This window comes from Klebsiella sp. CSG-1 (assembly GCF_056521145.1).
In genome coordinates this window covers 1-57,247 of the sequence record NZ_JBWNLD010000017.1, presented here as the reverse complement: position 1 = coordinate 57,247, position 57,247 = coordinate 1, and the positions used below count along the sequence as shown (strand labels likewise).

Here is a 57,247-nt window from a genome sequence, read left to right as displayed (position 1 = left end):
ATGAGCTGCGTCTGCACGCGATGCGCTTCGCTGAGCGCCATTCGCGACTGCTCCATCATGTTTTTAGCGGCGGCGAAATCTCCCTGCTTGGCCTGCTTAAGTGCAGCATATGCCAGGCTACGGGCCTGTCCGGAGTTGATAATCAGCCCCATCACCACCTCTTCGAGGTCATTCTCAGGTGCGTCAACCGCTTCGATATTGTCCAGATCAAACATAGTATTTCCTCATTTCTCAGGCGGTACGGGAAAGCTCCCGTACCGCTCGACATCAGAATTTCAGCGCGTTAGCGATATCTTCTTCGCTTTCCTGCTCTTCAATAACCGCCTGTGCCTTATTGGAGACCGCGACGAACGGCAGGTAAACCAGCACCGACACACACAGGTTGAACAGCGCCACGCAAAGTGCGGCGATACTCCCGTTACTGTTAAAGAACGCCCCGAGGCCGGTAGGCATGGTCCACGGCGCCAGGTTGGTCACCGGCGGGATAATCCCCATCGAGTAAGCAGCCAGCGTAATCGCCGCCAGAATCGGCTGAATCAGGACGAACGGGATAAACATCACCGGGTTCATGATAATCGGCAGACCAAACAGAATCGGCTCGTTAATCTGGAAGATGCCTGATGGCAGCGCCAGTTTCGCCACCTGGCGGTGATCTGCGCGGCGTGAGCCGATGAAGATGGCGATAATCAGACCCAGCGTGGCCCCGGACCCCCCCAGCAGGATATAGGAGTCGAGCATCGGCTTGGCCCAGAAGTGGAACTCTTTGCCCGCAGCGATAGCGGCTTCAACGGAACCGTACTGGTTGTACAGCGCGATGTTTTCCAGCGCCCACGGGGTCATGATGCCGTTGTCCAGTGCGGTCAGCGCCAGAGACCCGTGTACGCCGAAGAACCACAGCAGGGAGTTAAAGATAACGTAGGCCCAGCCCACCACGCTGCCCATCGACGCCAGCGGTCTGGAGATGGAGTCCATGATGATCTGGTGGAAGTTGCTGCCATGGTTGGCCAACAGCCAGGAGATAATGCCGAATACGGAGAGGATCAGGAAGCCCGGGATCAGCGCTGAGAATGAGCGTGATACCGAGGACGGTACGCTGTCCGGCAGGGTAATAACCCAGTTGCGACGGATAACAAAGGTGAACATTTCCGCCACCAGCAGGCCAATAATCATGCCCGAGATAATGTTTGCCCCACCCAGCCAGTTTGCGCCGACCGCATAGGCCTCGCCCACGCTGTAAGGTGTAACGGTCATAAAGGCAGCGACCGATAACAGCCCCGCAGCCAGCGGATCGACTTTACGCTCTTCAGCCAGTGCCATGCCAATAAAGAACGGCGCCATCAGCGACATTATCCCTAACGTCCCGTTATAAACGTTGCCGCCGATAGCCTTAAAGCCATTTAACGTTTCAATGGTCGAACCATCCAGGCGAATACCCATTGAATAGAAGAAAGACCCCTCACCAAAGCTCAGAAAAACGTTGTTGATTAATACGAACATGGCCCCCGCGAGGGTCAGCGGCATTAATTTAATAAAGCCGTTTTTAATCGCATTAATGTGCGGTTGCTTTCCTATTTTAACTGCAAAAGGAAGGAGTACCTTTTCAAGCGAGTCAATCACTTTACTCATAGCAAATACCCTTAAAAGCCGTAATCGAATCATTACGGCATAGATGTATGAAATTACTCTTTGACGGGAAAATAAACTCTCACCTTTCGCTATGCCGAAAATCAGATAATGCTTTAGCGCACTGTTGACTCAGCGAAAACAAAAAAGATATTGAGTTTTAAAATTAAATTATTGTGCAGCAGCTTTCTTAATGGCCGCAACGGCCGCTTTTAGTACACCTAACCCATCGACTTTGCCATAAAGCACAGAGTCGATAACTTCCACCGGCTTATTCGACAACAGCCGCTGAATTTCCGGAAGCATATACGCAATTTGTGGACCTAATAATACGACATCGGCTTCAGGGCCTTTTTCTCCAGCAAGTGTCTCAGGATAGGCCTCAATGATGACCGGCACTTCATATTTTTCCGCCTGTGCACGCATTTTAGAGACCAGCAGTGAAGTAGACATTCCAGCCGAGCAAAACAAATAGATGTGTTTCTTTTCCATGAGCGCTTCCTCAATTTGTGAGACCTGGCGGCTTCAGTAGCACCTTCTGTCTGAAAGCCGGCGAAGACAGGTAATCATTCAATTAGTATTGTTTATGCATTGAGTATACGGCATCGTGCGGGGCCTGGATAATTCCTGGTTAATCAAAATTGTCTCTCATTGACCTCGTGTTTTGACTACCTTCACATTTCCCCCAAATAATTCGCGCAATTAAATAAGCATTAGCCATCATAAAAAAACCCGACCAATGGTCGGGCTTTCGTAGATCTCAGCATGTTGCATTACTTGCTGTTGCGCGGGTCGGTATCGTACTCCGCACAGGTCTGGTAGCCGGAGTTCATGACGCGACCGGTATCGTCGAGGGCAACAAAGTAGGTCTCCAGTTTACCATCTCGTTGACCCAGGATATAGGTCTGACAGGTTCCGCGTGCGTGGATCATGGTGACCTCAGAAGAGGGTTTACCGGCAATCTGTAAAACCTGTGACCGGGTCATCCCTTTTTTGACATCTTTGACGACCGGTTGAGTGAACTGATCGGCGGTACGATCGTAAGCCGTACAACCTGCCAGCATGGTCAAAACTGCTGCTGCGCCCAGAAATCCTGATAAATTCTTGTTCATATTGCGTCCTCTTTTATTCTGCGTGTTAATAAGCCTGGAATAAATACCGTTATTTTTCAAGCCGAAGGTACAAAAGGGGCAAATTTAAGCTCTTTCTAATAAAAAAATCCTATGTCATTGATTGCTTTCTTTTGCACCACTCAATTCTGTGATCCTTGTCGTTTTCCCGGCAAAGAGGTAGCTTTAACCCCTACTGGCAGCCAAACAGATTCACTTTCCGGAGGGCGCGATGACGCTACAACAAGAAATTATTCAGGCGCTGGGTGCAAAGCCCCAGATCGATGCTGAGGGTGAAATTCGCCGCAGCGTGGACTTTTTGAAGTCGTACTTGCAGACCTACCCTTTTATTAAGTCACTGGTTCTGGGAATCAGCGGCGGCCAGGATTCAACCCTGACAGGCAAACTTTGTCAGCAGGCGATCAATGAACTGCGTGCCGAAACCGGCGATGAAAAGCTGCAGTTTATTGCCGTACGCCTGCCTTACGGCGTCCAGGCGGATGAGCAGGATTGCCAGGATGCGATCGCCTTCATCCAGCCGGATCGGGTGCTGACGGTGAATATTAAAGGTGCCGTACTGGCCAGCGAGCAGGCATTGCGGGAAGCCGGTATTGAGCTCAGCGACTTTGTTCGCGGCAATGAGAAAGCCCGTGAACGCATGAAAGCGCAGTACAGTATTGCCGGGATGACCCACGGCGTGGTGGTAGGCACTGACCATGCGGCTGAGGCGATTACCGGCTTCTTTACCAAGTACGGTGACGGCGGTACGGATATCAACCCTATCTTCCGTCTCAATAAGCGCCAGGGTAAGCAGCTGCTGGCGCTGCTGGGCTGCCCGGAGCATCTGTATAAGAAACTGCCGACCGCCGACCTGGAAGACGACCGCCCGTCTCTGCCGGATGAAGCTGCGCTGGGCGTGACCTACGACAATATTGATGACTATCTGGAAGGCAAAACGCTGGATGCGAGCATCGCCAGAATTATTGAAGGCTGGTATCTGAAAACCGAGCATAAGCGCCGGACGCCGATCACCGTTTTCGATGACTTCTGGAAAAAATAACGCATTCGCCGCATTTCTCTGACCCCGGCCCTCGCCGGGGTTATTTTTTGCACTTTTCGCTACCTGAACGCCCTGCTATACTGGATAAATAACCAGCATCAGGAGCCCGTGTAGTGAGAAGGCAATCTGCCCCGCGTCTGGAATTCGACGCCGCGGCTATCTATGAATATCCCGAACATCTGCGTCCGTGGGTGGAGGCACTGCCTAATCTGCCGGGCGTTTATCTGTTTCACGGCGAAAGCGATACACTCCCGCTGTATATCGGTAAGAGCGTGAATCTCCGCAGCCGGGTGCTGTCGCATCTGCGTGCCCCTGAAGAGGCGGCCATGCTGCGTCAGGCGCGAAGCATCAGCTGGCAGCGTACCGCGGGAGAGCTGGGGGCGCTGCTGCTGGAGGCGCAGCTAATTAAAGAGCGCCAGCCGCTGTTTAATAAGCGCCTGCGGCGTAATAAGCAGCTCTGCTCGTTGCTGTTGGAAGACGCACGCCCGCAGGTGGTGTACGCCCGTGAGGTGGATTTCTCCCGCCAGAATCATCTGTATGGCCTGTTCGCGAACCGGCGGGCGGCGCTGCAGGCGCTGAAAACCCTCGCTGACGAGCATCATCTTTGCTACGGGCTGCTGGGACTGGAGACGCTCACTGCGGGGCGCGCCTGTTTCCGGCACGCGCTGGGGCGCTGCGCCGGCGCCTGCTGTGGCCGGGAAAGTCTTACCGCGCATCATGAAAGACTCCGCGCCCGGATGGCGCAGCTGCAGCTGGTGTGCTGGCCGTGGCCTGGGGCCGTCGCGCTGGAAGAGAAAGGCCCGGACCTCACCCACTATCACGTCATTCATAACTGGCTGTGGCTGGGATCGGTCGAGACGCTGGAGCAGGCGGAGACCTTAACGCGCCAGCCGGCCGGTTTTGATCATGACGGCTATAAAATTCTCTGCAAACCGCTGCTGAGCGGCCGTTTTACGCTGCATCCGCTCTCCCCTCGCTAGCACAAAAAAAACCGCCGGTCCTGCCCAATGCCTGACGGCGTATGTTGGGCAAGACCGGCGGTCTTCATTCAAAGCGCTGAGTTATTCAGCTGGTGCAGGCATTTTACCTTCTGGCGCTTTGCGATCTGTCAGATGCTTCTCAAAATTCGCATTGAACTGTTTTTTCTGTTCCGGCGTCAGAATGTTGTAAATCTTGTTCTGGGTTTCCATACGGGAAAGCGCCATCGCTTTATGCTGCGCTTCCATTTTATCGATCTGCGCTTCCGCTTTCGCTTTATCGAAGGTATCGCTGGCGATCAGCTCATGCATCGCGCGGCGTTCGTCGAGGGACGGACGTTTCATGTTTTCACGCTGGCCCTTCATGATGTCGCGGATCTGCTGTTTTTGCGCATCGGTCAGGTTCAGCCCTTTGAACATCATTTCGTGCTGGCCGCCATGCATTCCTTTATGGTGCATCATCGGTTTGCTTTCGGTCTGAGTCGCGGTGGTATCAGCAGCGTGAGCCAGGTTAGCCGCACCCAGAGCCAGTGTAGAGGCAACAAACAGAGCAGTAATCTTCTTCATATCCAGTCCTTACTTTAAGTTATTCTTACGGCGTGTTGCCGTGTTGACGAGATAAACTTTACGACGTTTATCGTCAATTAGTCAGAGCAAGAGTAAAACAATGAAAGTGTAAAAAACATTTTCTCACCAATTGTGGAGAAAATAAGGAAATTAAGGAGAGAATTGCAACAGAAAATATATAACGTATTGTTTTTGATTGGTTTTGATGGATTATAAAGCAGCAAAGATTAAAAACAAAGCATTTATCCAGGAATAATCTGCAATCAGGTACCAGCGCACGGAAAAATAAGATTACGCGCACAAGATGACTATGCAAAATTAAACAGCCGCCCGAATGAGCGGCAGAATATTCGGCTAGCGGCTACGGTAAACGCTCCAGCATCAACCCGGCTCGCAGCCCGCGCGCCACAGACGGGTTAGGAAACAGAACAAACTCCTGTGCCTTTTCTACCACATAGCGGGTATCGCCATCTTCAGCAAGCAAGGTTCCGCCAGGAAAGGCGGTAAAATTGAGCGTCTGATCCGACATATAGAGGCGAAAATCATCGCTATGACGGGTAATTTGCTGCACCACCCGATAGCGCAGCGGCACCGGATCGGCGTCAACTACCGTCAGGTCGCCCACCAGCAAACGCATTAGCGCCCGTTGAGTGACGTTAAATTGCGCCAGATCGTTAGCGCCAAACGGTAACGCCTTACCGAGCTCCAGGGTACAGGAGAGCGCAGCAAAGCGTTCGCCGCTGAAATGGGTGAATGTCCCCGCGGGCTGCTGATGGAAGACCAGCGCCTCCAGCCCGGCGCCCCCCAGCCAACTTAAAAACCCCTCATCCCACGGGGCTTCCCGCGCCGGAAGTACGCCAAAGCGCGTATGCAGCGATCCGCGTATCGCGGTATGTAGATCGAGGTGCCAGCGGCTGCCCGTTCCGCTACCATAAAACCGCGTCAGTACCTGCTCCAGCTGACGCGCTCTGGCCGTTTCGTCGCTGACGGGAAAATGCTGCCAGCGCCCGCCAAACATCCGGTTCATATCGCTGTCCCGGTAGCGCTTATTTTCCCGCAACGCGAGCGGGTTGCCAAAGATCACCAGCAGCCGCCAGTGCAGCGGCAGCTCACCGCTAAACAGCTGCTGTAGCAGCAGATGGGTCATCTCCACCGGTGCGGTTTCATTGCCGTGGATACCCGCGGACAGAACCAGCGAACGCTCGCAGCGCGCATGCGGAGTCAGTTGCAATACCCCGCAGTCCAGCCAGTGCCAGCGAAAATGCGCCGTTTCGCCATGAAAATGGTGGGGCAAACGCCCCGCCAGAGTTAATGCCAGAAAGTCGTCCACGACGCCTCCTTGATAACGAAAACAGAGTCACAGCGACTGCTGGAACGGATAAACGGAACCCAGCTGCAGGATTTGGGTCAGCCGATCGAGAGCCTCGCGACCTTCGCTCAGCAGCTGTGGATCCGCCAGATCCGCCTGGGTGAGACGATCGCGATAGTAACGATCGACCCAGTCATTGAGGGTCACAAACAGCGCCTCGTTCATCAACACCGCCGGATTCACCGCCCGCAGCTCCTCCTCCGTCAATACCACTCGCAGGCGCAGACAGGCCGGTCCCCCGCCGTTCGCCATACTTTCGCGTAAATCGTAAACCTGCAGTTCATCAATCGGGTTGTCTGCCGCCAGAAGCGTGTTCAGGTAGCGCCAGACGCCAGGATGCTCCTGCGCCTCCCGGGGGAGGATCAGCCGCATCGTTCCATCGGGCTTACTCAGCAACTGACTGTTAAACAGATAGGTCGCCACCGCCTCTTCGACCGTTACCGCGTGGGTCGGTACGATAACGGGCGTAAATCCGGCAACCTGCCCGGCAAGCTGACTCATTAGCTGCGGCTGATCGGCGAACGCCTGTTCATGGCAAAACAGCACCTGGCGATTACTCACCGCAATCACATCGTTGTGAAACACCCCTTTATCAATCACCGCCGGATTCTGTCGGGCAAAAATAACCTGCCGCGGGTTAACCTGATTCAGGCGCGCAACCGCCTGACTGGCTTCCAGCGTCTGCCGTGCCGGGTAGCGTCGCGGGCTTTCCCCCTCGCCCCCCTGCTGGCGGCCGTAGACAAAAAGCTGCAGGCCCGGCGCGCCATATTCGCCGCCAAGGCGATTATGGTTCGCTGCCCCTTCATCGCCAAACAGCGCCACCTGCGGCAAGGGTGGATGGATGGCAAAACGCTGTTCATCGGGGAAGATCGCGCGCAGCAGCGCTTCGGTCGTTGGCGCTTCGCTGGCGCGGTGGAATTTATCGTTCAGATTGGCCACGGTCAGGTGAACCCGGCCATCCAGCGAATCGGCCGAGGGGGAAACCGTCGCCGCGTTAGCCACCCACATTGACGAAGCCGAGCTCACCGCCGACAGCAGGTCCGGCGCCTGACGGGCCGCTTTCTCGATCACCTGCGGATCGCTGCCGCTGAATCCAAGCCGGCGCAGCAGGGGAACATTCGGCCGTTCCTGTGGCGCAATGACGGCCTGAGGATAGCCCGCATCCGCCAGCGCCTTCATCTTTTTCAGCCCCTGCTTCGCCGCCAGCTGTGGATTCGATACCCGATAGCGATGCCGTGTCGACGCCTCATTGCCAAAGGAGAGCCCGGCGTAGTGATGGGTCAGACCGGGAAGCCCGTCAAAGTTGACCTCAAAGGCTTTCATCGTCCGCCACCTCGCAGGAAGTCGAGACCGGGACTGAGGGTCTCCGGCAGCGTCAGTTCCGGCGTTTCGAGACTTGCCATCGGCCACGCGCAATAATCGGCCGCGTACCACGCTCCCGGACGGTGGTTACCGGAGGCCCCCACGCCGCCAAACGGTGCGGTGCTGGCGGCGCCGGTCAGCGGTTTGTTCCAGTTAACAATTCCGGCCCGCCCCTCCAGCAGCAGACGGTCGAATTTCTCGCGCTCGGCAGAAATCAGCCCGCAGGAAAGCCCAAACCGGGTGGCATTCGCGAGGGTAATCGCCTCATCAAAATCGTCATAGCGCCAGACGCTGAGCAGCGGACCAAAAACTTCCTCATCGGCCACTTCCGCCACCGTCGTCAGCTCGATGATTCCCGGCGTCAGCAACGAGGTTCCGGCCCGCAGCAGCCGCGGCTCCAGCAGCGTTTTTCCGCCTTTAGCAACGTGCCCGAGCCAGGCCTGATGAACCTTTTGCGCCGCCTGTGGCGAGATAAGCCCGCCGAGGAACGGCTGCGGCGACGCATCCCAGGCGTCGGGCACCAGCGTTTGTGACACTGTCACCAGACGTTCGAGAAACGCATCGCCTTTCTCGCCGCGCTTCACTAACAGGCGACGAGCACAGGTACAGCGCTGTCCGGCGGTAATAAAGGCCGATTGAATGGTCAGATGTACCGCCGCATCAATATCCTGCGGGTCGTCGACAATCAGCGGATTGTTGCCGCCCATTTCGAGCGCGAGAATCTTATCCGGCTGGCCGGCGAGCTGGCGGTGCAGCTGAAAGCCTGTCGCCGAGCTGCCGGTAAACAGCAGTCCGTCAATATCCGGTTGGGCGCTTAGCGCTTCGCCGGTTTCCCGTCCGCCCTGCAGCAAGTTCAGTACCCCCGGCGGCAGTCCCGCTTCGGCCCACAGCCTCACCACCGCCTCACCGCTGTGCGGCGTCAGTTCGCTGGGCTTAAACACCAGCGTATTCCCCGCCAACAGCGCCGGCACAATATGCCCATTAGGCAGATGGCCGGGAAAATTGTATGGGCCAAACACCGCCAGCACGCCATGCGGACGATGGCGCAGCGTCGCCGAGCCGTCGCCCATGGCAGTCTGCGACTCACCGGTACGGCTATGGTAGGCCTTCAGGGAAATGGCGATTTTGTTGATCATCGCGCTGATTTCCGTTACCGCTTCCCACTGCGGCTTGCCGGTTTCCGCGGCAATAACGGCGGTTAACGCTGTTTTGTTCGCTTCCAGCAGCGCGGCAAACTTTTCCACTATCGCCTGACGGACGCTGAACGGCTGTCTGGCCCACGTCGGAAAGGCCCGTCTCGCGGCACTGACCGCCAGCGCCACCTGCCCGGCGTCGGCGTCATTACCCTGCCAGAGCAGCGCCTGGCTGACCGGGTTGGTTTTTGTCCGCGCCGGTCCGTGTCCGCTCTGCCAGTCACCGTTGATCCATAAACTCATGATTTTTTCTCCTCGGGAATCAGACGCACCAGTCTCACCCGGTCGCCGACATGGCATTTCAGGGCATCCAGTTCGCGCGCGCTTAACAGCAGGCGATCGGTATCCGGATCGGCGTGCACCAGCAGCGCGCGAAACTGCAGATACTGCTCGTTGGCAACCAGGCATAGCGGCCATTCCCCCGGCGCGGGCTGCCCTTCAGCTACGGTCACCAACCGGCTTTTACGAATCGCCCGCACCCGGTCAATGTCGCACTCCAGCGTCGGCCCACCGTCGAAAATGTCGATATAGTTACGGTAGCGAAACCCTTCTTTCTCCAGCACCGCACGTGCCGGCGCCGTTTGCGGGTGCACCTCGCCGATCACCGCGCGCGCCTCATCGGATAAAAAGTCGATATACAGCGGATGCTTCGGCATCAGGGCGGCAATAAAGGCTTTTTGCCCGGTCCCGCACAGGTAGTCGGCTCGGGAGAACTCCATGGCGAAAAAGCGTTTGCCGAGGCTTTCCCAGAACGGTGAATAGCCATGTTCATCAATCACGCCGCGCATCTCCGCCACGACTTTTTCATTAAAGTGCTCGCGAAACGCGGCCATAAACATGAAGCGCGATTTCGACAACAGATAGCCGTTGCCCTCTTTACGCCAGGCCGGGTCGAGAAACAGCGTGCACAGCTCGCTGCTGCCGGTGTGATCGTTGCTGAGAAACAGCGTCGGCAGCGCGTTGTAGACATTCAGCTCTTTTGAGGCATGAACCTGCGTCCCCACGCGGTAGTTGTACCAGGGATCGTTCAACCCCACCGCAACTTCGATAGCGCAAATCCCCACCACCGCGCCGCTGCTGGTCTCTTCAAGCACGAAAACATAGCCCTGTTCGCTTTTTGGCAGCTCCCCTCGCCAGGTTTGCTGCGAACGTTCAATCCGCGCCGCCAGCGTCTTTTCATCGGCAGGCAGCGATGTCAGGCCGCCGCCGGTTTCACCGGCCAGGGTCATCAGACCGGCCAGATCTTCGGCGACTACAGGACGAATCACCATCATGATGACGCTCCCGCGAGGAAGTGTTGGCAGGCCAGCTCAAAGCGATCCAGCCCGGTTTTGACCTCTTCCTCACTCACAATGAGCGCCGGAGCGAAACGCACCACGTTCGCGCCGGCAATCAGAATCATCAGCCCCTCTTCCGCCGCCTGGGTACTGATGGCTTTCGCCTTTCCGGCCCAGGCATCATTGAGGACGCAGCCGATCAGCAATCCCAGCCCCCGGATCTCCTTAAACAGGCCGTAGCGCGCGTTAATGGCGTTCAGTCGCTCGGTAAACCACTGGTGGCGCTGCTTCACGCCGTTCAGTACCGCCGGCGTATTGACGATCGACAGCACTTCGCCGGCCACCGCGCTGGCCAGCGGGTTACCGCCGTAGGTGGTACCGTGCGTCCCGACGGTCATGACGCTGGCGCAGGCTTCCGTTGCCAGCAGCGCGCCAATCGGGAAACCGCCGCCCAGCGCTTTCGCCGTCGACAGGACATCCGGCGTGACGCCATAGTGCATGTAGGCATACAGCTCGCCGGTGCGACCCACTCCGGTCTGGACTTCATCAAAAATCAACAGCGCATGGTGGGTATCGCACAGCTCACGCAGGCCGCGCAGGAAAGCCGGATCGGCGGGCACCACGCCCCCTTCGCCCTGCATCGGCTCGACAATCACCGCGCAGGTATTGTCATCGATAAGCGCCCGGGCGGATTCGAGATCGTTATAGACAGCATGCTGGATCTGCGGCGGCAGCGGGGCAAAATCCTGGGAATAGGCCGGCTGGCCGCCCGCAGAGACGGTAAACAAGGTGCGACCGTGGAAGGCATTTTTGAACGCGACGATGCCACTTTTATGGCTGCCGAAACGGTCGTGAGCATATTTGCGCGCCAGCTTCAGCGCCGCTTCGTTAGCCTCTGCGCCTGAGTTACAGAAGAAAACGCGATCGGCGAAAGTCGCATCGATCAGCTGTTTCGCCAGCCGCAGGACCGGCTCATTGGTATATCCGTTGCCGGTGTGCCAGAACTTTCCTGCTTGTTCCGTCAACGCGCGAATGAGCTGGGGGTGAGCGTGTCCCAGGGCATTCACCGCAATGCCGCCGGCAAAATCGATATACTCTTTTCCCTGCTGATCCCACAGGCGTGAACCTTCACCGCGTACCGGAATAAAAGCCGCTGGCGCGTAGACCGGCATCATCCATTCATCAAAATTGTTACGCGTAATTGACTGAGACATATCGACCTCTTCCGGTAAATAAAAAGTATGAATAATGTTAAAAATTATGGGTTATTACGCTGTAAATGTAGATTGCACGCTTCGTGCCAGCCAGAGGGGAAAATGCATAAATCAGAATCAAATAAGGAATATCAATAGGTTACGATTTCATTTTATGCACAATAAATGCATAAATAGTGAATAAATATCCTATCCGTCGGCCATAACAGTGAATAAATCAGATAGTTTATGCATCCGTAAGATATAATTCTGTATTTGTGATCCTCTACGAAATTTATTGTAGATATCCGCCCTTTTTTAGCGCAGCGTGCGCCGGAATGGTGCACGCTGGTTACGCCAGCGCCGCCAATCAGAACAACAGGCACAATAAAATGCCTTCGGGCAGCCAGCCCGGCGAATTTCTGCTACCATCCCTGCACTATTCACCTTGCACAGTGGCAGCGACTATGAAATTTCTCTCTTTTAATATCAACGGCCTGCGTGCCCGCCCCCACCAGCTGGCCGCCATCGTCGACAAACATCAGCCTGACGTCATTGGCTTACAGGAAACCAAAGTACACGACGACATGTTTCCGCTCGAAGAGGTGGCAAAGCTCGGGTACAACGTGTTCTACCACGGTCAAAAAGGGCACTACGGCGTGGCGCTGCTGACTAAAGAGACGCCTGTCGCCGTACGCCGCGGCTTCCCCAACGATGGCGAAGAGGCCCAGCGCCGCATCATCATGGCGGAAATTCCGTCCGCCTTCGGCAATGTGACGGTGATCAACGGCTACTTCCCGCAGGGCGAAAGCCGCGACCACGAAACCAAGTTCCCGGCAAAAGCGGCGTTCTACCAGAACCTGCAAAACTATCTTGATAGTGAGCTGAACAAAGATAATCCGGTGTTGATCATGGGTGATATGAACATCAGCCCAACCGACCTCGACATCGGCATTGGCGAAGAGAACCGTAAGCGCTGGCTGCGCACCGGTAAGTGCTCATTCCTGCCGGAAGAGCGGGAGTGGATGGCGCGGTTGCTGGACTGGGGTCTGGTTGACACCTGGCGTCAGGCCAACCCGGACAACCAGGATCGTTTTTCATGGTTTGACTACCGCTCCAAAGGCTTTGACGATAACCGCGGGCTGCGTATCGACCTGCTGCTGGCAAGCTCTCCGCTGGCGCAGCGCTGCGTAGAAACCGGTATTGATTACGACATTCGCGGTATGGAAAAACCGTCCGACCATGCGCCGGTGTGGGCCACCTTTAAACCGTAACGCGTTTTCTCCGTCGACTCTCCCGGCCTGACGGCCGCGGAGAGTCCGCTTATCCTGAGCAAAATCAATAAATCTGCGGTAAGACATTGTTGTAGTTCGCCATTTATTATACTGTCGCGCACGCCCTGGCGACCGGGGCGGAGGTTCACGGAACGCGGTTAAAACAGGAGACCCCCATGCAAAAGAAGCCGTCATAAAGCGGAATCTCAGCTGCTGCTGATTCTCGCCCTGCTCTGCGCCGCGGTGGCGATTATCTCCTTCTCCGGCTTTGTCGATCTGGTCACCCACTTCCGCCATCTCCAGTCGCTGATTCAACACAGCGGCCCGCTCGGCTGGACGCTCTATGTTGCCTTATTTATCGTCGCAACCCTGTGCCTGATCCCGGGCAGTATCCTGGTGATGGTCGGCGGCGTAGTCTTTGGCCCGGTATGGGGCACCCTGTTATCGCTGTGTGCGGCCACGCTGGCCTCGGCACTCTCTTTTTTGCTGGCCCGCTGGCTGGGTCGGGATCTGCTGCTGACATATGCCGGACATACCGCGACCTTTCAGGCTATTGAACGCGGTATTGCCCGCAGCGGTACTGATTTCCTGATATTTACCCGCCTGGTGCCGCTGTTTCCGTACAACATTCAAAACTATGCCTATGGCCTGACGGCCATTCCGTTCGGCTCATTTATGCTGATATCGGTCCTGACGACCCTGCCGGGGCTGTTTATCTATACCCTGATGGCGAGCGAACTGGCCAGAGAGGGCATTACGTTGGGGTTTATACTGAAACTGAGCCTGGCCGGCCTCGCCTTATTTAGCCTCATTCAGGGGGCCAAAACCTTTGCCCGGCGGCGGCAGATCGATCCCGACACGCTGCAGGTTAGCCATGAAGAAAAATAACGCCCGTCTCATCTGGTATGGTCGCGCGGCGCTGGTCATCATCGCCGTCGCCGCGCTCGTCGCCTGGTGGCGTATCCCCGCCGTGAATGCGTTTATTCAGCACAGCCTGGCGGCTTTTTCCGCATTAGATCAGCACGCCATTGAGCGCTTTATTCACGCCTACGGACCGCAGGCGGCACTGGTTTCCTTTGCCTTAATGATCCTGCAGGCTGTCGTGGCGCCGCTCCCCGCCTTTCTGATCACCTTCGCCAACGCGTCATTGTTCGGCGCCTTCTGGGGCGCTGCGCTTTCCTGGACCAGCGCCATGGCCGGCGCCGCGCTGTGTTTTTTTATCGCCAGAGTGCTGGGCCGTGAAGCGGTTGAAAAGCTGACCGGAAAAACGGTGCTGCGCAGTATGGACGCCTTTTTCGACCGTTACGGCCAACAGACGGTGTTGATCTGTCGACTGCTGCCGTTTGTCCCCTTTGATCCCATCAGCTATGCGGCGGGTCTGACGTCGATTCGCTTTCGCCAGTTTATGTTTGCTACCGGCATCGGCCAGTTGCCCGCCACGCTAGTGTACTCGTGGGTGGGCAGTCAGTTAACCGGCGGGACATTCTGGTTTATTAGCGCATTATCGGTTCTGTTTGCGCTGATGCTGATTATCTTTATAGCTAAAGCATGCTATCTCGAACGTCATAAGAGGAAATCCTGATGAGGTTGCCGCCGCTGCGCACCATCCCCCTGATCCTGCGCCCGCAGGCCTGGCTGCATCGTCGTCACTATGGCGAGGTGCTTAGCCCTATTCGCTGGTGGGGACGTATTCCGCTGGTCTTTTATCTGGTGTCGATGTTTGTCGGCTATCTTGAACGCAAGCGTTCGCCCCTTGATCCGGTGCTGCGTGCACTGGTCAGCGCCCGCGTCGCTCAGATGTGTCTATGCGAATTTTGCGTGGACATCACCAACATGAAACTGGCTGAACGCACCGGCAGCGACGATAAACTCCTCGCCGTTGCCAGCTGGCGCCAGAGCCCGTTGTTCAGCGAACACGAACGTCTGGCGCTGGAGTATGCCGAAGCCGCCAGCCTTACGCCGCCAACGGTCAACGATGCGCTGCGCGGCAAACTGATGGCGCGCTTTGATGCCCAGGCCCTGACCGAACTCACGGCGCTGATCGGCTTACAAAATTTGTCGGCACGGTTTAATTCCGCGATGGCGATCCCGGCGCAGGGCCTGTGCCAGATCCGCCAGCCAACCTCTTCAGAAGACGACAAATCATAAGGAGCAGATCATGCGCTACTGTTTACTCTGGCTTGCGGCGCTGCTGTGCGCCCCGCTTGCCGCTCACGCCGACGATAGCTGGCAACAGATCGCTCGCCAGGCCCACGGACAGACGGTCTGGTTTAATGCCTGGGGCGGCGACCCGGCGGTAAATCGCTATCTCGACTGGGTCAGCGCTGAGGTGAAACGCGATTATGCTATCGACCTGCGCATTGTGCATATCGCCGATGCCGCGGATACGGTAAAGCGCCTGCAAACGGAAGCCCGTGCCGGGCGCACGCATAATGGCTCCGTCGATCTGCTGTGGGTCAACGGCGAGAACTTCCGCACCCTGAAAACCGCCGGCCTGCTGCAAACCGGATGGGCGGAGACGCTGCCAAACTGGCGCTATGTTGATACCCGCCAGCCGGTGCGTGAAGACTTCTCCCTGCCGACCGAAGGCGCAGAGTCGCCGTGGGGCAGCGCGCAGCTCACCTTTATCGCCCGACGTACGCAGACGCCGACGCCGCCTGACAGCCCGGAGGCGCTGCTGACCTTTGCCGCCGCGCATCGCGGCGAGGTCACCTATCCGCGTCCGCCGGACTTTACCGGTACCGCCTTTCTCGAACAGTTGTTGTCTGACCTGACGGAACGCCCGGACGCGCTGCGTCTCCCCCCGGACCCGCAGACGTTTGCCGCCGTCACCGCACCGCTGTGGCGCTATCTCGATAGGCTTCATCCCCTGCTGTGGCGGGAGGGGCGCGACTTCCCAGGCTCGCCGGCCCGCCTGGATGCCATGCTGGCGAACGGCACGCTCCGCCTGTCGCTGACGTTTAACCCGCTGCATGCCCGGCAAAAAGCGGTCAGCGGCGAGCTGCCGAAGGACAGCTATGGCTTTGGTTTTAAGCGCGGGATGCTCGGCAATGTGCACTTCGTGACCATTCCGGCCAATGCGCGCGCCCCGGCGGGCGCCAAAGTGGTGGCCAACTTCCTGCTCTCCCCGGCGGCACAGCTGCGTAAAGCCGATCCGGCAGTGTGGGGCGACCCCAGCGTGTTAAACCCGCAGAGCTTACCCGACGACCAGCGCCAGGCGCTGCAGGCGCTGACTCCACAGAACCTGCCGCCGGTACTGGCGGAACCCCACGCGGCCTGGGTTGATGCCCTGGAGCAGGAATGGCTGCGCCGTTACGGTACCCACTGATTCTGCTGGCCTGGGGAATCATGGCGCTGATTTACCTGCCCGTCTTCCCGGCCATTGCGCTCATGATCGCCCCGGCGTTCCGCCTCGCCTGCTGGCAGGCGCTGTTCGCCGATCCTCAGATTTGGCAGGCGCTGGCGGCGACCCTGATCTCCACGCTCCTCGCGCTCGGCGGCGCGCTGCTGATAAGCCTGACCCTCGTCGCCGCGCTCTGGCCCTCCCGCGGCTGGCGACAACTGGCGGGACGCCTGCCGCTCCTGTTAGCGGTGCCTCACGTCGCCTTTGCCACCGGCGCGCTGCTCCTTTTCGCCGAAGGCGGCGGGTTGTATCGCATCTGTTCCGTTTGCTCTCCGCTGGCCGATCGCTATGGCATTGGTCTGGGGCTGACGATGGCCATCAAAGAGAGCGGATTTTTGCTGTGGGTGATCTACGGTCTTCTGAGCGAAAAGCGTCTGGCGGAGCAGGCCACGGTCCTGAAAAGCCAGGGATACGGCCGCTGGCAGTGTCTGAACTGGCTGATATTGCCGACGCTGTTGCCTTCACTGGCTATCGTTCTGGTGGCCACCGCCGCGTGGAGCCTGTCGACGGTGGATGTCGCGCTGGTGATCGGGCCGGGCAACCCGCCTACGCTTGCCGTACTCGCCTGGCAATGGTTAAACCAGGGGGATGATATGCAGCAGGCGAAAGGCGCCCTCGCCAGCCTGCTGTTACTGCTCATACTCGGAGGGTTGCTGGTTTGCGCCTGGGGTGGATGGCGTCTCTGGCAGCGACAGATCCCTGACCTGCGAGGTATTCGTCGTCCGCAGCCGCGCGCCCTCGCCGGACGGCTGCTGGCAATCGGCCTGCCGTTGAGCGGTCTGCTTTGCGCGCTGTTGCTGGCGGCGCTGGCGCAGAGCGCCTCTGCGCTAAACGATAGCCTGGCGAACAGCCTGGGGCTGGCGCTTCTCGCCTGCCTGGCGGGGGCGCTTATCTGCCTGCTGTGGCTGGAGTGCGGCCCTTCCCGCGGCGATGGCTGGGTCTGGCTACCGCTGGTTCTGCCCGCACTGCCGCTGGCCGACGGCCAGTATCAACTGGCGCTGTATACCTGGCAGGATGGGCAATTTGCCACCGTCTTGTGGGGCCATCTGCTGTGGGTAGTGCCGTGGATGCTGTTTGTTCTGCGTCCGGCGTGGCGTCACCGCGATCCGCGTCTGGAACTGGTAGCGCGAACCCTTGGCTGGGGGCGCTGGCAAAGAGTCTGGCGGGTAAAACTACCGATGCTGGTACGCCCGCTGCTGATGGCGCTGGCCGTCGGCTTCTCGGTCAGCATTGCCCAGTATCTGCCCACCCTGTGGCTGGGGGCTGGGCGGACGCCGACATTAACCAGCGAAGCCGTGGCGCTCAGCAGCGGCGGCGATACCTCAACGCTCGCCGCGCAGGCATTATGGCAACTGCTGCTGCCGGCGATTGTCTTTTCCCTGACCGCCCTGCTGGCCTGGCTGGCAGGCCGCTATCGACGAGGATTACGCTAGTGCTCACCGTAAACAACCTGACCCTGACGCTGCATCATCGTCCCCTGCTGCAGGAAATCGCATTTTCCGTCTCGCCGGGAGAAGTGCTGACGCTGATGGGGCCATCCGGCAGCGGCAAATCCACGCTTTTCGCCTGGATGATTGGCGCGCTGGAGGCCCCTTTTCATGCCAGCGGCGAGCTGTGGCTCAACAACGAACGCTGCGATGAACGCCCCACTGAGCGGCGGCGGATTGGGATTTTGTTTCAGGATGCGCTGCTGTTTGACCATTTCAGCGTCGGGCAAAACCTGCTGCTGGCGCTGCCGGCAGACATCCGCGGCGCGGAGCGCAAAATTCAGGTGCAGCAGGCGCTGGAACGGGCCGGACTGGCCGGGTTCAGTTCCCGCGATCCGGCGACACTCTCCGGCGGCCAGCGCGCCCGCGTCAGCCTGCTCCGCGCGCTGCTGGCGCGCCCGCTGGCACTGCTGCTGGATGAGCCGTTTAATCGCCTGGATGCCGAACTACGCGCCGGTTTTCGCCGCTGGGTATTTGATGAGCTGGCGCGCCTCGCCATTCCGGCGGTGCTGGTGACTCACGACAGTGACGATATTCCCGACCGCGGCCGCTGTCTGAATATGCGCAACTGGCAATGAAAACCCTGCTAACCTGCGTTATCGCAAAGAATTCCCGCCGGGAGCAGCGGAAAATGTGCGCTCAATTTTCTCTTGTCGGGCATTTCGATGAAACGTGTTTCTCAATTGACCGCACTCGCCCTGCTGATCGGGCTTGCTGCTTCCACCTCCTTCGCCGCTGAAACCATGCCAACGCTGACGCTCTCCACGCTCCAGGGCCAGCACGGTATCACGATTGATACCCGCCCGAGCGCGTTCTACAACGGCTGGCCCCAACAGGCCAACGGCCCGCAGGGTCACGAACCGCAGGCGCTGAATCTCTCCGCCAGCTGGCTCAGCGCCATGAACGATGAACAGCTTAGCGCGTGGGCCAGACAGCATCAGCTGCAGGCCGATACCCCCGTCGCGCTGTACGGCAGCGAGACAGACAACGCGAAAGTCGCCTCGCGCCTGCAGGCCGTAGGGTTTACCCATCTCAGTACCCTAAGCGATGCGCTGAGTCAGCCCGATCGCCTGCAAAAGCTGCCGCACTTTGAGCAACTGGTTTACCCGCAGTGGCTGCACGATCTGCAGCAGGGTAAAACGGTAGCCGCCGCACCGGCCGGACAGTGGAAAGTGATTGAAGCGGCCTGGGGCGCGCCAAAATTCTATCTGCTGAATCATATTCCCGGCGCCGGATATATCGACACCAACGAGGTCGAAAGCGAACCGCTGTGGAATAAGGTCTCCGATGCGCAGCTGAAAGCGCTGCTGGCGAAACAGGGTATTCGTCATGACACCACGGTGATTCTCTACGGCCGCGACGTCTACGCCGCCGCCCGCGTAGCGCAGATTCTGCTGTATGCCGGGGTGAAAGACGTGCGTCTGCTCGACGGCGGCTGGAAAAGCTGGTCCGATGCCGGTCTGCCGGTCGAACGCGGCATGCCGCCGGAACAAAAACCGGCGCCAGACTTCGGCGCGCCGATCCCCGGTCAGCCGCAGCTGATGCTGAACATGGAGCAGGCGCGCGCGCTGCTCCATCGTCAGGATGCGTCGCTGGTCAGTATCCGTTCGTGGCCGGAATTTATCGGCACCACCAGCGGCTATAGCTATATCAAGCCCAAAGGCGAGATTGCCGGCGCCCGCTGGGGGCATGCCGGGAGCGACTCCACCCATATGGAAGACTTCCACAACCCGGACGGCACCATGCGCAGCGCGGAGGATATAACCGCCATGTGGCGACAGTGGAATATTCGTCCCGATCAGCAGGTGTCGTTCTACTGCGGCACCGGCTGGCGCGCCTCAGAGACCTTTATGTACGCCCGCGCGATGGGCTGGAAAAATGTCTCGGTGTACGATGGCGGCTGGTACGAATGGAGCAGCGATCCGAAAAACCCGGTGCAGACCGGCGTGCGCGGTCCGGATAGCAGCCAGTAACCGCGTTATGCCTGACGCTGAAGCTGCTTTAGCGTCAGGTAGCCGCTGTAAATACGGGTGGCGGTGGTCAGCCAGCAGAGTGCGCCGAACAGCCACGCCAGCCAGGCGAAATGCGCGGGAAACAGGCAGCACAGCACGAACAGCAGGATGGTTTCACTCCCCTCCGTCAATCCCCCCAGATAGTAAAACGATTTATGAGCGTAGCCCGGGTTGGCTATCTGATGTTTGGCCGCCAGCGCGGCAAAGGCGAGAAAACTGCTGCCGGTTCCGATAAAAGAAAAAAGCAGCCAGCCTCCGGCCACGGCGTTTTGCGCCGGATCGGCGATAATAAACCCGAACGGTACCAGGGCATAAAACAGAAAATCGAGGGAAATATCGAGAAATCCCCCCGCGTCGCTCAACCCGCGGCGACGCGCCAGCGCGCCATCTAACCCATCGAGAAGCCGGTTCACTACAATCGCCGCCAGCGCCGCCCCGTACCAACGAAGTCCCAGAAACGGCAGCGCCAGAACGCCAATGGCGAAGCCCGTCAGGGTCACGCCGTCGGCTGAGACGCCGAGGCGATCCAGCCGCGCGGCGCAAACATTGAGCAAGGGTTTCAGGCGAGGATGCAGATGACTATCGAGCACAACATATCTCCGAGGGGCTAAAGGTTGTCTGGCAAAGACAAAGGCGGTGATAATAGGCCATTATCCTGCCCGGAACGATGATTCAGATGCAAAAAACGCTTGATGTTGTAGCCGCCATTATTGAACAGGATGGCAAAATTCTGCTGGCGCAGCGCCCACCCCACGCCGATCAGCCCGGCCTGTGGGAATTTGCCGGCGGCAAAGTGGAACCCGGCGAGAGCCAGCCGCAGGCGCTTATCCGTGAGCTGCAGGAAGAACTCGGTATCACGGCGGAGGTTGAGCGCTATATCGCCAGCCATCAACGGGAGGTCTCCGGCCGCCTGATTCACCTGCACGCCTGGTGGGTGGCGCGCTTTAGCGGCCTCCCCACCGCCCACTATCATCGCCAGCTGCGCTGGTGCACGCCGCAAGAGGCCCTCGCCTTCGACCTTGCTCCGGCAGATATTCCGCTGCTGAACGCATTTATTGCCCAACGCACCGCCGATCTTCCCCGTTAATTCCCTGCCACTGGCATCATCGTTTTTAGTTATGACTGACGCCAGATTATAAATTTTCCTGTCTGGATAATTTTTCCTTGCTTGCCTGATGATTGCCGGTGTTATAGTCGGAAAATCGGTCTTTTCAAGGGCCGAATAATAAAAAAAGAGATACAAAATCATTCAGATTGCATCGGGCGGCCGCAGAAGCGCTCCCAAAGCGGGCAGCGAGGCAATCTGTAACGTGACGCGTATACATGCAACCACAACCATAAGGGGAAATTATATCTATGGATCAGATGTGCACTCTGGAAAGCTTTCTCACCCGCGTTCAACAGCGCGACCCGCATCAAACCGAATTTGCTCAGGCCGTCCGTGAAGTTATGACCACGCTGTGGCCTTTCCTTGAGGAAAACCCGCGCTATCGCCAGCTCTCTTTGCTGGAACGTCTGGTTGAACCAGAGCGTGCTATTCAGTTCCGCGTCGTCTGGGTCGACGACCGTAATCAGGTTCAGGTTAACCGCGCGTGGCGCGTACAGTTCAACTCGGCAATTGGTCCGTATAAAGGCGGCATGCGTTTCCACCCATCGGTTAACCTGTCGATTCTCAAGTTCCTCGGCTTTGAACAGACCTTTAAAAACGCCCTTACTACGTTGCCAATGGGCGGCGGAAAAGGCGGTAGCGACTTCGATCCGAAAGGTAAGAGCGACGGTGAAGTGATGCGCTTCTGTCAGGCGCTGATGACCGAACTGTATCGCCATTTGGGCCCGGACACCGACGTTCCGGCAGGCGATATTGGCGTGGGCGGTCGTGAAGTCGGCTTTATGGCCGGGATGATGCGTAAACTCTCCAACAACAGCGCCTGCGTGTTCACCGGTAAAGGGCTCTCCTTCGGCGGCAGTCTGATTCGTCCGGAAGCGACCGGCTACGGTCTGGTGTACTTCACCGACGCGATGCTCAAGCGTCACGGCCTGGGCTTCGAAGGGATGCGGGTGGCGGTTTCCGGTTCCGGTAACGTGGCGCAATATGCTATCGAAAAAGCGATGGCCCTCGGCGCCCGCGTGATCACCGCCTCTGACTCCAGCGGCACCGTTGTCGATGAAGCCGGCTTTACCCCGGAAAAACTGGCCCGTCTGTGCGAAATCAAAGCCAGCCGCGACGGCCGCGTTGCCGACTACGCCCGCGAGTATGGTCTGACCTACCTCGAAGGCAAACAGCCGTGGTCCGTTCCTGTGGATATCGCGCTGCCTTGCGCCACGCAAAACGAACTGGATGTCGATGCGGCGCGCCTGCTGATCGCTAACGGCGTGAAGGCCGTTGCCGAAGGCGCTAACATGCCGACCACCATCGCCGCCACCGATCTGTTCCTCGAAGCGGGCGTGCTGTTCGCGCCGGGCAAAGCTGCGAACGCCGGCGGCGTCGCCACTTCCGGCCTCGAAATGGCGCAGAACGCAGCCCGTATGAGCTGGAAGGCCGAGAAGGTCGACGCCCGCCTGCACCACATCATGCTGGATATTCACCACGCTTGCGTTGAATACGGCGGCGAAGCGCAGCAGACCAACTACGTCCGCGGCGCCAATATCGCCGGTTTTGTCAAAGTGGCCGATGCCATGCTGGCGCAGGGCGTCATTTAAGACGTCGTGGTTCTCTGCCGCCGTCCCTTAACCCCCGGTATGAGCGGCAACCATAAAAAAACCCCGGAAGACCGGGGTTTTTTTATGGGTTTTCCGTGGCGGAATCCGCGGCGGGCTTCTTGTCTTTCGTTTTCGCTTTGCTTTTACCTTTGCTAAAACTCTTTTTACCGCCGCCCGGGGCGACAATGCCGCGGAACTGACGCACCGGCGTACTCCTGGCCTGCTCAATCAGCTGATAAAGCGTGCCGACCAGCGGCTGCATAAAGTCCTGATAACGGCACTGCTTCTCGCTGATTTGCGTCAGTACCGACTCCCAGTGAGCGGTCATATCCGGCCGCGCAGCCATCTCCGGCAGGGAGTGAATCAGCGCGCGTCCGGCATCGGAGGAGTGAATATAGCGTCCCTTTTTAACTAAAAAGCCCCGCTTAAACAGCAGCTCGATGATCCCGGCGCGGGTCGCTTCCGTACCCAGACCGTCAGTCGCACGCAGAATCTTTTTCAGTTCTTTATCCTGCACAAAACGGGCAATCCCGGTCATCGCCGACAGCAGCGTTGCATCGGTAAAATAGCGCGGCGGCTGAGTTTGCCGCTCCACCACTTCGCCCTTTTCACACAATAGCTCGTCGTCTTTTGCCACGACCGGCAGCGGGGTACCGTCGTTCTCTTCATCCCGCTCTTTGTTACCCAGCAGCGCGCGCCAGCCGGCTTCGGCGAGGAAACGCGCTTTGGCGACAAATTTGCCATTGGCAATATCAAGATCGATCTGACACTTGCGGAACACCGCATCCGGGCAGAACTGCATCAGATACTGGCGCGCAATCAGGCTATACACCTTCTGTTCGTTATCGGACAGTTTCACCTGACTACTGCGGGCGGTCGGGATGATCGCATGGTGCGCATCAACTTTTTTATCGTCCCAGCAGCGGTTGCGGATTTCCGGATCAACCGCCGGCTGCGGCAACAGATCCGCCGCATGAACCCCGATGGCATTAAGAACCGCATGCCGACCGGCAAAATGCTCTTCCGGCAGATAGCGGCTGTCCGAACGCGGATAGGTAATCAGTTTGTGGGTTTCATACAGTTTCTGGCAGATATCCAGCACGTTTTGCGCGCTAAAGCCAAAGCGCTTCGCCGCCTCAATCTGCAGCGTCGAAAGCGAAAACGGCAGCGGCGCCGGCTCCGAATCTCGCTTATCGTTGTAGGCGGTCACCCGCGCTGGCTGGCCCGCAATGCGCGCCACCACGTGTTCGGCCAGCGGACGATGCAGCAGACGCCCCTCTTCATCCTGATACGGTTCGCAGGCATCGCTCGGCACCCAGGTGGCGACGAAACGCTCATCCTTCGGCGTCACGATATGCGCCTTGACGTCAAAGAAATCTTTGGCGACAAAGTTCTCAATCTCTTCGTCACGCCGCACTACCAGCCCCAGCACCGGCGTCTGCACCCGCCCGACCGACAGCACGCCCTGGTAACCGGCATTGCGGCCGAGCAGCGTATAGGCGCGGGTCATATTAATCCCGTAGAGCCAGTCAGCGCGGGCGCGGGCCAGAGCCGAAACGCATAGCGGAATAAACTCGCTGTTAGCGCGCAGGCGAGATATCGCCCGCTCCACCGCCTGCGGGTTAAGATCGTTAATCAGGCAGCGCTGAACCTGCTGGCGCTTTTCCGGCGCCAGCTGCAGATAGTCGAGAACTTCGTCGACCAGCAGCTGTCCCTCTCTGTCCGGGTCACCGGCGTGAATCACCTCCTGCGCATCGCCCAGCAGACGCTTGATGACGTTGAGCTGTTTGGTCACCGACGGTTTTGGCTGCAGCTGCCACTTTTCCGGCACAATAGGCAGGTCGAGCAGATTCCAGCGCGCATAGCGCCCGTCATAGACGTCCGGCTGAGCCTGCTCGAGCAAATGGCCGATACACCAGGTGACCACCTGCCCGTTACCGCACTCAATATAACCATCACCTTTGCGATGCGGTTTGGGGAGCACGTCGGCGATGGCGCGACCGAGACTGGGTTTTTCCGCAATAAACAACCGCATGTAATCAACGGATCTCGATCATGGGACGTCCGCCGCGTGCGGTCACCAGCTCGCCGATGGCGGCAAGCTTAATTCCGAACTCTTCGGCTGCGGCACGCACTTCGGCTTCCGCTTCCGGCGTCACCGCCAGTAGCAGACCGCCGGAGGTTTGCGGGTCACACAGCAGATCGCGCCACGCTGCCGGCATGTCGCCCATCAGATGGCCGTAGCTGGCAAAGTTGCGCCCGGTGCCGCCGGGAACGGCGCCCGCCGCAATGTACTCTTCAACGCCCGGCAGTTTCGGGATATCCGCGTAGTTCAGTAGCGCCTGAACACCCGCGCCGCGACACACTTCGCTCAGATGACCCAGCAGGCCGAAACCGGTAACGTCGGTCATCGCTTTTACGCCGCCGATGGTGGCAAAGGCCGCGCCGGCGAGGTTCATCTGGCACATGGTTTCCGTTGCCAGCCCCTGGTGCTCCGGTTTGAGCAGCGATTTTTTCTCTGCGGTGGTCAGCACGCCAATGCCCAGCGGCTTGGTGAGATAGAGTCTGCAGCCCGCCTCGGCGGTGCTGTTTTTCTTGATCCGCTCGGTGGGTACCACGCCGGTGACCGCCAGACCGAAAATCGGCTCCGGGGCGTCAATCGAGTGGCCACCGGCCAGGGAGATGCCCGCCTGCTGGCAGGCAAAACGTCCGCCGTCCACGACTTCGCGGGCAATTTCCGGCGCCAGGGTATTAATCGGCCAGCCAAGAATGGCAATCGCCATAATCGGTTTTCCACCCATCGCGAAAATGTCGCTGATGGCGTTGGTGGCGGCAATACGGCCAAAGTCGAACGGGCTGTCGACTATCGGCATAAAAAAGTCGGTGGTGCTGATGATCGACGTCCCGTTGCCAAGGTCGTAAACCGCCGCATCATCACTGGTCTCATTCCCCACCAGCAGGTTCGGATCGATAAACTTCGCCCGATCGCTCTTCAGAATAGTTTCCAGTACTTTAGGGGAAATTTTACAACCACAACCGGCTCCGTGGCTGTATTGCGTTAAACGAATAGCTTGCTCGCTCATGGACATCTCCTGTCATTGCAATCCCGCTATGGTAGCGCTCAAACGCCAAGGTGGTAAGTATGACAGTCCGAAATCGCGAATGGTTGCTCATTAAGCAGACAAATAGACGATTTTGCGATGGACAACACTCTTGACCGCGCTATTTTCACTGTCGCTGAAAGTCCGATGAGGTTCAGGATTATCAGACATCTCAGACAAAATGCGGATCGGCGGGACGGTAAAAATCAGCGCCTTCCATCGCGAAATTCTGCGCCCGGGACCCTGCCGCCATTTTCACGCTCAGCGGGCCAGCCTGCCACCGAGCGACAGCGCGCCGCTATGGCGCTTCTCGACGTAGCTCAAGCGTAAAATCATAGTAATCATTCAGGCACCAGGTCCGGGTGTATTCCACTGGCCTGTCATCGTAGGTGAAGCCAATCCGGGTCACCAGCAAAAGCGGCTCATCTTGTTTGATGTTCAGATAGTAAGCCAGCTGACCGTCCGTTGATACGGCCCTGAAGTGCTGAGTTGCCCGCAGTACCGGTGAGCCTTTGGTCTCCAGGTGCTGATATAACGATTCATCCATTTCGCTGATTTTATCCAGCAGAAGCGCCGGCAAAACCGCCGTCTGCAAAGAAACGGCGATACCGTTAATTTTTCTGAGCCGGGTCAGTTCGACAATTTCACTTTGACCTTCTGTCAGTTGCAGAGCATGGCGCTCCTCCTGGGTTGCTAACCGCCGCAGATATCCCACCAGCTCGCTTTGCGCTGTGCCTCCGCTCGCTGCCGCCATTTCAGTAAAACTTTCCAGCGATGGCAGGGACTGGCGCACATGCGGAGCCACGAAGGTCCCGGATCCCTGATTGCGGATCAGCACCCCCTCCTCCAGCAACTGCTGTAATGCTTTTCGGGCTGTGCCTCGCGCAATATTCAGCATCTCTACCAGCGCCCGTTCTGACGGCAGAACATCGCCAGGACGAAGCCGGCCTTCAGAAACGGCTAACTTAATGGCATTCACCAGTTGCATATACAGCGGCAACGCGCTGGATTGATCGAGATAAAACCCGGGATGCGAAGTTGTGTTCATCGTCTCTCTGCGCAAGTGGTAACTGGTCCAGTTTCTGTGAACCAATTCTTAACCAGGAATCGCTCGTTGTCATCCTCAAATCAGCGACAGAGAAAAGCCTCTCAGATCACAAAATGGCCATTTTGTCGTAGGCAGGATCCATTTTTATTCTGTATGGTTCACTAATGGTACATAAGTGGTTTAGTTTTAACTGAACCAAAGATGGCTGATGATGACTGAGGTAAATTGATGCAGGGAATTTTTTCCGCCAGCATGCCGCCGCGGGTCGAGGCGCTGATACTGCCTGCTCAGGCCGCAGGAAAAATCAGAGAACTGACTCAGCAACGAGGCATATATCAATGACAACTAAACGTTTACTGGACTGCTGTGCTTCCGATTTTGTGTCGATGAATAAAGCGCAGCTGCTGTATGCCATTCGCGCCAGCGAAGGCCGGGTCATGGTCAGTGAATCTATCGCCATCACTCAGCCATTGCTGAACAATGTCACCAATGCCGAGCTTGCCGCATCGCAGGGCGCGGATATCCTGCTGATTAATATGTTTGACTGTGAAAACCCGCATATTGAGGGGTTGCCTGCCGATATCGCGCCGGAAAAAACGCTGCATGAACTGCAGCGCCTGACCGGGCGTATTATTGGTGTCAATCTGGAGGCCGTAGACCCGGAATTTGCGGTTGCCCATGACGATATCTGGAAAATGAGACCGGGGCGCTCGGCAACGGCTGACAATGCCCGTAAGCTGGTCGCCATGGGGGCGAAAATTCTGGTGTTAACGGGCAACCCGGCTAACGGAGTCAGCAACCGGGCGCTGGGGATCGCCGCCGAAGAGATTCGCCAGGCGGTGGGCGACAGCGCGGTGATTATCACCGGGAAAATGCACGGTGCGGGAGTGGTGCGCGAAAGCGGCAGCAGCATTATCAGCGAGCAGGATGTTAGCTGGTTCGCCGCCCAGGGGGCGGATATTGTGTTGCTCCCGGCCCCAGGCACGATACCGGGAATGAGTCAGCAACGTGTGGCATCGCTTATCGATACGGCACATGCGCATGGCGTGCTGGCGATGACGGCGATTGGGACCTCCCAGGAAGGCGCTGATGTCGGCACCGTTCGTCAGATAGCGTTGATGAGTAAAATGGCGGGCGCCGACCTGCACCATATTGGCGATACGGGTTATATGGGGATGGCATTACCGGAGAATATTCTGGCCTACAGTATTGCTATTCGTGGGGTCAGGCATACCTACACCCGCATCGCGCGTTCTGTTTATCGGTAAACAGGTATCAACGGTACCTGAGTCGTCTCTCATCCGGCAAAGAAAAACGCGCCGGATGAGAGAGTTTAGCGTCTATCCCGGCAGGCGTTATTGGCACAGGCAGGTTGCGCACGGGCCGCCCTGAAAGGTGAAATCGTTGTCAGTGTTGCCCGGGGCAAAATGCTCCGCAAAATAGCCCTGAGGAGACAGACTCTTAATTTCAGCAAAACAATGGATCTTAATGCGTCAGTTTCGCTCCATTGTCCCCCTCCACCACAATAAGGATATCTTGATGAAAAAGCGTGTACTCGCCCTTTGCCTTGCCAGCCTCTTTTCAGTTAGCGCCTTTGCGCTGGTTCCCGCCGGCAATGATGCCACCACCAAGCCCGATCTCTACTATCTGAAAAATGCCCAGGCCATTGACAGCCTGGCGCTGTTGCCACCGCCGCCGGAAGTGGGCAGCATTGCGTTTTTAAACGATCAGGCGATGTATGAGAAAGGCCGTCTGCTGCGCGCCACCGCCCGCGGCAAGTTGGCGGCAGAGGATGCCAACCTGAGCGCGGGTGGCGTGGCCAACGCCTTCTCCGCAGCATTCGGCTCCCCGATCAGCGAAAAAGACGCCCCGGCGCTGCACAAACTGCTCACCAACATGATTGAAGACGCGGGCGATCTGGCGACCCGAGGCGCGAAAGAGAAGTATATGCGTATTCGTCCGTTTGCCTTCTACGGCGTGTCCACCTGCAATACCACCGAACAGGATAAGCTGTCGAAAAACGGCTCCTACCCTTCCGGACACACCTCTATCGGCTGGGCGACCGCCCTGGTGCTGGCCGAAATCAACCCGCAGCGCCAGAATGAGATTCTCAAGCGCGGCTATGAGCTCGGTGAAAGTCGGGTGATCTGCGGTTACCACTGGCAGAGCGATGTTGACGCCGCGCGGATTGTCGGCTCGGCGGTGGTTGCAACCCTGCATACCAATCCGGCCTTCCAGCAGCAGCTGCAAAAAGCCAAAGACGAGTTTGCGAAACAGCAGAAATAGTCGGCGCGACAGCCCGGCGGTTCACGCCTGCCGGGCTGTTCTGACCCTGCGTTGCTCAGAAACGGACCACAAACGGCGCGGTGTCAGGCAGAGAAACGGTCGTGGAGGCTTTAAGCTGCGGCGTTCCCAGATAGAGAAAACCGACGATTTTATCCTGCTCGCGGCAGGCAAAACCTTCCCGGACGATCGGGCTTTCGGTCAATGCGCCGCTGCGCCAGATACCGTTAAATCCCTGCGCCAACGCCGCCATCTGCATGGCCATCACGGCGCAGCCGGCCGACATTTCCTGCTCCCATTTCGGCACCTTCGGGTGATCTTCACAGCGGGCGACGACGGTGATAATCAGCGGAGCGCGGAACGGCGCACTGCGGGCCTTTTCAATACCTTTGTCATCCTGCCCGGCCTCAATCGCCCCTTTCTCCAGCAATTGACTGAAGCGTTCACGGCCTTCATCAGAAATAATAAAGAAACGCCAGGGTTGCAGCGTCCCATGATCCGGGGCGCGCAGTCCGGCGCGGAGAATGTTTTCCAGTTGTTCACCGCTCGGTGCCGGCTCTGCAAGACGAGAAGCGCTGCGGCGGTTTATCAGTAGTTCGAGAGCATCCATCTGTGTAACTCCTGTGATGTCATTTTGCATAAAATTAACATGCGCAAGAATTTTGTTACAGCACGACCGGTGATTCCTGCTGACAAGCGTCAGCCGTCTCTTTAGGATAACCAGACGCGGCAACCCATGCGGTTAGCCCATTTTTAACAATGTTAGGGAGAATACATGCGAACTCTTTGGCGGCTGCTCGCCGGATTTTTTAAATGGACATGGCGGGTACTCAACTTTATTCGCCAGCTCGCACTGAACGTGGTTTTCCTGTTGCTGGTTCTGGTTTGTGTCGGTATCTGGGCACAGTTCAGCAGCACCACAACGGAACATACCGCTCGCGGCGCGCTGCTGATGGATATCACCGGCGTGGTGGTCGATAAACCGTCCGCCAGTAGCAAACTCGGCGTGATCGGTCGTCAGCTCTTTGGCGCCAGTTCCGACCGTCTCCAGGAAAACTCGCTGTTTGATATCGTACAGACCATTCGTCAGGCGAAAGATGACCGCAATATCACCGGTATCGTCCTCGATCTGAAAAATTTTGCCGGCGGCGATCAGCCTTCAATGCAGTATATCGGTAAGGCGCTGCGCGAATTCCGCGATAGCGGTAAACCGGTGTATGCCGTGGGGAGCAGCTACAGCCAGGGGCAGTACTATCTGGCAAGCTTCGCCAATAAAATCTGGCTTTCGCCGCAGGGTGAGGTCGATCTGCACGGTTTTGCCACCAACGGCCTGTATTACAAATCTCTGCTCGACAAGCTGAAAGTCTCAACCCACGTTTTCCGCGTCGGGACCTATAAATCGGCGGTCGAGCCGTTTATCCGCGACGATATGTCGCCTGCCGCCCGTGAAGCCGACAGCCGCTGGATTGGCGAGCTGTGGCAAAACTATCTCAATACCATCGCCGCTAACCGCCAAATCACGGCTCAGCAGCTGTTCCCTGGCGCTCAGGGGCTGATTGACGGTCTGCGTAAAGTGGACGGCGATACGGCGCAGTACGCGCTGAACAACAAGCTGGTAGATGAGCTGGGTACCGCCACCGACGTGGAGAAGGCGCTGACCAAACAGTTCGGCTGGAGCAAAGCGGATAATAACTATCGCGCGATCAGCTATTACGATTACAGCGTGAAAACGCCGTCTGACCAGGGCGCTACCATTGCGGTGATCTTCGCTAACGGCGCGATCATGGACGGCGAAGAGACGCCGGGTAATGTCGGCGGAGACACGACCGCCGCACAGATTCGCGATGCCCGCCTCGATCCGAAGGTGAAAGCGATTGTCCTGCGCGTCAACAGCCCGGGCGGCAGCGTCAGCGCCTCGGAAGTGATTCGTGAAGAGCTGGCGGCGGCGAAAGCCGCAGGTAAACCGGTGGTGGTCTCCATGGGCGGCATGGCCGCTTCCGGCGGCTACTGGATCTCAACGCCGGCCAACTATATCGTCGCCAACCCAAGTACCCTCACCGGCTCGATTGGCATCTTCGGCGTCATTAACACCGTCGAAAATACGCTGGATTCGATCGGCGTCCATACCGATGGCGTGGCGACGTCGGCGCTGGCCGATGTCTCCACCACCAAATCGCTGCCGCCTGAGGTTCAGCAGCTGATGCAGCTGAGCATCGAAAACGGCTACAAACGTTTTATCACGCTGGTGGCCAACGCGCGTAACAGTACGCCGGAGAAAATCGACCAGATTGCCCAGGGCCATGTCTGGACCGGTGAAGATGCGAAAGCTAACGGGCTGGTTGATAGCCTGGGCGACTTTGACGACGCGGTGGCAAAAGCCGCGGAGCTGGCGAAGCTGAAACAGTGGCATATCAACTACTACCAGGAAGAGCCGACGTTCTTCTCAATGGTGATCGATAGCCTGACCGGTTCGGTCCGCGCGTCGCTGCCAGCGGCACTGCAGGCCTGGCTGCCGGCGCCGGTTGCCGCCGCGGCCAATGCCGTCAAGGCTGAGAGCGATAAGCTCGCCGCGTTCAACGATCCGCAGAACCGCTACGCGTTCTGCTTAACCTGCGCCAATATCCGCTAATTCCTCCATCTGGCCCCTCTCCCCGACAACGTCAATGTTGTCGGGGGAACACGCGCCCCAACGTACCTGCAACTTGAAGTATGAAGGGGATTGCGCTGTATTTTTTTAGCGGTCACCTTATACTGCGCCTGTCTATGTACAACCTAAGCGATGATATGCAAAAGAAATCGATTTACGTTGCCTACACCGGTGGGACCATCGGTATGCAGCGCTCAGAACACGGTTATATTCCCGTTTCCGGCCACCTGCAGCGTCAGCTGGCGCTGATGCCTGAGTTCCACCGTCCGGAGATGCCGGACTTTACGATTCATGAATATGAACCGCTGATGGACTCTTCCGATATGACGCCAGAAGACTGGCAGCACATCGCCGACGACATCCGCGCGCATTACGACGAGTACGACGGCTTTGTTATCCTGCACGGCACTGACACCATGGCCTTTACCGCCTCAGCGCTGTCGTTCATGCTCGAGCATCTGGGTAAACCGGTTATTGTGACAGGGTCACAAATCCCGTTAGCCGAGCTGCGCTCCGACGGGCAGATCAATTTGCTGAATGCTCTGTACGTTGCCGCTAATTACCCGATTAATGAAGTGACGCTGTTCTTCAATAACCGTCTCTATCGCGGCAACCGCACGACCAAAGCCCATGCCGATGGTTTCGATGCCTTCGCCTCCCCTAATCTGGCTCCTTTACTGGAAGCCGGGATCCACATTCGTCGCCTCGGCACGCCGCCAGCGCCACACGGTATCGGCGAGCTGATTGTGCATCCCATCACGCCGCAGCCAATTGGCGTCGTTACGATTTATCCGGGCATTTCTGCCGATGTGGTGCGAAATTTCCTGCGTCAGCCGGTGAAAGCGTTGATTCTGCGCTCCTATGGCGTCGGCAACGCCCCGCAAAACGGCGAGTTCATCCAGGTTCTGGCGGAAGCCAGCCAGCGCGGAATCGTGGTCATTAACCTGACCCAGTGCATGTCCGGCAAGGTCAATATGGGCGGGTATGCCACCGGTAACGCCCTCGCCCAGGCAGGCGTCATCAGCGGTTTTGATATGACCGTTGAGGCCACGCTGACCAAGCTACACTACCTGCTGAGTCAGAATCTGAGCGTCGATGAGATTCGCAACCTGATGCAGGAAAACCTGCGTGGCGAACTGACCCCCGATGAGTAAGGAGAACCGATGACGAATCGCGCACTACTGCTGGTCGATTTACAAAACGATTTTTGCGCGGGCGGCGCACTTGCCGTACCGGAAGGTGATAGCACCATAGATATCGCCAACCGACTTATCGACCATTGTCTCGCCTGCGGCGAAACCGTTGTCGCCAGCCAGGACTGGCACCCGGCAAACCACGGCAGCTTCGCCAGCCAACATCAGGTCGAACCTTATACCCAGGGACAGCTCGATGGCCTGGCGCAAACGTTCTGGCCCGATCACTGCGTGCAGAACAGCGAAGGTGCGGCGCTGCATCCGCTGCTGCAGCAGCAGGCGATAGCCGCGGTGTTTCATAAAGGGGAAAATCCGGCGATCGACAGCTACAGCGCATTTTTTGACAACGGACATCGGCAAAAAACCCGGCTTGATGGGTGGCTGCGCCAACGCGATATCACCGATCTGATCATTCTTGGGCTGGCGACCGATTACTGCGTCAAATTCACCGTGCTGGATGCGCTGGATCTCGGCTATACCGTCAACGTCATTACCGACGGCTGCCGCGGGGTCAACCTCCAGCCGCAGGATAGCGCGCACGCCTTTATGGAGATGGCCGCCGCAGGCGCTACGCTGTACACCCTCGACGACTGGCTGGAAACTCAGGCTTAAAACAGGCCGGCGGGAAAACCTGCCGGCCTGTTATCTCAAACCAGAGTTGAAATTTCTTCCAGCGAAACCTTGCGCGTTTCGATGCCGAAGCAGAACAGAATCAGCGCACAAAGCACCAGCATCACGCCGAGGACGATAAAGACCGTAATCGAGCCGTAGCGGGTCAACAGAATGGCGACGCCGTAGGGCGTAAATACGGCGACAATTCTCCCCACCGCGTTAACAAAGCCCGAACCACGTAATCGGAGATGCGTTGGCCACAGCTCCGGTACATACACCGCCGAGGCAAAGCAGACATACATGTACAGGAAAAAGATCATCACCAGGCCGTAGCTCAAAATAGCCCACTCTTCTGTTTGAATGGAATAGAAGTACCCGAGCATTGCAATAATAATCAGCAGGGATGAGCCAAATAATCGCCGCGGAAAACGGTCAATAATCAGTGCAGCAATAAATATCCCAACCGGCGCGCCAATCATAATAATCGCGGTCATCAAGATAGATTTTGTCACGTCGATCCCCGAATTGACAAAAATCGTCGGGATCCACACCGTAATGGTATAGAGCGAAATATTCATGGCGATAAGTACCGTGATCGCCACCAGCGTTCGCCGCAGCATCTGGCCTTTAAACAGTAGCCAGAACGACCCGCTTTCCACGCCCGGGTCCGCCATATGGCCAGCGCTGTGCCAGGCGGGCAAGGTGATTTTTTTCTCTTCCTCGATTTGTGACTCCACCTGCAGGAGGTGCTTTTCCGCCGCGCTTCGCTGTCCTTTGCCCGCAAGCCAGCGAGGAGATTCAATAAAATATTTCCCCGACAGATACCAGGCCAGCAGCATTGCCGCACCGCCAAGCAGGAACATCACCCGCCAGCTTAAAAAGGCAATAACCACGATGCCAATTGCCGCCGATAGCATTGGCGACCAGTTGCCGACAAATGACAGCCGGGCAGACCATTTCCCGCGCACCGCGGGAGGAATAAATTCGGTAAATGAGGCATAGCCCACCATAATTAGCGCCCCCATTCCAGTGCCCATCAAACAGCGGAAAAAGATAAGCCAGTACATGTTGGGTACAAAGGTTGCCGCGCAGGCAGAGATCCCGACGATCAGTAAATTCACGCGAAATGCTTTACGTCGTCCGAGATAATCGCCAATAAACCCACCGGCCAGCGACCCGAGAAAGTAGCCAAACATCAGTGCCGAGGTGAATGCCGCATTGAGGTAATTATTTGACCAGCCGTTACTGACTAACTTGGCTAACACCACGTTACCGGAATAGCTGAGAAAGCCAGTGATTAATAAACTAAAACTAATGATACCGAAAATACGAAAATGAAATCGGGATAAGGGTAAGCGATCTAATCTTGCGCCGATAGGGTCACATTGTTCCATCTGGATGCCTCAAATTCAGCTAAAATATAGAATATGGCGAGCGCAGCAGAGTCATTTTCCCCGCGCCACCATCATCATTAAATTTTTATGGCATAATCCAGGTACAAGCTAAAATAATATCGACACGACCAACCCTGGAGTTAATAAACGAGTTGAATATTATTTTCTTTACAAAATGCAATCCACTCTGCACCCGGAGCCTTATTGGTTATAAGATAATTAATATGGCTAAAATCCACGAGTTGGACGAAAGCTTTACGATCAAATTTTGAATGATCGACCAGCAGAGCCACTTCCGTGGCCTGGCGGATCATGGTTTTCTTGATTTCTGCTTCCGCTTCGTTAGAGTCAAGCGCCCCGCTCTGCATATCCAGACCTTTGCAGCTCATCACCATAATATCAACATGATAACGACTAATAATTTCCTTAGTGATCCTTCCCTGCAGCGACAGCGTATTCTTATTCAACTCGCCGCCGGTAGAAACCACGTTGATTTCAGACTGCGCCAGCTCATGAAAGGCTTCAGCCGAGTTGGTTAGCAGCGTGAGATCGTTGCGTTCCTTCAGCAGCTTTAATAATTCCATCGCCGTACTGCTGGAGTCGGCAGCCATAGTAGTTTTATTTTTAATAAATGGTAATGCATTACGAGCGATGGTCTGCTTCTCTTCTAAAAAAGACTTTGCACGTTTATAAAAATGAATATTGTCGGACAACGCGGTAGTATTTAATACCGCACCACCATAGGTTCGGGTCAAAAAACCTTCATTTTCTAGTTTTTCCAGATCGCGGCGAATGGTTTCTTCAGTAACCTGAAAAATTGAACTTAAATTAGAAACCGCCACCCTCTTATCGTTCGCAACCATTTGCTTGATGGTCTGAATTCTGTCTTTTGCCGCCACGATGACACCCCTGTTTCCTGCAAAGTAATAATAAGACCCAAGTATCTCACAGACTATATTTACTTTCAAAAAAACATGTCTGAATCACAGATTTTAATGTTATTTCACACAGAAACAGAGGTCAATACATCAATCTTATTTCGTCTCCAACGCTTCCGCCATTCGCCTCATCAACAATGAGTCCTCATCGGTCAAGGCAATGGTCAGGGCGTCGACATTTTCACGCACCTGCTCTGGCGCCGTTGCGCCGCTCAGCAAAGTGATTAAATCGCTTTGCTTTAAAATCCACGCGAGTGCCAGTGCGGGGATAGTACAGTGATATTTATCACAAAGCGGCTGCCACTGCTCAAGCATATCAATCACCCGCAGCATGTTTTCACGCTGGAACCAGACTTTATTGGCCCGCGCACCGCCCGGGATATAATCTCGCGCGATGGTGCCCGTCAGCAGTCCCTGCTCAAGCGGTGAATAGACCTGTAGCACGATGCCATGCTGCTCGCATAACGGCAGTAGTTCTGCTTCCAGCGCTCGATCGAGAATGCTGTACTTAGCCTGCACGATATCCAGCTCGCCATGCCTGAGATACTCCCTGATATGCCCGGCATCCACGTTAGCCGCACCAATTGAACGTATTTTCCCCTCCTTCTTCAGCTCGTTTAGCGTGCTGACGGTTTCAGCAATCGGCGTAAAAAAGGGTTCAACCGACTGCCAATGGGTCATATAAATATCGATGTTTTCGATGCCAAGTCTTTGCAGGCTGGCATCCACCTCCTCCCGAATCGACTCGGGGGTAAGGTTTTTATACAGCTGGCGATCGCCGACTTTATTAAACAGACTGCCCGTACGCTCCCAGACAATACCGCATTTGGTTTCAACCACGATCTCGCTGCGCGGCAGGTGCTTCAGCGCCTGACCGACAATGACTTCGCTGTTACCGAAGTTGTAGCCTGGCGCGGTATCAATCAGATTAATGCCACAGCGATGCGCCTCAACAATGGTGTCGATACAAATCTGCAGGTCGAGATCGCCGTTCCATGCCGGGCCGCCGCCAATGGCCCATGTCCCTAATCCCATGCGAGAAAGCGTAATATCCGTACTGCCTAAAGGAATCATATTCATCTGCCGCTATTACCCTTCGTATTCGTCGAGAAGTTGTTCAACCAGCTTTCTGTTTTTCACGCCCGTCGTGGCGCCCACGCTAAGCACCGAGATCGCAGCCGTTGCGTTAGCAAACAATGCGCACTCGCGCAGCGGCTTACCTTCAAGCAGCGCGGAGATAAATCCCGAGGCAAAGTTGTCCCCCGCGCCGATGGTGTCGATGGCGGTAATTCCTGAAACCGCCGGAACCTCCATCTTCATATCAGCACGCTTAATAAAGCAGCCTCTCTTGCCGGTCTTAATGACCACCGTTTTCACGCCGCAACTCAGGAAACTGTCGGCAATCTCGTTCAGCGTCTCTTTGCCGGTGAGCAGTTTTGCTTCGGCAAAATTGGGAAACAAATAATCTACGTAGCTCAGCGCCTGTCGAATATCTTCCAGCGTTTCGTTAAGCCGCGGCTTAATCATATCGGCACAAATAATTAATCCGTGCGCTTTCGCCTGAATGAAAATCTCCGTTAACGCTTTACCGTCGAGCAGCGGACTATTAAAAATACTCGCCAGCGACAGCAGCTTTGCCTGAGAGAAGCGGTCAAAATCGACATCATTAATATTCAGCTTCCACAGACTGCCGTTGCGGTTAGTCACAAAAGTACGCTCGCCATCAGCGGTAACTAAGCCCACGTTGATTGAGGTATCAATTTCGCCATCCTGCCTCAGACTGTGAATATCAATATTCTCACGCCGGCAGTGCTCTACTATAAAATGCCCGGCAGCGTCATCCCCTATCCGGCTAATTAACGCGGTACGATGACCAAGACGAGAAATAATAGTCGCTTCATTAATTGCGTCTCCCCCGGTGGTCATGGCGATTCGTTCTAAAGGATAAGAGTCGACATCAAAAATATTTTTACTCACCGGCTGTAAGGGAATATCAACGATTGCCGCCCCTATACAAATAACCTCGATATGATCCATATTGTCATTCCGCTTTACCGTCAGAGCCAAACAGTTTGATTTTCTCCAGCGCGCGCTGTTTTACCGCTTTGCGGACTTCGCGCTCAACGTGCAGGAAAGGCTGATTCTGGTTCTCCTGCACAGCCGACATTGCCGCCTGACACAGTTCAGTGTGGATATTGATTTTCGAAATACCTAATGAAATGGCCTTCTTAATATCCGCATCGCTAATGCCGGACGCGCCGTGCAGAACCAGCGGCACGGAAACCGCCTCGCGCACGCGTTTAACCACATCAAAATTCAGTTTCGGTTCAGAAGTATAAACGCCGTGCTGGTTGCCAATCGCCACCGCCAGTGAATCGCAGCCGGTACGCTCGACAAATTCCGCAGCCTGATCCGGGTCGGTATAGTGATAGCCCGCCAGCGCTTCTTCGTAGACCGTTTCATTCCCCACGTGCCCCAGCTCCGCTTCGACCGGAACACCCAGCGGATGGAAGTAGTCCACCGCCTCTTTGGTCAGGCGAATATTCTCTTCGAAATCAAAGGCGGATGCGTCGCGCATCAGTGAATTCATGCCGTGGGCCCAGGCGTTGTGGATAATCTCCATACTGCGCCCGTGATCCCAGTGGGTGATCACCGGTACCGAAGCCTTTTTCGCCATAGAAACCATCATATGCGAAAAATCTTCAAACGAAGTATTTCCCACAAATCCGGTGCCGAAAGAGATAATCACCGGTGATTTAGACTCTTCCGCCGCATCAATTACCCCCATTAACATTTCTGCATTCCACACGTTAAAGTGGGCAATCGCATAATGTTTATTCTGAGCATCGTTTTCCCAATATTTAATATCTGCCAACATGGTTGTTTCTCCCTTTCCAATAAATTAATGATTAACTTTAATAACGCCTTTAATAATTTCGCGTTTGTTGTTAACGGATTCATCAAACGCGCGCTGAACATCCTCATAATCGTAAATATGTGTCACCATCGACTTCACATCGAAACGCCCGGAAGAGATAGCTTCAATGGTGACCGGATAGCGGTTGGCATAGCGGAAGACAGTCTGAATCGAAACTTCACGGTTAATCTTGAGGAAGTTAATCGCTGAATCGCCGGGAACCGTACCGACGATCATGATTTTTCCCCCACGCATAACCAGATAGGGTGCCTGCTTAACGGTGATGGCCGAACCGGCAGTTTCGAAAACGATATCGGCCCCCATCTCGCCGGAGAACTGCTGGCAGCGCGCAAGGGTGTCCTCGTTTGCCCCGTTGATAACGGTTTTGGCCCCGAGCTTCCCGGCCATGGCAAGGCGTTTATCCAGCACATCAACGACAGCGATGTCGGTTGCGCCCATGCACTTACACGCCTGGAGGGTCATTAAACCAATACAGCCTGCGCCAAGAATAACGATCTTCTTACCCGGCTTAACGTCCGCCAGCATCGCAGCGTGCATACCGACCGCCGCGGGTTCCACCAGCGCCCCTTCCATGGTGTCCATGTTATCAGGTAGCCTGTAAGTGAAGCTCTCTGGATGGCACAGATAGTGGGTTAGCGCGCCGCGGTAATTAGGCTGCGTGGCCATAAAGTCAACGTCGGGACAAATATTATATTTCCCCTCCAGGCAGTAGCGGCAGTGGCCGCACGGCACGCCGGGTTCAATATTCACCCGGTCGCCCGGCTTAAATTTGCTAACACGATTTCCTACCGCCACCACCGTACCGGCGCATTCGTGCCCCAGGCCAATTTCCTGATGGGGATCTTTCGGCGGAATAAAGGGGCCGGACTCAAACCCGTGAACATCTGAACCGCAAATACCGACGTATTCAATTTTGATCAGCACTTCATGTTCTTTGGGCACCGGGATATCGGCAGCAATAATTTTCATTGTGCCCGGAGTTTGCAATATCGCTTTCGAATTTTTCATTTTATTTCCTGTGAATATTATTTACTGGTAACTGCATCAATACCGAGACTTTCGACAGAAACGCCTTTGGTTTCAATTCCGATAGTAGCGATAGCAATAGCGACAATAATTGAGACGGCCCCCAGTAGCACAAACACCCCCGTCACGCCGTAAGCGCTAAGCAATACCGCAACTGCATAGGGCGCAGCGATACCGCTGATTCGCCCGACCGCGTTCGCCAGGCCAGAACCGCGGAGCTTCGCTTCGGTTGGCCATATTTCCGGGACATAAACCGCAGAGGCGTAACAAACGTACATATAGACAAAAGTAATCAGGAAGAAACCAATTAACGTAATCAACAGCATGCTAGTTTGCAGCGAGTAGATATATCCCAGGACGGCAATTAACACTAACAGTCCCACCCCCATGGTCTTTCTGGGTATTTTATCCATCACCAGCATGGCAATAAAAATCCCGAACGGTGCGCCGAACATACTCATGGTATTTAAAACTATAGAGTCTTTCAGATTAATTCCCTGGGTCATAAATATCGTCGGCAGCCAGTTAATCAAGGTGTACTGCACGACATTCATGGCAATCAGGACGAAGGAGCCTAAAATAACCCGTCTGAGTAATACGCCCGTTAACAAGGCCGAATAGGGAACGGCACGCGGCGGTTTTCCGTCATCTTCGAGAGCCACTGGCGGCAGCGGCTTGCCCGTCTGCTGAACCACGCCCTCTTCAATGGCCAGCATCACCTTTTCAGCTTCCGCATAGCGTCCGCGAGACTCCAGCCAGCGGGGCGATTCAGGGAAACTGCGCCAGGCAATAACGGTGGCAATCAGCGACAGCACGGCAGGGATCAGCAATTGCACGCGCCAGTTCCATTCCGCGCTAATTAGCGGCGTTAATCCCATTGCAATCAGTGAACAGAGTGGATAGGACCAGTTGCCGATGAACGAGACCCGACTGGACCAGGTGCCACGATTTCTACCGGGCATATATTCAGTAAAACCGGCAAATAAGGTCACCAGCAGCGCGCCTAATCCCACTCCCATGACAAAACGGCAGGCGATCAGGAAGTGCATATTCGGGGAAAACGCCCCGACGACCATGGCAATAATATGAATCGCTTCATACAGAATGAACGCGTTTTTACGGCCGATCTTATCGCCAATGATGCCGCCGCCGAGCGCCCCAAGAAACATTCCCGCCGTCGTCATGGCGGAAAACGTAGCGGTAGTAGAATTATCAGTCCAACCGAGTTCTTTTAACTGCGCAAGAATTAACCCGCCGACGGCATTACTCCAGCAGACCAGTAGTCCGAAAGCGACCATGGCAAACATCGTAGTGTGCCAGCGACAGTCAGGCAGGCGATCCAGCCTGGCGCCGCAGTGCGGTTTTGCTATCTGTTCCATCCGAAAACCTTCCTTAATATGCCCTGAATAATTCGAGTTGAGGGAAGGCGGCAATTGAACGAAACCCGATGAGCTTACGGTAGTAAGTGATTCGGGTGAGCGAACGCAGCCAGCACACCTGCAACTTGCTGTATGACGGGTATAAATGGATTATTTATCAAAGTCGTAAGTCATAATGACCTTAATCGCGGTTTTATCGACCATGGCGTCAAAACCTTCGCGCCATTGCGACAGGCCAATGCGGTGAGTAATCATCGGCTTGACTTTGATCGCGCCGCTGGCGAGCAGGCGGATGGCGTTGCGCCAGGAAGTGGAGTCATAGGCCATATGGCCAATAATGCTTTTATTCCAGGCGGTGATGTCGTTGATGGAGAAGTCCAGCGGTTTGAAGCCCATACCCACGCGAACCACTTCACCGTTTGGACGCAGCATTTCTATAGCTTGTTTGAGGGCAATATTGGCGCCCGAACATTCGATGACCAGCCCCAGATTGTCTTTACCGCAGATATCCTGACAACGCGCGACCACATCTTCGGTCGAACCGTTGACCACTGCCGTCGCGCCCAGCGCTTTAGCAATCGGGAAGCGCACCGCCACATCCTCTTCCAGCCCAACCATCACGATATTGACGGCCCCCATAATGCGCGCCATCTGTACGGAAAAGAGCCCTAATGGGCCGGTACCGAAAACCACGACATCCTGACCGGGAAGAAATTTGGATTGCTGGGCGATAGATTTGTAGGCGTTGCAGATAGGATCCAGCACAGCGGCTTCTTCATAATCAACACCCTGCGGGATTTCCCACAGCGCATGACGGTGAATTTTGAGGATTTCCCCCGGTACCAGGCAGTATTTCGAGAAGCCGCCCCCCCAGGTATTGTTGTCCAGACCGAGGTTGACTTTTTCTGTACAACACAGAAAATCACCTTGTTCGCAGGCAGGACAAACGCCACAAACGTGTCCGCTGTTGTCAGAAACCACCCGCTGACCAACTTTCCAGTCTTTAACCTTGTCACCCACTCGCACAATTTGACCGGCGAATTCGTGACCACGAACCGAGTTGAATTGATCGGATCCGCTATCAACATTGTAGTGTTTCATGTCCGCACCACAGATGGCCGCTGCTTTGATTTCAATCACTACGTCGTCCGGGCCACACTTTGGTTCTGGTACGTCAATCAACTTATAGCCGCCAAAGGCCTTACCAAATCTTGCCAGTGCTTTCATTGCCTCTTCCCTTATGTTTGGTGTGCTTCAGTGACAGCAATACTTAACCACAAAATCTTTAAGGTCAATGTTAAATCTTTAAAAAGCAGATATTGATCTGTTTTTCACAACTTAGATCACAAATACGCCTGAGCAGTTTCAGGGAATGACGCAAGGAGGGACGACTATCGCAACGCTGATACAGCCGTGAACCTCTTCGCAGTTTTACTCTGCGGAAGATGCTAGTCTTTACAGGCTGTTTTTTCGCCACGCCATTTACGTGGCGTGTTTGTTTTTCAATGTCACTTATTTAAGTCAAAGAGGATCTGATATGAAGCTTTTGCCTTTACTGGCAGCATTACCCCTGCTCTGCGTTTCCGTGGTCTCCGCCAGCTCCCTGATGTCCGTCGGCTACTTTAACGGCGGCGGCGACGTCACTGCCGGTCCCGGTGGCGATATCGATAAGCTGGACGTGCGGCAGATAACCCATCTCAACTACTCGTTTGGTCTGGTCTATAACGACGAAAAAGACGAAACCAATGACGCTTTAAAAGATGCCAGCAAGCTGCATCAGATTTGGCTGTCGCCGAAAGTAGAGGCTGATCTGCAGAAAATCCCGACGTTGCGCCAGCAGAACCCGAATCTGAAAGTCCTGCTTTCCGTCGGCGGCTGGGGGGCGCGCGGATTCTCCGGCGCAGCGGCGACGAAGGAATCCCGGGCGGTGTTTATTCAGTCCGCGCAGGAGATTGTTGAAAAGTATGGTCTGGATGGCATCGATCTCGACTGGGAGTATCCGGTCAATGGCGCTTGGGGACTGGTCGCCAGCCAACCGGCCGATCGCGATAACTTCACGGCCTTACTGAAAGAGCTGCGCGCGGCATTTGGGACGAAGAAACTGGTGACCATCGCCGTGGGCGCTAACGCAGAGAGCCCGAAAAGCTGGGTGGATATCAAAGCGATTGCTCCGTCGCTCGACTATATCAACCTGATGACTTACGACATGGCCTACGGTACCCAGTACTTCAACGCCAACCTGTACGATTCAACCCGCTGGCCGACGGTAGCGGCTGCGGATAAGTACAGCGCCGATTTTGTGGTCAACAACTATCTCGCCGCCGGTTTAAAACCGAGCCAGATGAACCTGGGGATCGGCTTTTATGGCCGGGTGCCAAAACGCGCCCTTGAGCCGGGTATCGACTGGACGAAGCCGGATGCGCAAAAAAATCCCGTCACTCAGCCGTGGTTCGGACCACAGCAAATCGCCCTGTTTTCATCGCTGGGCTTTGATCTGACTAAAGACACGTACGTGAAATATAACGACATCGTCGAGAAAATGCTTAACGACCCGCAAAAACGCTTTACCGAACATTGGGATGATGAGGCGAAGGTGCCGTGGCTGTCGGTCCAGTCGGCAGACGGCAAAGCGCTGTTCGCATTGTCGTACGAGAATCCGCGTTCGGTGGCGATAAAGGCTGATTACATTAAGCAAAAAGGTCTGGCGGGGGCTATGTTCTGGGAGTATGGCGCCGATGACCACAATCAGCTGGCGAAGCAGCTCGCGACATCGCTTGGGATTAGACATTAATCGGCGATCGGCCGTCGGGTGATTGAGCGGCGTCTTACCCGAGTTGTCAATTGTCACAACCTTGCCCGGTAGCGGCGTTGCCTTACCGGGCCTACGTCATTCAACCTCAGGCCCGGAAGGGTGACTTAACGGGCCTGCGCAATCCAACTACAGGCCCTGAGCCGGGCATCAGGCGCTGGGCTACTGCATTTTCAGCGTTGCAATCGGTTTGGGCGCGATGCCAAAATCTTCTTTCAACTGCTGCTTGCTCTTCATCACCATCTGGCCGTTGGTGTCGATGGTCATGTGCTGCGCGTCGCTGTTATGTCGCGCCTGATAAAGCATCACCAGCTGCAGGCTGTTCTCTTTCTGCCCGGAAGTTAAGGCCACACCATCCGGCCATTTTCCCAGCTCCACCGCCGTCACCAGGCGCTGATACACTTCCGGCGTCATACTGTCTATTATTTGCTCGATTTCCATGGTCCGCTCAACTCCGCACTGGAATAATTTGCTGAATCGTTTCTTTAGCCTTTAATCTGCTCGCCATTATCGTCGTCATTGAAGCTTAATGAGGCCGAATTGACGCAAAAACGCTCCCCCGTCGGCTGCGGTCCATCGGGAAACACATGTCCCAGATGCGCATCGCAGTTTCCGCAGCGAATTTCAGTGCGCTGCATACCGTGAGAGTAATCGTTCAGATAGCGAATCGCCTCCTCGCTTACCGGCTCGTAAAAGCTCGGCCAGCCGCAGCCTGAATCATACTTCGTTTGCGAGTGAAACAGCGGCGCGTCGCATACCAGGCAGTGGTAGACGCCGTCCCGTTTGTTATGGAGCAGTCGTCCGGTGAACGGCGGCTCAGTACCGTGATTCTGCGTCACGTAAAACTGCATCTCGCTCAAATTTTTTTTGAGCTCGTCCGAGGAGGGTTTATTCGCCATGTGCTTGCTTCTCACTGTGAAAGGACAACTTTACGCCTCGATTCTAACAAAACATTAACAATGAAGCGTGGACTTTTGTTCTAAACTTATTCGATGCCAAAAGGCAGCCCAGATAATTGTGATTAACATCACATTTTTATCTTTAACGCCCTTTAAAATTCCGGGCGCGGCCCCAATATGGAATTGGGCTCAAAGGGAGAGTGAGGCAAAACATTCGAGCAAAGGTATGCTCAGGATTGATTTGTCGCAATGATTGACACGATTCCGCTTGACGCTGCGTAAGGTTTTTGTAATTTTACAGGCAACCTTTTATTCACTAACAAATAGCTGGTGGAATATATGACTATCAAAGTAGGTATCAACGGTTTTGGCCGTATCGGTCGCATTGTTTTCCGTGCTGCTCAGGAACGTTCTGACATCGAGATCGTTGCAATCAACGACCTGTTAGACGCTGACTACATGGCATACATGCTGAAGTATGACTCCACTCACGGCCGTTTTAACGGTACCGTTGAAGTGAAAGACGGTCATCTGATCGTTAACGGTAAAAAAATCCGTGTTACCGCTGAACGTGATCCGGCTAACCTGAAGTGGAACGAAGCAGGCGTTGACGTTGTTGCTGAAGCAACTGGTCTGTTCCTGACTGACGAAACCGCTCGTAAACACATCACTGCTGGCGCGAAAAAAGTCGTTCTGACTGGCCCGTCCAAAGACAACACTCCGATGTTTGTTAAAGGCGCTAACTTTGACAAATACGAAGGCCAGGACATCGTTTCTAACGCATCCTGCACCACCAACTGCCTGGCTCCGCTGGCTAAAGTTATCAACGACAACTTCGGTATCATCGAAGGCCTGATGACCACCGTTCACGCGACCACCGCTACTCAGAAAACCGTTGATGGCCCGTCTCACAAAGACTGGCGCGGCGGCCGCGGCGCAGCACAGAACATCATCCCGTCCTCTACCGGTGCTGCTAAAGCCGTCGGTAAAGTACTGCCAGAACTGAACGGCAAACTGACCGGTATGGCGTTCCGCGTTCCGACTCCGAACGTATCCGTTGTTGACCTGACCGTTCGTCTGGAAAAAGCAGCGTCTTACGAAGAAATCAAGAAAGCAATCAAAGCGGCTTCTGAAGGCGCAATGAAAGGCGTTCTGGGTTACACCGAAGACGACGTTGTTTCTACCGATTTCAACGGCGAAGTTTGCACTTCCGTGTTCGATGCTAAAGCAGGTATCGCACTGAACGACAACTTCGTGAAACTGGTTTCCTGGTACGACAACGAAACGGGTTACTCCAACAAAGTTCTGGACCTGATCGCTCACATCTCCAAATAAGTTGAGATGAGACATTGATCCAAAAAGGCGACTTCGGTCGCCTTTTTTTATGGCTTCACGTTTACGGCTAACCTTTAGGATTGCACCATGATTAACAAAATTTTTGCTCTCCCGGTAGTTGAACAACTTACCCCTGTCCTCTCCCGCCGCCAGCTTGATGAGCTGGAGCTTATCGTTGTTGACCATCCGCAGGTGAAAGCCTCCGTTGCGTTTCAGGGCGCGCACCTGCTCTCCTGGAAACCGGCTGGCGAAGAAGAAGTGCTGTGGCTCAGCAACAATACGCCATTCAAAAACGGCGTGGCCCTGCGCGGCGGCGTGCCGGTTTGCTGGCCGTGGTTCGGCCCGGCGGCGCAACAGGGTTTACCGTCCCATGGCTTCGCCCGCAACCTGCCGTGGGCGCTGAAAGGCCACGATGAAGATGAAAGCGGCGTGATGCTGACCTTTGAACTAAAAAGTAGCGATGCAACCCGCAAATACTGGCCGCACGAATTTACGCTCTATGCGCGTTTCAAGCTGGGTAAAACCTGCGAGATCGAGCTGGAAGCGCACGGTGAATTTGAAACCACCTCCGCACTGCATACCTACTTCAACGTCGGCGACATTGCGGCAGTGAAGGTCAGCGGTCTGGGCGACCGTTATATTGATAAAGTGAAAAATGCCGAAGAAGGCGTATTAAGCAACGGAACAGAGACCTTCCCTGACCGTACCGACCGCGTCTATCTGAATGCCGAAGCTTGTAGCGTGATTCACGACGCTGCGCTGAACCGCAACATCGATGTTGTCCACCACCACCACAGCAACGTAGTGGGCTGGAACCCAGGCCCGGCGCTCTCCATCAGCATGGGCGATATGCCGGATGACGGGTACAAAACCTTTGTTTGTGTCGAAACCTGTTGCGTCACCGAAGCGCAGAAAACCAGCGAAGAGAAACCGTCTCGCCTGGCGCAAACTATCCGCGTGGTAAAACGAGGCTAGTCCCTTCCACTCCCGATAGCCGGGAGATGAGGGATTAAAAACAGGGCGATATCGCCCTGTTTTGTTTGCTAACACTCGTGACGTTTTTCCGTTACCAGAATCCCACCAGTTTCATCCACGCGCCCCCCAACACTAACCAGATAGCAATAGAGGCCAGCGATACCACGAAACTGACTCCCCACCACTGCCCTGTCGTGTTATATCCCGAGCCAAACAGCGCTGGCCCCGGGCCCCCGGAGTATTGCGTGAGCCCCATCGACAAATTAGAGGTATACCCCAGCACCAGCGCGGCAAAAAGCGGCGGTACGCCGACGGAAACGGCCACGGCAAGAAACGCCAGATACATCGCGGAAATATGCGCCATCGCCGACGCGAAAAAATAGCGGGTGTAGAAATAAACCACGACAAGCAGCAAAAAAACCGTTATCCATTCGAAGTGACCGACATAGCCGACAATTCGCTCAGATATCCAGCTAATCATGCCGTACTTATTGAGCGCATTTGCCATCATCACCAGTACGGCAAACCAGAACATGGTGTCCCAGGCCGTTTTTTCTTCAATAATATTCTTCCACGACATGATGTTGCTGATAAGCAGCACCATCAGCCCAATAAACGCCGAAAGCGTCGCGGGAATCGAAAAGAAAATATCACCGACGGTCCATAGCAATATCAGCAGAACAAAATCAAACGCCAGAATTTTTTCTGCCAGCGACATCGGTCCCATTTTGCGCAGCTCTTCCCGGGCAATCGATGGTATCTCCGGCGTTTTCTTCAACTGCGGCGGATAAATCGCGTAAATCACCAGCGGCAGCAGGATCAGTGAGACAATCCCCGGAGCGATGGCCCCGACAAACCACGTCGTCCAGGTGATCTCTATTCCCTGGCTTCTTGCCAGTTCGGCGACCAGCGGGTTACCCGCCATTGCCGTTAAAAACATGGTGCAGACGATGGCATCGATCTGTGAAACGCAAATCATTAAAAAGGCGCCGGCTTTTCTCGCCGTCGCGCCAGGTTCTGACTGGTACGCCGTGGCAATGGACTGCGTAATCGGGTACATAATTCCGCCGCCCCTCGCTGATGCCGAGGGGATCCCCGGTCCGAGGACGACATCTGACAGCGCCAGTCCATAGGCAACACCCAACATGCTGGAACCGCATTTAGAAATAAACCACAGCGCCACCCGCTTACCCAACCCGGTCTTGATCACCGCCCGGGAGATGAACATAGCGATACCAATCAACCAGATAGTACCGTTGGCAAATCCGGATAACGCCGCAACTTTGTCGCTTTTACCCGGCGAGAGAGGCGTCACGCCCAAAAACGCAGAGACGATCAGCGCAATCATCGTCACCGCCCCCATCGGGAGCACCTTAAGAATGATGGCAAAGATAGTGGCGGCAAAAATGGCAAACATTTGCCATGCGTGGAGGGCGAGTCCATCAGGCGGCGGAGTAAACCAGATAATAACGCCGAAGAGTATCGTGAGAATCGCTTTCCACAGCGGGAAAGCCAGCTTCACATCCAGAGGCTTGTTCAGTTCAGTCATGTAAATCTCCTTTTTCTTTTATCTTTAAGGAGATAATCACCACTGAACCTTGATTTTCATCAACTAAGCGCCAGTGTTTTGGCGAATAATTGTTCTTTACACCATATCGAGCGGGACTTTTTTGCCCGGCGCGGGAAAGGCATTATCCAGCTGCGCCAGCTCCTGCACGGTGAGCGTTATCGCCAGCGCATCGGCATTTTGGGTCACATGTTCTACGCTTGCGGCTTTCGGGATAGCCATGACGCCCGGATGACTGATGACCCAGGCCAGCAGAATTTGGGCCGCGCTCACCCCTCGCTGTTCAGCAATATTTTTCACAACGCTGTGATTTAAAAGTCCATCGCGCAAGCGTCCGGCCTGAGCCAACGGGCTGTAGGCCATTACCGGCAGCGACCGTTGCTGACACCACGTCAGCAGGTCATGCTCAATTCCTCGCGACGCCAGGTGGTACAGTACCTGGTTGGTCGCGCACCGTTGGCCACCGGCAACCTGCCACAGCGCCTGCATCGCGGCAGTATCGAGATTCGATACGCCCCAATGGCGAATTTTTCCCTGCGCCACCAGCGTCTCCATGCCCTCAACGGTTTGCGCAAAGGAAAATTCGCCGGCCCAGTGCAGCAGGTACATATCGAGGTAGTCGGTCCCCAGGCGGCGCAGGCTGGCTTCGCAGGCATCCATCATCTTCTGCCCAGCGGCATGCCACGGATATACTTTGGAGACCAGTACGACGCGATCCCGCAGGCCGCGAATCGCCTCTCCGACCACCTCTTCCGCACCGCCATGCGCGTACATTTCAGCGGTGTCGATGACCGTCAGCCCGCGTTCCACGCCCGCTCGTAGTGCAGCAACCTCCTGCGCGCGTCGGGCCCTGTCTTCACCTATATACCAGGTGCCCTGCCCGATGGCAGGAACTGCCGCACGATCGCCAAAAGATACCGTTTTTTCCATCATCGCCCCCTTCGGTTATGCCGTTGCACCACCGTAATGCAAAACAGGGCGCGACGCCCTGTTTTGATGCACGAATTTCTTCGTTATGGTGCACGATCGTCTGCTCGACGATCGCGCTCGTGTTCAATCAGAAGGTGTAGGTAATCCCCGTGGAGATCAGACCGCTCCAGGATTTGTCCACCATCGGGCTGTCGGTGATTTCATTAGACAGGCGGGTGTAACGCGCCGCGCCATACACGCTCCAGTCGCCGAGGAAACGGTAGTTAGCCGACAGCTCAAGATACGGGTTCCAGCTGCTATCCGGGTCGTAGCTACGCATGCCGCTACGATTCGACTCATGCTGTGAAACGCCGTAGTAGTATTCGTTCTGGTTATCGCTGTTCCACTCCAGGCCAATCCCCGGCGTCAAGGTCAGGTTGCCGTTGGTATAGCGATAAAGCCAGGCCGTATCCCAGGTGATACCGTTGCTGTTACCCAGCGTGTCGCCCGCAAGCGTAGTACGCAAGAAGCCGTACTGCGTGTTGTGGACATAAGAGAGCCCGGCCATCATGGTTGTTTTACGGCGATCCAGCTTGCGCATTTGCTCACTATCGCTGTCGCCCGGCTTGAAGTACATCGGCGACCAGTAGGCGGTCACGGACAGCTTATCGGTGTTGTCATTCCACAAATAGTAGCCGCCGCCGAGACCACGAAACCAAAAGCTGTCGCTCTCATAGCTAATTGCCGGGACGGGGAAAACATCGGCATCGTATTGTTTATAAGGGTTCTCGACGATACCCACGCCGGCCCCTAACGTAAATTTCCCTTCCGCGTGGGCAGCCGAAACAGAGGCCGCAAGGCACACGCTGAGTGCCAGAGGTTTGATCTTATTCACAATCCATATTCCCGTTTGTCAATTAATACGCCGGGGCAGTTTACCGTCGTAGGCCTCATGCCTCAAATTCTTTACCCGTCATTACATAAACCATTCAATTTCTCATCGCCAGATGACCATAAACTTGCAGCCGGATGACAGCACCATGACGCGGCCTGGCAAGACGTGCGAAAAAGCGCCTTTTTTCCGGATGAGTTATTGATATGTCATTGAAATTGATTTTTGACGGCATGCAAGTTTTCTAAATGCATCTACGCTTTAATTTAGAAGAAGTGATTTTAGCGCACGTTGTCTGTGTCGCTTCGACAACCTGGCATAAGGGTTGCTGGAGAATCGATGAACGTCGCGCAGTTTACCTCTTCCGGGAGCTCCCACTATTCATATGAACGGCTCTCAACTTGTGCTAAAAACGAAAGGACGGCATGCCATGAATATATTCGATCACTATCGCCAGCGTTATGAAGCTGCCAAGGACGAAGAGTTCACACTGCAGGAGTTTCTTACCATCTGCCGGCAAGATCGCAGTGCTTATGCCAACGCGGCAGAACGGCTGCTGATGGCCATTGGTGAGCCAGTCATGGTCGACACGGCCCTGGAACCCCGGCTGTCCCGTCTCTTTTCAAACCGGGTTGTCGCGCGCTATCCGGCATTTGAAGAGTTTTACGGTATGGAAGATGCTATCGAGCAGATCGTCTCTTACCTGAAACACGCCGCACAAGGTCTGGAAGAGAAGAAACAGATTCTGTATCTGCTGGGCCCGGTGGGTGGGGGTAAATCGTCGCTGGCTGAACGTCTGAAATCCTTAATGCAGCGTGTACCTATCTATATCCTGAGCGCCAACGGTGAACGTAGCCCGGTCAACGATCATCCGCTGTGCCTGTTTAACCCGCAGGAAGACGCGCAGATTCTCGATAAAGAGTATGGCGTGCCTACCCGTTATCTCGGCACCATTATGTCGCCGTGGGCGGCAAAACGCCTGCATGAGTTCGGTGGCGACATCACCAAATTCCGCGTGATCAAAGTGTGGCCCTCTATCCTTGAGCAAATTGCCATCGCCAAGACCGAACCGGGTGATGAGAATAACCAGGATATCTCCGCGCTGGTCGGTAAAGTGGATATTCGTAAACTGGAGCATTATGCCCAGAACGATCCGGACGCCTACGGCTACTCCGGCGCCCTGTGCCGCGCCAACCAGGGGATTATGGAGTTCGTCGAGATGTTTAAAGCGCCTATCAAGGTGCTGCATCCGCTGCTGACCGCGACCCAGGAAGGCAACTATAACGGGACCGAGGGCATTTCGGCCCTGCCGTTTAACGGCATTATTCTCGCCCACTCCAACGAATCCGAATGGGTGACCTTCCGTAATAACAAAAACAATGAGGCCTTCCTCGACCGCGTGTATATCGTCAAGGTGCCTTATTGCCTGCGCATTTCCGAAGAGATGCGTATCTACGAAAAACTGCTTAACAACAGTGAGTTGACCCACGCGCCGTGCGCCCCGGGGACCCTGGAGACGCTGTCGCGCTTCTCAATACTGTCGCGACTGAAAGAGCCGGAAAACTCGAGCATTTACTCCAAAATGCGCGTGTACGACGGTGAAAGCCTGAAAGATACCGACCCGAAAGCGAAATCCTATCAGGAGTACCGCGATTACGCCGGCGTCGATGAAGGGATGAACGGTCTGTCCACCCGCTTCGCCTTCAAAATATTGTCACGCGTGTTTAACTTTGACCACGCCGAGGTCGCCGCGAACCCGGTCCATCTGTTCTACGTCCTGGAACAGCAAATCGAGCGCGAGCAGTTCCCGCAAGAGCAGTCGGAACGTTATCTGGAGTTCCTCAAAGGCTATCTGATCCCGAAATACGCCGAGTTTATCGGTAAAGAGATTCAGACCGCCTATCTTGAGTCCTACTCCGAATACGGGCAGAACATCTTTGACCGTTATGTCACCTATGCGGACTTCTGGATTCAGGATCAGGAATACCGCGATCCGGACACCGGCCAACTGTTTGACCGCGAGTCGTTGAACGCAGAGCTGGAAAAAATTGAGAAGCCGGCCGGGATCAGCAACCCGAAAGACTTCCGTAATGAGATAGTCAACTTCGTCCTGCGCGCCAGGGCTAATATCAACGGACGGAACCCGAACTGGACCAGCTATGAAAAACTGCGCACGGTTATTGAGAAGAAAATGTTCTCCAATACCGAAGAGCTGCTGCCGGTGATTTCGTTTAACGCCAAAACGTCCACCGACGAGCAGAAAAAACACGACGATTTTGTCGATCGTATGATGGAGAAAGGCTATACCCGTAAGCAGGTCCGTCTGCTGTGCGAATGGTACCTGCGCGTACGTAAATCATCCTGATAACGGAAATTGCCCGGCGGCGCGTTGCCTGCCGGGCCTACAACAACAGCGACCTGTAGGCCGGGTAAGCTCAGCGCCATCCGGCATTTCCGTCGCAGCGTAAGGTTGGCAATTGCAGCACAGGAGGGCATATGACCTGGTTCATAGACCGGCGCCTGAACGGAAAGAATAAAAGTGCGGTGAATCGCCAGCGCTTTTTGCGCCGTTATAAGGCGCAGATTAAACAGTCCATCTCCGAGGCGATCAATAAGCGTTCAGTGACGGATATTGACAGCGGAGAATCCGTTTCTATCCCGACGGATGATATCAACGAACCGATGTTTCATCAGGGACGCGGGGGGCTGCGTAACCGTGTACATCCGGGAAACGATCACTTTGTACAAAATGACCGCATCGAGCGGCCTCAGGGCGGCGGAGGCGGTGGCGGGAGCGGCCAAGGGCAAGCCAGCGCCGACGGCGAAGGCCAGGATGGTTTTGTCTTTCAAATATCGAAAGATGAGTATCTGGATCTGCTGTTTGAGGATCTCGCCCTGCCGAACCTGAAGAAAAATCAGCAGCGCCAGCTCACCGAATTTAAAACTCACCGGGCAGGCTTCACCGCCAACGGCGTGCCGGCCAATATCAGCGTGGTGCGATCCCTGCAAAACTCGCTGGCGCGACGTACCGCGATGACGGCGGGCAAGCGTCGCGAACTACGGGCGCTTGAGGAGGATCTGGACACAATAGCCAAAAGTGAACCGGCGCAGTTGCTGGAAGAGGAGCGTTTACGTCGGGAAATCGCCGAGCTGCGGGCAAAAATCGAACGCGTGCCGTTTATCGATACCTTTGACCTGCGTTACAAGAATTACGAAAAACGCCCGGAGCCTTCCAGTCAGGCGGTCATGTTCTGTCTCATGGATGTCTCGGGCTCGATGGATCAGGTCACCAAGGATATGGCTAAGCGTTTTTATATCCTGCTGTATCTGTTCCTCAGCCGGACCTATAAGAACGTTGAAGTCGTCTATATTCGCCACCATACGCAGGCCAAAGAGGTGGACGAGCACGAATTTTTCTATTCTCAGGAAACCGGCGGCACTATCGTCTCAAGCGCCCTGAAGCTCATGGATGAGGTGGTTAAAGCACGATACGACCCGTCGCAGTGGAATATCTATGCCGCACAGGCCTCGGACGGCGATAACTGGGCGGATGATTCACCGTTGTGCCATGAACTGCTGGCTAAAAATATTCTGCCGGTGGTGCGTTACTACAGCTACATAGAGATAACCCGCCGCGCGCACCAGACGCTGTGGCGCGAATATGAGCATCTGCAGGAAACCTTTGAGAACTTTGCTATGCAGCACATTCGCGACCAGGAAGATATCTATCCGGTGTTCCGCGAACTGTTCCACAAACAGGGCACCACAACAACAGATTAACTAATTAAAATCAGTCAGTTACACCATGTTTCTGACTGATTTTCTTTGCTTTCATATATCAAATTTATTTCATTCCTTTCAATGCCTTGCATTTCATTTTGGGGAAGGCGGTTGGCTATCCCTTCGATAATCAAACTGGAGATCGGTCCTCTCTTACGTCGATAATGGTGAACGTCACCACCCCGAGGACATGCACATCATCCAGAGCATCGCCCTCGATCGCCTCTCCGTCTCTGGTGATGAACGCGCGGCCCATTACCTTTGCAAAATCGGTCAGCCCGTCGTAGGCGATCAAGACCGTGCTCTGTTGTCTGGGTTTCAGCGACACATCGATGACCGCATAACCCGAGTCTGTTTCGATGATCCTGGTGTTCGGTCCGGTGCCGCACAGAGAATCAGCCGAAAGGCGTTTCTCTACATAGTCAGTAGCTGGTGACGGGAATCCCATATCACAGCCCTCCGTTCGGGTTGTAGAGCTGGAAAGTCCGGTCATCACCCTCTTGCGTTGAGACATCCCGGAATGTCGTCACGTAATGCTCTATCCACTGATTGGCCTGCCGTGGCGACCAGTGCCAGTTCACCTTTTCCAGCTCCTGCAGAAAGCGTCCGGTAGTGATAGTGCGCCGACCATTGGGCTCGATGACTATCGCTGCCCGGCAGGCTACTTCTATTTCGTATCGACGTGGCATGATCTGAACTCCTGAATTTAACTGTATTTATATACAGTAGTTTCATTACCGCATCAGATCAATACAGGTATCGTCTATCGATCAACTACACCGACACAACACAATGATTTTTAACTGGTGACTGGGAAATATTTATAAATAGTCTTCACGCCTACGCCGATCACATCTGCGACCTGTTGCCGGGTTGCGCCGTTCTCAAGCATCCGGCGGCAACGTTCCACGACCTCAGGAGTCATTACCCGGCGCCGGCCGACGATCCGACCTACTCTTTTCGCAAAGTGAACCCAAGCAGAAACGAAACAACCAGAACAGCAATCCAGTCACCCTCCCCAATCAGCATTCGAAATATCATCCCGCACCCAAAAATAATTAGCACGGTATTAAATTTTTTAAAACTCCAGCCAACCAACCATGTAGCCATAACTCCTCCTACAAATAAAACCTCATCACCATGTAGCAGCACTCCACAGCACCAGGAGTCATAACCCTGTGAAGACTGCCCCTTCACTGTCGCAGCGGGCAGTCCTTTCCTGAATAGATTATTTTTTGCGCAACCTGAATCCAAGTAAGAATGAAGTTATCAGAACAGCAATCCAAGCATTATGGGAAAACTCTTGCTGCATTACCGTTCCCCAGCTAAAAATTACATATGGGAAAATAAATTTATCCCATGACCAATTGATCATTGCCCCCTCCTGTTACGTTTTATTATCTTTTCTTTATGCGCTGACGCTAAATAAGCAATATGTTTTTCTGGTTTTTTTCTTACACTTTGAAAAACCGGCCTCAATCTCGCCAATCCCACAGTGGTTATTGCCACTATCCCGGCTGATATAGCAGCTGATGGATTACCATGATTTGCCTCCCATATATTATAGAAAGCGGATGCGCCATTGATTAAATCTCCATTATTTGCTTCGAAAAGAGCTGAAGTGTCAAACTTTATTGGACTTCTCCATCCTTGTTTGTTTAATTTTTCAAGATCAGCAAGCGCACCGTTTAACTTCGTAAAAGCTTTTGCTCTGGATAATCTAAAATCACCGGATGAAACAACTTCCAGATATAACTCATCGAGATAATTATTGAAAGCATCAAGTTCTGATTTTCTTTTTAGCTTAAAATCCAAAATATCCTGAATATTAACATTAACATCAGGAACAGGAAGGGCCTTTGTTAATTCAATCCTGAATGATTTTTTATACTCACTATCAGATTCATTAAGACAGAATTCATCACCAATCATATTCAGACGCCAGTCACTATCCTTTTCCTCATTCCTTTTCTTATCCAAATAGTAAGTTAGTGAGTTTACATACATGGAAATCACATCTGAACCAACCATTACATTTTTTATTGAGGGTATATCTGGCCGTTTTAAAAACCCTGCTTTTATAAACGGCTCTTCATTCGCCACGCCGATATATACTGCTGAATTAGAAGGTATTAATAATTCATCCCAATAAAGTGCATAATAATTAAGATCTAATGGAGATAACCCTTTACCCATCACCATGCCATACTTGCCGTTAGTTGGAGATAACTCTACAGGTAAAGATATAGCGCCTCTTTTCATGGTATACCCTCATAGTTATGGCATTGTTGCCATAACTAATGTTGGAATGTGCTATAAAAAAGTCAACAACCAATGACTCATAGGAGGGGTAGATCTCACATTATAATGTATTCGACATTCAGAACCGTGGCTGGCTCGTTAGCTTGACAGTGACGCCCGCAACGCTGTTTCGGCCTCTTCCAGTGGGTTGCCTGTGCCGGAGTACTCAAACTCAAATTCGTTATAGACTGCCTGCGAATCACCTACCCGCACTGTATAAATTACCCGCGCTACTGTGCCGATGAGGCTGTCGAGCCTGACGGCCTCGTAGGTCACATCGACCGTTTTCTCAGACGCCGACGATGCATCAACAATACCCAGCGCCCCGTAATACTCAGCGGCGCTGACCACTTTTGATAATGTGAATGCCATAAATAACCCCCTTTATGCCGCCACGATGGTATTTTGCCAGGTGGCGTTGCCATCTGACGGTAGTGTCAGACAGACGGCCTGAATGACGTCGCCTGATGTGTATGCCGATTTTGGTTGATGAACGATAGTGCCTGGCGCCGTAAATCGGGGGAGAGTCCAGCCGGTCAGGCTATAGGCGCTACCCGCAGGTGTATTATCCGTGCCAACAAATCGCAGAATGCTGTAAACCCCGTCAGAGCTCCA

55 protein-coding genes and 1 pseudogene (1 of these 56 cut by a window edge) are annotated in these 57,247 nt (G+C 55.1%); 22 read left to right on the top strand and 34 right to left on the bottom strand.

What is annotated here, in order from left to right:
* The 4 genes from chbA to osmE form a co-directional block, all read right to left on the bottom strand.
* Positions 1-215, bottom strand: partial view of a PTS N,N'-diacetylchitobiose transporter subunit IIA gene (gene chbA, locus AC007G_RS26005; protein ID WP_004860922.1) — the 5' portion only. The gene continues 133 nt to the left of window position 1, outside the view; only the first 215 of its 348 coding nucleotides appear in the window; it begins with the start codon at positions 213-215; its stop codon lies off the left edge, out of view.
* 52 nt (positions 216-267) lie between these two features.
* Complete coding sequence (gene chbC, locus AC007G_RS26000; RefSeq protein WP_032688158.1) at positions 268-1,626, bottom strand: PTS N,N'-diacetylchitobiose transporter subunit IIC; 1,359 nt, start codon at positions 1,624-1,626, stop codon at positions 268-270.
* A gap of 168 nt (positions 1,627-1,794) precedes the next feature.
* Positions 1,795-2,115, bottom strand: coding sequence for a PTS N,N'-diacetylchitobiose transporter subunit IIB (gene chbB, locus AC007G_RS25995; protein WP_032688160.1), 321 nt, complete (start codon positions 2,113-2,115; stop codon positions 1,795-1,797).
* Positions 2,116-2,396: 281 nt separating this feature from the next.
* Positions 2,397-2,735, bottom strand: a complete 339-nt coding sequence (osmE, locus tag AC007G_RS25990; RefSeq protein WP_032688164.1) for an osmotically-inducible lipoprotein OsmE — start codon at positions 2,733-2,735, stop codon at positions 2,397-2,399.
* A 229-nt stretch (positions 2,736-2,964) separates the two neighbouring features.
* Here osmE and nadE point away from each other — a divergent pair, with 229 nt between their 5' ends.
* Together nadE and cho are read left to right on the top strand one after the other, a co-directional pair.
* Positions 2,965-3,792 carry an ammonia-dependent NAD(+) synthetase gene (gene nadE / locus AC007G_RS25985; protein WP_004860911.1) on the top strand — a complete coding sequence of 276 codons (828 nt, stop codon included), beginning with the start codon at positions 2,965-2,967 and terminating at the stop codon, positions 3,790-3,792.
* Between the two features lie 113 nt (positions 3,793-3,905).
* Complete coding sequence (gene cho, locus AC007G_RS25980; protein WP_032688166.1) at positions 3,906-4,772, top strand: excinuclease Cho; 867 nt, start codon at positions 3,906-3,908, stop codon at positions 4,770-4,772.
* A gap of 81 nt (positions 4,773-4,853) precedes the next feature.
* Here the strand turns inward: cho and spy are convergent, their stop codons facing one another.
* The 6 genes from spy to astC all read right to left on the bottom strand — a co-directional run bounded on the left by spy (position 4,854) and on the right by astC (position 11,751).
* Positions 4,854-5,336 carry an ATP-independent periplasmic protein-refolding chaperone Spy gene (gene spy / locus AC007G_RS25975; protein ID WP_032688167.1) on the bottom strand — a complete coding sequence of 161 codons (483 nt, stop codon included), beginning with the start codon at positions 5,334-5,336 and terminating at the stop codon, positions 4,854-4,856.
* Positions 5,337-5,697: 361 nt separating this feature from the next.
* Positions 5,698-6,666: a succinylglutamate desuccinylase gene (gene astE, locus AC007G_RS25970; protein ID WP_032700202.1), complete on the bottom strand. Its 969-nt coding sequence runs from the start codon at positions 6,664-6,666 to the stop codon at positions 5,698-5,700.
* A 27-nt stretch (positions 6,667-6,693) separates the two neighbouring features.
* Positions 6,694-8,028 (bottom strand): N-succinylarginine dihydrolase, encoded by a 1,335-nt coding sequence (gene astB / locus AC007G_RS25965; RefSeq protein ID WP_049267073.1) that lies wholly within the window; start codon positions 8,026-8,028, stop codon positions 6,694-6,696.
* Entirely contained in the window at positions 8,025-9,503 is a 1,479-nt protein-coding gene (gene astD / locus AC007G_RS25960; protein ID WP_142630331.1) for a succinylglutamate-semialdehyde dehydrogenase, read from the bottom strand. Before astD ends, astB begins: the two co-directional genes overlap by 4 nt.
* Entirely contained in the window at positions 9,500-10,534 is a 1,035-nt protein-coding gene (gene astA / locus AC007G_RS25955) for an arginine N-succinyltransferase (RefSeq protein WP_046852717.1), read from the bottom strand. The genes astD and astA overlap by 4 nt, the downstream gene beginning before the upstream one ends.
* Positions 10,531-11,751, bottom strand: a complete 1,221-nt coding sequence (astC, locus tag AC007G_RS25950; protein WP_032695850.1) for a succinylornithine/acetylornithine transaminase — start codon at positions 11,749-11,751, stop codon at positions 10,531-10,533. Before astC ends, astA begins: the two co-directional genes overlap by 4 nt.
* A 446-nt stretch (positions 11,752-12,197) precedes the next feature.
* On the opposite strand from astC, the gene xthA reads away from it, so the two are divergent.
* The 8 genes from xthA (at position 12,198) to AC007G_RS25910 (ending at position 19,867) form a co-directional block, all read left to right on the top strand.
* The gene (gene xthA, locus AC007G_RS25945; RefSeq protein ID WP_032688177.1) at positions 12,198-13,004 is read left to right on the top strand and encodes an exodeoxyribonuclease III; all 807 of its coding nucleotides are present in this window, start codon (positions 12,198-12,200) and stop codon (positions 13,002-13,004) included.
* A gap of 249 nt (positions 13,005-13,253) precedes the next feature.
* Positions 13,254-13,892: a TVP38/TMEM64 family protein gene (locus tag AC007G_RS25940; RefSeq protein WP_032688356.1), complete on the top strand. Its 639-nt coding sequence runs from the start codon at positions 13,254-13,256 to the stop codon at positions 13,890-13,892.
* Positions 13,879-14,586 (top strand): TVP38/TMEM64 family protein, encoded by a 708-nt coding sequence (locus AC007G_RS25935; RefSeq protein WP_032688178.1) that lies wholly within the window; start codon positions 13,879-13,881, stop codon positions 14,584-14,586. Before AC007G_RS25940 ends, AC007G_RS25935 begins: the two co-directional genes overlap by 14 nt.
* A complete protein-coding gene (locus tag AC007G_RS25930; protein WP_142630333.1) occupies positions 14,586-15,152 on the top strand; it encodes a carboxymuconolactone decarboxylase family protein in 567 nt (188 codons plus the stop codon). The genes AC007G_RS25935 and AC007G_RS25930 overlap by 1 nt, the downstream gene beginning before the upstream one ends.
* A 10-nt stretch (positions 15,153-15,162) precedes the next feature.
* A complete protein-coding gene (locus AC007G_RS25925) occupies positions 15,163-16,332 on the top strand; it encodes an ABC transporter substrate-binding protein (RefSeq protein WP_142630335.1) in 1,170 nt (389 codons plus the stop codon).
* Positions 16,305-17,840 (top strand): ABC transporter permease subunit, encoded by a 1,536-nt coding sequence (locus AC007G_RS25920; protein ID WP_032688184.1) that lies wholly within the window; start codon positions 16,305-16,307, stop codon positions 17,838-17,840. The genes AC007G_RS25925 and AC007G_RS25920 overlap by 28 nt, the downstream gene beginning before the upstream one ends.
* Positions 17,840-18,472, top strand: coding sequence for an ATP-binding cassette domain-containing protein (locus tag AC007G_RS25915; protein WP_046852721.1), 633 nt, complete (start codon positions 17,840-17,842; stop codon positions 18,470-18,472). Before AC007G_RS25920 ends, AC007G_RS25915 begins: the two co-directional genes overlap by 1 nt.
* Before the next feature lie 87 nt (positions 18,473-18,559).
* A complete protein-coding gene (locus tag AC007G_RS25910; protein ID WP_142630338.1) occupies positions 18,560-19,867 on the top strand; it encodes a sulfurtransferase in 1,308 nt (435 codons plus the stop codon).
* Between the two features lie 5 nt (positions 19,868-19,872).
* Here the strand turns inward: AC007G_RS25910 and AC007G_RS25905 are convergent, their stop codons facing one another.
* Positions 19,873-20,496 carry a CDP-alcohol phosphatidyltransferase family protein gene (locus tag AC007G_RS25905; RefSeq protein ID WP_032688189.1) on the bottom strand — a complete coding sequence of 208 codons (624 nt, stop codon included), beginning with the start codon at positions 20,494-20,496 and terminating at the stop codon, positions 19,873-19,875.
* Positions 20,497-20,582: 86 nt separating this feature from the next.
* On the opposite strand from AC007G_RS25905, the gene AC007G_RS25900 reads away from it, so the two are divergent.
* Both AC007G_RS25900 and gdhA read left to right on the top strand, forming a co-directional pair.
* On the top strand, positions 20,583-20,993 hold the full coding sequence (locus AC007G_RS25900) for a pyrimidine (deoxy)nucleoside triphosphate diphosphatase (protein WP_047665518.1): 411 nt from the start codon (positions 20,583-20,585) through the stop codon (positions 20,991-20,993).
* Positions 20,994-21,262: 269 nt separating this feature from the next.
* Positions 21,263-22,606, top strand: coding sequence for an NADP-specific glutamate dehydrogenase (gene gdhA, locus AC007G_RS25895; protein ID WP_032688191.1), 1,344 nt, complete (start codon positions 21,263-21,265; stop codon positions 22,604-22,606).
* 82 nt (positions 22,607-22,688) lie between these two features.
* Here the strand turns inward: gdhA and AC007G_RS25890 are convergent, their stop codons facing one another.
* From AC007G_RS25890 to AC007G_RS25880, 3 genes are all read right to left on the bottom strand, one after another.
* Entirely contained in the window at positions 22,689-24,641 is a 1,953-nt protein-coding gene (locus tag AC007G_RS25890; protein ID WP_032695843.1) for a DNA topoisomerase III, read from the bottom strand.
* 4 nt (positions 24,642-24,645) lie between these two features.
* Positions 24,646-25,689, bottom strand: coding sequence for a selenide, water dikinase SelD (selD, locus tag AC007G_RS25885; RefSeq protein WP_032688196.1), 1,044 nt, complete (start codon positions 25,687-25,689; stop codon positions 24,646-24,648).
* Between the two features lie 316 nt (positions 25,690-26,005).
* Entirely contained in the window at positions 26,006-26,755 is a 750-nt protein-coding gene (locus AC007G_RS25880; RefSeq protein ID WP_032695841.1) for a GntR family transcriptional regulator, read from the bottom strand.
* 338 nt (positions 26,756-27,093) lie between these two features.
* On the opposite strand from AC007G_RS25880, the gene AC007G_RS25875 reads away from it, so the two are divergent.
* Positions 27,094-28,023 (top strand): DUF7916 family protein, encoded by a 930-nt coding sequence (locus AC007G_RS25875; protein WP_032688199.1) that lies wholly within the window; start codon positions 27,094-27,096, stop codon positions 28,021-28,023.
* 271 nt (positions 28,024-28,294) lie between these two features.
* Positions 28,295-29,041 carry an acid phosphatase PhoC gene (gene phoC / locus AC007G_RS25870; protein WP_032688200.1) on the top strand — a complete coding sequence of 249 codons (747 nt, stop codon included), beginning with the start codon at positions 28,295-28,297 and terminating at the stop codon, positions 29,039-29,041.
* Between the two features lie 55 nt (positions 29,042-29,096).
* On the opposite strand, the gene AC007G_RS25865 is transcribed toward phoC, so the two are convergent.
* A complete protein-coding gene (locus AC007G_RS25865; protein WP_032688201.1) occupies positions 29,097-29,648 on the bottom strand; it encodes an NAD(P)H nitroreductase in 552 nt (183 codons plus the stop codon).
* Positions 29,649-29,813: 165 nt separating this feature from the next.
* Between AC007G_RS25865 and sppA the strand changes: the two genes are divergently transcribed.
* The 3 genes from sppA to pncA all read left to right on the top strand — a co-directional run bounded on the left by sppA (position 29,814) and on the right by pncA (position 33,490).
* The gene (gene sppA / locus AC007G_RS25860; RefSeq protein WP_032700221.1) at positions 29,814-31,667 is read left to right on the top strand and encodes a signal peptide peptidase SppA; all 1,854 of its coding nucleotides are present in this window, start codon (positions 29,814-29,816) and stop codon (positions 31,665-31,667) included.
* Positions 31,668-31,822: 155 nt separating this feature from the next.
* Complete coding sequence (gene ansA / locus AC007G_RS25855; protein ID WP_032688358.1) at positions 31,823-32,839, top strand: asparaginase; 1,017 nt, start codon at positions 31,823-31,825, stop codon at positions 32,837-32,839.
* 9 nt (positions 32,840-32,848) lie between these two features.
* Positions 32,849-33,490 (top strand): bifunctional nicotinamidase/pyrazinamidase, encoded by a 642-nt coding sequence (gene pncA, locus AC007G_RS25850; RefSeq protein WP_142630340.1) that lies wholly within the window; start codon positions 32,849-32,851, stop codon positions 33,488-33,490.
* A 35-nt stretch (positions 33,491-33,525) separates the two neighbouring features.
* On the opposite strand, the gene AC007G_RS25845 is transcribed toward pncA, so the two are convergent.
* The 8 genes from AC007G_RS25845 to AC007G_RS25810 form a co-directional block, all read right to left on the bottom strand.
* Entirely contained in the window at positions 33,526-34,884 is a 1,359-nt protein-coding gene (locus AC007G_RS25845) for an MFS transporter (protein ID WP_032695838.1), read from the bottom strand.
* A 140-nt stretch (positions 34,885-35,024) separates the two neighbouring features.
* Positions 35,025-35,783: a DeoR/GlpR family DNA-binding transcription regulator gene (locus AC007G_RS25840; protein WP_032695837.1), complete on the bottom strand. Its 759-nt coding sequence runs from the start codon at positions 35,781-35,783 to the stop codon at positions 35,025-35,027.
* Between the two features lie 135 nt (positions 35,784-35,918).
* Complete coding sequence (ydjG, locus tag AC007G_RS25835) at positions 35,919-36,902, bottom strand: NADH-dependent methylglyoxal reductase (RefSeq protein ID WP_142630342.1); 984 nt, start codon at positions 36,900-36,902, stop codon at positions 35,919-35,921.
* A gap of 9 nt (positions 36,903-36,911) precedes the next feature.
* Positions 36,912-37,859, bottom strand: coding sequence for a sugar kinase (locus tag AC007G_RS25830; RefSeq protein WP_032688212.1), 948 nt, complete (start codon positions 37,857-37,859; stop codon positions 36,912-36,914).
* A gap of 4 nt (positions 37,860-37,863) precedes the next feature.
* Complete coding sequence (locus tag AC007G_RS25825; protein WP_032695835.1) at positions 37,864-38,700, bottom strand: ketose-bisphosphate aldolase; 837 nt, start codon at positions 38,698-38,700, stop codon at positions 37,864-37,866.
* Between the two features lie 24 nt (positions 38,701-38,724).
* On the bottom strand, positions 38,725-39,768 hold the full coding sequence (locus AC007G_RS25820) for an NAD(P)-dependent alcohol dehydrogenase (RefSeq protein ID WP_032688214.1): 1,044 nt from the start codon (positions 39,766-39,768) through the stop codon (positions 38,725-38,727).
* Between the two features lie 17 nt (positions 39,769-39,785).
* Positions 39,786-41,165: an MFS transporter gene (locus tag AC007G_RS25815; RefSeq protein ID WP_032695834.1), complete on the bottom strand. Its 1,380-nt coding sequence runs from the start codon at positions 41,163-41,165 to the stop codon at positions 39,786-39,788.
* A gap of 150 nt (positions 41,166-41,315) precedes the next feature.
* Entirely contained in the window at positions 41,316-42,392 is a 1,077-nt protein-coding gene (locus tag AC007G_RS25810; RefSeq protein WP_032688217.1) for a zinc-binding dehydrogenase, read from the bottom strand.
* Between the two features lie 310 nt (positions 42,393-42,702).
* Here AC007G_RS25810 and chiD point away from each other — a divergent pair, with 310 nt between their 5' ends.
* Positions 42,703-43,956 carry a chitinase ChiD gene (gene chiD, locus AC007G_RS25805; RefSeq protein ID WP_142630346.1) on the top strand — a complete coding sequence of 418 codons (1,254 nt, stop codon included), beginning with the start codon at positions 42,703-42,705 and terminating at the stop codon, positions 43,954-43,956.
* A gap of 180 nt (positions 43,957-44,136) precedes the next feature.
* Here the strand turns inward: chiD and AC007G_RS25800 are convergent, their stop codons facing one another.
* A complete protein-coding gene (locus AC007G_RS25800) occupies positions 44,137-44,415 on the bottom strand; it encodes a YeaC family protein (protein WP_032688219.1) in 279 nt (92 codons plus the stop codon).
* 44 nt (positions 44,416-44,459) lie between these two features.
* A complete protein-coding gene (gene msrB, locus AC007G_RS25795) occupies positions 44,460-44,873 on the bottom strand; it encodes a peptide-methionine (R)-S-oxide reductase MsrB (RefSeq protein ID WP_004860809.1) in 414 nt (137 codons plus the stop codon).
* Between the two features lie 339 nt (positions 44,874-45,212).
* On the opposite strand from msrB, the gene gapA reads away from it, so the two are divergent.
* Together gapA and AC007G_RS25785 are read left to right on the top strand one after the other, a co-directional pair.
* Positions 45,213-46,208: a glyceraldehyde-3-phosphate dehydrogenase gene (gene gapA / locus AC007G_RS25790; protein WP_004860805.1), complete on the top strand. Its 996-nt coding sequence runs from the start codon at positions 45,213-45,215 to the stop codon at positions 46,206-46,208.
* A gap of 87 nt (positions 46,209-46,295) precedes the next feature.
* Positions 46,296-47,183, top strand: coding sequence for a D-hexose-6-phosphate mutarotase (locus AC007G_RS25785; protein WP_032700235.1), 888 nt, complete (start codon positions 46,296-46,298; stop codon positions 47,181-47,183).
* 91 nt (positions 47,184-47,274) lie between these two features.
* Here AC007G_RS25785 and AC007G_RS25780 read toward each other — a convergent pair whose 3' ends face one another.
* The 3 genes from AC007G_RS25780 to AC007G_RS25770 form a co-directional block, all read right to left on the bottom strand.
* Positions 47,275-48,732 carry a DASS family sodium-coupled anion symporter gene (locus tag AC007G_RS25780; RefSeq protein WP_004860800.1) on the bottom strand — a complete coding sequence of 486 codons (1,458 nt, stop codon included), beginning with the start codon at positions 48,730-48,732 and terminating at the stop codon, positions 47,275-47,277.
* A 96-nt stretch (positions 48,733-48,828) separates the two neighbouring features.
* Positions 48,829-49,683, bottom strand: a complete 855-nt coding sequence (locus AC007G_RS25775) for an aldo/keto reductase (RefSeq protein ID WP_142630348.1) — start codon at positions 49,681-49,683, stop codon at positions 48,829-48,831.
* Positions 49,684-49,807: 124 nt separating this feature from the next.
* Positions 49,808-50,554, bottom strand: coding sequence for a MipA/OmpV family protein (locus tag AC007G_RS25770; RefSeq protein WP_032688224.1), 747 nt, complete (start codon positions 50,552-50,554; stop codon positions 49,808-49,810).
* Between the two features lie 427 nt (positions 50,555-50,981).
* On the opposite strand from AC007G_RS25770, the gene yeaG reads away from it, so the two are divergent.
* Positions 50,982-52,916 (top strand): protein kinase YeaG, encoded by a 1,935-nt coding sequence (gene yeaG / locus AC007G_RS25765; RefSeq protein WP_004860792.1) that lies wholly within the window; start codon positions 50,982-50,984, stop codon positions 52,914-52,916.
* A gap of 131 nt (positions 52,917-53,047) precedes the next feature.
* Entirely contained in the window at positions 53,048-54,331 is a 1,284-nt protein-coding gene (locus AC007G_RS25760) for a YeaH/YhbH family protein (RefSeq protein WP_479466724.1), read from the top strand.
* Positions 54,332-54,461: 130 nt separating this feature from the next.
* On the opposite strand, the gene AC007G_RS25755 is transcribed toward AC007G_RS25760, so the two are convergent.
* The 6 genes and pseudogenes from AC007G_RS25755 to AC007G_RS25730 form a co-directional block, all read right to left on the bottom strand.
* Positions 54,462-54,779 carry a S24/S26 family peptidase gene (locus tag AC007G_RS25755; protein WP_479466723.1) on the bottom strand — a complete coding sequence of 106 codons (318 nt, stop codon included), beginning with the start codon at positions 54,777-54,779 and terminating at the stop codon, positions 54,462-54,464.
* A 1-nt stretch (position 54,780) separates the two neighbouring features.
* Positions 54,781-55,020 carry a DNA polymerase V gene (locus AC007G_RS25750; protein ID WP_265844870.1) on the bottom strand — a complete coding sequence of 80 codons (240 nt, stop codon included), beginning with the start codon at positions 55,018-55,020 and terminating at the stop codon, positions 54,781-54,783.
* A gap of 110 nt (positions 55,021-55,130) precedes the next feature.
* Positions 55,131-55,283, bottom strand: a pseudogene (locus AC007G_RS25745) (helix-turn-helix domain-containing protein); the annotation flags it as partial.
* Between the two features lie 419 nt (positions 55,284-55,702).
* Positions 55,703-56,593, bottom strand: coding sequence for a DUF6236 family protein (locus AC007G_RS25740; protein ID WP_479466722.1), 891 nt, complete (start codon positions 56,591-56,593; stop codon positions 55,703-55,705).
* A 138-nt stretch (positions 56,594-56,731) separates the two neighbouring features.
* A complete protein-coding gene (locus AC007G_RS25735; protein ID WP_479466721.1) occupies positions 56,732-57,004 on the bottom strand; it encodes a hypothetical protein in 273 nt (90 codons plus the stop codon).
* Between the two features lie 12 nt (positions 57,005-57,016).
* Positions 57,017-57,247: hypothetical protein (locus AC007G_RS25730; RefSeq protein ID WP_479466720.1), on the bottom strand; the 231-nt coding region annotated here is incomplete at its 5' end.

What these genes read in the sequence shown, in the direction of transcription:
- chbC (WP_032688158.1), bottom strand. Translation starts at nt 1,626, where the DNA reads ATGAGTAAAGTGATTGACTCGCTTGAAAAGGTACTCCTTCCTTTTGCA.
- chbB (WP_032688160.1), bottom strand. Translation starts at nt 2,115, where the DNA reads ATGGAAAAGAAACACATCTATTTGTTTTGCTCGGCTGGAATGTCTACT.
- osmE (WP_032688164.1), bottom strand. Translation starts at nt 2,735, where the DNA reads ATGAACAAGAATTTATCAGGATTTCTGGGCGCAGCAGCAGTTTTGACC.
- nadE (WP_004860911.1), top strand. Translation starts at nt 2,965, where the DNA reads ATGACGCTACAACAAGAAATTATTCAGGCGCTGGGTGCAAAGCCCCAG.
- spy (WP_032688167.1), bottom strand. Translation starts at nt 5,336, where the DNA reads ATGAAGAAGATTACTGCTCTGTTTGTTGCCTCTACACTGGCTCTGGGT.
- astB (WP_049267073.1), bottom strand. Translation starts at nt 8,028, where the DNA reads ATGAAAGCCTTTGAGGTCAACTTTGACGGGCTTCCCGGTCTGACCCAT.
- astD (WP_142630331.1), bottom strand. Translation starts at nt 9,503, where the DNA reads ATGAGTTTATGGATCAACGGTGACTGGCAGAGCGGACACGGACCGGCG.
- astA (WP_046852717.1), bottom strand. Translation starts at nt 10,534, where the DNA reads ATGATGGTGATTCGTCCTGTAGTCGCCGAAGATCTGGCCGGTCTGATG.
- astC (WP_032695850.1), bottom strand. Translation starts at nt 11,751, where the DNA reads ATGTCTCAGTCAATTACGCGTAACAATTTTGATGAATGGATGATGCCG.
- xthA (WP_032688177.1), top strand. Translation starts at nt 12,198, where the DNA reads ATGAAATTTCTCTCTTTTAATATCAACGGCCTGCGTGCCCGCCCCCAC.
- AC007G_RS25935 (WP_032688178.1), top strand. Translation starts at nt 13,879, where the DNA reads ATGAAGAAAAATAACGCCCGTCTCATCTGGTATGGTCGCGCGGCGCTG.
- AC007G_RS25930 (WP_142630333.1), top strand. Translation starts at nt 14,586, where the DNA reads ATGAGGTTGCCGCCGCTGCGCACCATCCCCCTGATCCTGCGCCCGCAG.
- AC007G_RS25925 (WP_142630335.1), top strand. Translation starts at nt 15,163, where the DNA reads ATGCGCTACTGTTTACTCTGGCTTGCGGCGCTGCTGTGCGCCCCGCTT.
- AC007G_RS25920 (WP_032688184.1), top strand. Translation starts at nt 16,305, where the DNA reads ATGGCTGCGCCGTTACGGTACCCACTGATTCTGCTGGCCTGGGGAATC.
- AC007G_RS25910 (WP_142630338.1), top strand. Translation starts at nt 18,560, where the DNA reads ATGAAACGTGTTTCTCAATTGACCGCACTCGCCCTGCTGATCGGGCTT.
- AC007G_RS25900 (WP_047665518.1), top strand. Translation starts at nt 20,583, where the DNA reads ATGCAAAAAACGCTTGATGTTGTAGCCGCCATTATTGAACAGGATGGC.
- gdhA (WP_032688191.1), top strand. Translation starts at nt 21,263, where the DNA reads ATGGATCAGATGTGCACTCTGGAAAGCTTTCTCACCCGCGTTCAACAG.
- AC007G_RS25890 (WP_032695843.1), bottom strand. Translation starts at nt 24,641, where the DNA reads ATGCGGTTGTTTATTGCGGAAAAACCCAGTCTCGGTCGCGCCATCGCC.
- selD (WP_032688196.1), bottom strand. Translation starts at nt 25,689, where the DNA reads ATGAGCGAGCAAGCTATTCGTTTAACGCAATACAGCCACGGAGCCGGT.
- AC007G_RS25880 (WP_032695841.1), bottom strand. Translation starts at nt 26,755, where the DNA reads ATGAACACAACTTCGCATCCCGGGTTTTATCTCGATCAATCCAGCGCG.
- AC007G_RS25875 (WP_032688199.1), top strand. Translation starts at nt 27,094, where the DNA reads ATGACAACTAAACGTTTACTGGACTGCTGTGCTTCCGATTTTGTGTCG.
- phoC (WP_032688200.1), top strand. Translation starts at nt 28,295, where the DNA reads ATGAAAAAGCGTGTACTCGCCCTTTGCCTTGCCAGCCTCTTTTCAGTT.
- AC007G_RS25865 (WP_032688201.1), bottom strand. Translation starts at nt 29,648, where the DNA reads ATGGATGCTCTCGAACTACTGATAAACCGCCGCAGCGCTTCTCGTCTT.
- sppA (WP_032700221.1), top strand. Translation starts at nt 29,814, where the DNA reads ATGCGAACTCTTTGGCGGCTGCTCGCCGGATTTTTTAAATGGACATGG.
- ansA (WP_032688358.1), top strand. Translation starts at nt 31,823, where the DNA reads ATGCAAAAGAAATCGATTTACGTTGCCTACACCGGTGGGACCATCGGT.
- pncA (WP_142630340.1), top strand. Translation starts at nt 32,849, where the DNA reads ATGACGAATCGCGCACTACTGCTGGTCGATTTACAAAACGATTTTTGC.
- AC007G_RS25845 (WP_032695838.1), bottom strand. Translation starts at nt 34,884, where the DNA reads ATGGAACAATGTGACCCTATCGGCGCAAGATTAGATCGCTTACCCTTA.
- ydjG (WP_142630342.1), bottom strand. Translation starts at nt 36,902, where the DNA reads ATGAATATGATTCCTTTAGGCAGTACGGATATTACGCTTTCTCGCATG.
- AC007G_RS25830 (WP_032688212.1), bottom strand. Translation starts at nt 37,859, where the DNA reads ATGGATCATATCGAGGTTATTTGTATAGGGGCGGCAATCGTTGATATT.
- AC007G_RS25825 (WP_032695835.1), bottom strand. Translation starts at nt 38,700, where the DNA reads ATGTTGGCAGATATTAAATATTGGGAAAACGATGCTCAGAATAAACAT.
- AC007G_RS25820 (WP_032688214.1), bottom strand. Translation starts at nt 39,768, where the DNA reads ATGAAAAATTCGAAAGCGATATTGCAAACTCCGGGCACAATGAAAATT.
- AC007G_RS25815 (WP_032695834.1), bottom strand. Translation starts at nt 41,165, where the DNA reads ATGGAACAGATAGCAAAACCGCACTGCGGCGCCAGGCTGGATCGCCTG.
- AC007G_RS25810 (WP_032688217.1), bottom strand. Translation starts at nt 42,392, where the DNA reads ATGAAAGCACTGGCAAGATTTGGTAAGGCCTTTGGCGGCTATAAGTTG.
- chiD (WP_142630346.1), top strand. Translation starts at nt 42,703, where the DNA reads ATGAAGCTTTTGCCTTTACTGGCAGCATTACCCCTGCTCTGCGTTTCC.
- AC007G_RS25800 (WP_032688219.1), bottom strand. Translation starts at nt 44,415, where the DNA reads ATGGAAATCGAGCAAATAATAGACAGTATGACGCCGGAAGTGTATCAG.
- msrB (WP_004860809.1), bottom strand. Translation starts at nt 44,873, where the DNA reads ATGGCGAATAAACCCTCCTCGGACGAGCTCAAAAAAAATTTGAGCGAG.
- gapA (WP_004860805.1), top strand. Translation starts at nt 45,213, where the DNA reads ATGACTATCAAAGTAGGTATCAACGGTTTTGGCCGTATCGGTCGCATT.
- AC007G_RS25785 (WP_032700235.1), top strand. Translation starts at nt 46,296, where the DNA reads ATGATTAACAAAATTTTTGCTCTCCCGGTAGTTGAACAACTTACCCCT.
- AC007G_RS25780 (WP_004860800.1), bottom strand. Translation starts at nt 48,732, where the DNA reads ATGACTGAACTGAACAAGCCTCTGGATGTGAAGCTGGCTTTCCCGCTG.
- AC007G_RS25775 (WP_142630348.1), bottom strand. Translation starts at nt 49,683, where the DNA reads ATGATGGAAAAAACGGTATCTTTTGGCGATCGTGCGGCAGTTCCTGCC.
- yeaG (WP_004860792.1), top strand. Translation starts at nt 50,982, where the DNA reads ATGAATATATTCGATCACTATCGCCAGCGTTATGAAGCTGCCAAGGAC.
- AC007G_RS25760 (WP_479466724.1), top strand. Translation starts at nt 53,048, where the DNA reads ATGACCTGGTTCATAGACCGGCGCCTGAACGGAAAGAATAAAAGTGCG.
- AC007G_RS25755 (WP_479466723.1), bottom strand. Translation starts at nt 54,779, where the DNA reads ATGGGATTCCCGTCACCAGCTACTGACTATGTAGAGAAACGCCTTTCG.
- AC007G_RS25750 (WP_265844870.1), bottom strand. Translation starts at nt 55,020, where the DNA reads ATGCCACGTCGATACGAAATAGAAGTAGCCTGCCGGGCAGCGATAGTC.
- AC007G_RS25740 (WP_479466722.1), bottom strand. Translation starts at nt 56,593, where the DNA reads ATGAAAAGAGGCGCTATATCTTTACCTGTAGAGTTATCTCCAACTAAC.
- AC007G_RS25735 (WP_479466721.1), bottom strand. Translation starts at nt 57,004, where the DNA reads ATGGCATTCACATTATCAAAAGTGGTCAGCGCCGCTGAGTATTACGGG.